This is a genomic window from Streptomyces sp. NPDC059002 (genome assembly GCF_042740435.1).
In the GTDB taxonomy this organism is placed as follows: domain Bacteria; phylum Actinomycetota; class Actinomycetes; order Streptomycetales; family Streptomycetaceae; genus Streptomyces.
Genome location: NZ_JBHYJI010000048.1, coordinates 1 through 54,358 on the forward strand (window position 1 = coordinate 1; position 54,358 = coordinate 54,358).

Genomic DNA, 54,358 nt, shown 5'->3' on the forward strand with positions numbered 1-54,358 from the left:
AGGCACCGGTCGGTGCCTGGCTGCGGGCCGTTCTGGGTTGATCGCGCCCACGCGGCGGAGCCGCACAATGTCACAGCCCCGCGCCCCTACGGGGCACGGGGGGGGCCGCTCACATCAGTCGATCGGCGGCTGTTCGCGGCGTTCCGTGGGCGACGGGGTGGAACCGCCGCCCATCGGGCCGAAGTTGCCGATCGCGCCGGACAGGCCCTTGAGGGCGTCGCCGATCTCGCTGGGGACGATCCAGAGCTTGTTCGCGTCGCCCTCGGCAATCTTCGGGAGCATCTGGAGGTACTGGTAGGAGAGCAGCTTCTGGTCCGGGTCTCCGGCGTGGATGGACTCGAAGACCGTACGGATCGCCTGGGCCTCGCCCTCGGCACGCAGGGCCGCGGCCTTGGCCTCACCTTCGGCGCGCAGGATCGCGGACTGCTTCTCACCTTCGGCGCGCAGGATCTCCGACTGCCGTACACCTTCGGCCTGGAGGATCGCGGCGCGCTTGTCGCGGTCGGCGCGCATCTGCTTCTCCATCGAGTCCTGGATGGAGGTCGGCGGCTCGATCGCCTTGAGCTCGACGCGGTTGACGCGGATGCCCCACTTGCCGGTGGCCTCGTCGAGGACGCCGCGCAGGGCCGCGTTGATCTCCTCGCGGGAGGTCAGGGTCCGCTCCAGGTCCATGCCACCGATGATGTTGCGCAGGGTGGTGACGGTGAGCTGCTCGATCGCCTGGATGTAGCTGGCGACTTCGTAGGTCGCGGCCCTCGCGTCGGTCACCTGGTAGTAGATGACGGTGTCGATGTTGACGACGAGGTTGTCCTGGGTGATCACCGGCTGGGGCGGGAACGGGACGACCTGTTCACGGAGGTCGATGCGGTTGCGGATCGAGTCGATGAACGGGACGACGATGTTGAGGCCCGCGTTCAGCGTTCTGGTGTAGCGGCCGAAGCGCTCGACGATGGCGGCGCTGGCCTGCGGGATGACCTGGATGGTCTTGATCAGGGCGATGAAGACCAGCACCACCAGAATGATCAGGACGATGATGATTGGTTCCATCGTGGTTCCCCGTACCCTTCATGCCTCGGTGTTCCCGGAAAGATCCGCGACATCGCGAAGATCTTGCTGGTCGAGTCTGTCAGACCGTCGCCCGGTCCGTGGGGCAATCACATGACGATCGCCGTCGCTCCGTCGATCTCGACGACGTCGACCTCCTGGCCCGCCTCGTAGGCGCTGTCCGTGTCGAGTGCGCGGGCCGACCAGATCTCGCCCGCCAGTTTGATGCGCCCGCCGGAGCCGTCGACCCGTTCCAGCACGACGGCCGACCTGCCCTTCAACGCCTCGACTCCGGTGGCCAGTTCCGGGCGCTGTGCGCGGTGCCTGGCCGCGATCGGCCGTACGACGCCGATGAGCGCGACGGACACCGCGGTGAAGACCACGACCTGGAGGACCGTGTCTCCGCCGAGCCCCGCGGTCACGGCGCCCGCGACGGCGCCCACGGCCAGCATGCCGAGCTCCGGCATGGCGGTCAGTACGAGCGGGATTCCGAGCGCGGCGGCGCCGATCAGCCACCACACCCATGCGTCGATGTCCACATGGTCATGGTAGGACCGCAGGTCCCTTCGGGGACAGGGCGCGGATCAGCTGAGCGGGAGCCCCGTGGCGGTCCAGCGGTCGTTCTTCTGCTCGACGACCAGCGGAAGGCCGAAGCAGCGGGAGAGGTTGCGCGAGGTCAGTTCGAGCTCGAGCGGGCCCGCGGCGAGGACCTTGCCCTGGCGGATCATGAGGACGTGCGTGAAGCCGGGGGCGATCTCCTCGACGTGGTGCGTGACCATGATCATCGAGGGGGCGATCGGGTCGCGGGCGAGGCGGCCGAGGCGGCGCACGAGGTCCTCGCGGCCGCCGAGGTCGAGGCCCGCCGCGGGCTCGTCCAGGAGCAGCAGCTCGGGGTCGGTCATCAGGGCGCGGGCGATCAGGGTGCGCTTGCGCTCGCCCTCGGAGAGGGTGCCGAACTTGCGGTCCAGGTAGTCGCTCATGCCGAGGCGGTCGAGGAAGGCGCGGGCGCGCTGTTCGTCGACGTCCTCGTAGTCCTCGTGCCAGCCCGCGGTCATGCCGTACGCCGCGGTGAGGACCGTCTGCAGGACGGTCTGGCGCTTGGGGAGCTTTTCGGCCATCGCGATGCCGGCGATGCCGATGCGCGGGCGCAGCTCGAAGACGTCGGTGCCGGGCTTGCCGAGGGTCTCGCCGAGGACGGTGGCGGTGCCGGTGCTCGGGAAGAGGTAGCTGGAGGCGACGTTCAGGAGGGTGGTCTTGCCCGCGCCGTTCGGGCCGAGGATGACCCAGCGCTCCCCTTCCTTGACCGACCAGGAGACCTGGTCCACCAGAGCCCGGCCCTCGCGGACCACAGATACGTCCTCAAGCTCCAGTACATCGCTCATGAGCGCGCTGTCTCCCATTGCAGTCTCGGTCGTCGCTCGCGCCTGTGGACGCGGCCCCCGGATAAAACCTACGCCACCGGCCGACCGTTCCTGTCGTGAGCCCGGTCCTTAGGCTGTGTGCATGCTCTCGGAACCACGCTCAGGACGCCTGGCCGCATGGGGAAATGCCCTTTTGGCCGGACTTGTTTCTCCGGATGACGCGGTGCTCGCGATGGTCGGCGAGGACGCGGTGCACCGGGTCGAAGGACTTCCCGGTGAGTCGGGCCCGGTCGGACTCACGCTCGCGATGGGACGCCTGCGCAGACTCGGCGTGACGGGTCTGCGGGTGGCGCTGCCCGCGCCGGGGCATCCGCTCGGGCTGAGCGGGCCGCCCGAGTTCAACGCCCGGGCCCTCGACGCGGAGGAGGCCGTCGTCGCGTTCGGCGCGCCGTACGGCCTGGTGCCCGAGGTGTACGAGGCGGGGCCGGACGGCGACGTGCATGTCGAGGTCGTCTGGCACTGCCTGCCCGTGCGCGAGGCGCCGCCCGCCGACGTGCCCTCGCTCGGCGAGGCGGAGCGCGAGCTGGCGGAGGCGCTGCGGGAGGCGACGGAGGTGCTTTCCCGGCTCGATGTCGCGGGGTCGGGTCCGGTCGCGGAGGCGGCGCTCGACGCGTACCGGGCGCGGGCCGAGCGGGGCCGCGAGGTGCTCGCGCCCGGGTATCCGCCGCGTGCGGTACGGGTGTTGGAGCTGGCGCAGCGGGTCGGGCTGCTGATTTCCCTGGCGTACGAGAACGGCCACGGCGGCGCCGTGAGCGCCTCGGAGATGGCCGCGCGGGGCCAGGCGCTGCGTCCGGTGGAGCGGACCGCCAGGCGGGCCCAGGTGGCCGCCTACAACGCGTACGTGGAGGAGCGGGAGCGGCACTGAGCGGCGCTCGCCCCGCAACGGGGAAGGCCCCGCGGACCGTGTGGTCCGCGGGGCCTTCCGTGCCGGTGCAGGCGGTACGTCAGCCGTTCGACGAGGAGTTGTCGAAGGTCGGGTTGAGCGCACCGATGACGTTGGCGCTGTTGCCCGTGGCGTTGACGGGGACGTGCACGGGGGCCTGCACGTGGTTGCCGGAGCCGACGCCCGGGGAGTTCTCGGCCTTGCCGTTGGCGTCCGCGTCGGCGAACGCGGAACCAGCGGAGGCGCCCGCGGCGAGACCGGCGACGGCGATGGCCAGGGCGGCCTTCTTGGCGATGTTCATGGGAAGTGTTCCTCCTGCTATTTCGTAGCGACCCCAGCCGCGGGGTCGCACGCTGAGAAACGCCTGGGCCGTCCGGATGACACGGGGCGGGGTTGCGATGCCCCCGTTTGGATCAATAGGCCGACGATCTGCGGAACTTGCGGGCGCGCCAGGCGTTACGGAGATCCGCGTTTTCGAGCCGGGTGCGGGGTCCGCGGTCCCGGCCCGAAAACGCGGACCGGCCCCCCGGGAAGTACCCGGGGGGCCGGTGGTCCTGCTGGACCCGTGGCGTTCGTCAGCCGTTGAAGCCGTCGTTCGCGAAGGTCGGGTTGAGGCCACCGATGACGGTCGCGGTGTTGCCGACGGCGTTCACGGGGACGTGCACCGGCGCCTGAACCAGGTTGCCCGAGCCGACGCCCGGCGACTCGACGGCCTTGCCGTGGGCGTCCGCACCACCGGTGGCGGAGGCGAGACCGGCACCAGCGGCGACGAGGCCACCCGCGACGAGCGTGACGGCAGCGGCCTTCTTCAGGTTCTTCACTTCAGGATCCTCCTAGCGACTGCCACGGCCAGCCGCCGCAGCATGCACTGGAGAACGGCCGGGCGGCGCGCAGGTTGCGCCGGACAGGGGACATCCACACGACGGTATGAATCTCAGCCCGGAACAGGACGGTCCGCTCTGACCGCCCCGTCGCCGCCCCGGCACCGCCGATCAGCCGGTCACCCCATGTCGTACGGCCCACAGGGCGGCCTGGGTCCGGTCGGCCAGGTCCAGCTTCATCAGGATGTTCGAGACATGTGTCTTGACGGTCTTTTCGGAGAGGACGAGGGCGCGGGCGATCTCGCGGTTCGAGCGGCCGTCGGCGATCAGGCCGAGGACCTCGCGCTCGCGCTCGGTGAGCGAACCGCCCCTGCCCTGCGTGCCGTTGGCCTCTTCCTGGGTGAGCAGGGCGCCCGCCACCTCGGGCTGGAGCAGGACGTGTCCCGCGTGCACCGAGCGGATGGCGCCGGCGAGGGCGTCCGGGTCGACGTCCTTGTAGACATACCCCGCGGCGCCCGCGCGCAGGGCGGGGACCACCGTGCGCTGCTCGGTGAAGCTGGTGACGATGAGCACGCGCGCGGGGTTGGCCAGTTCACGGAGCTTGCGCAGCGCCTCGACGCCGTCCATGCCGGGCATCTTGACGTCCATCAGGACGACGTCCGGCTTCAACTCCTCGGCCTGCGCCACGCCTTCGGCGCCGTCCGACGCCTCACCGACGACCTCGATGTCCTCCTGGATCTCCAGGAACGTACGCAGACCGCGACGGACCACTTGGTGGTCGTCGACCAGCAGCACCCGGATCCCTGCCTTGGGGTTGAGCACAGAGTCAGCCACCGGGAACCTCCATCTCGATCGTCGTGCCCTTGCCGGGCTCCGATTCCACGGTCAGCAGTCCGCCGACCCCGCTGGCCCGGTCCCGCATGGAGACCAGGCCCAAGTGCCGCCCCGCGCGCCGTATCGCATGGGGGTCGAAGCCGCTGCCGTCGTCGATGACGCGCAGGACGGCTCCGGCACCGCGCTTCTCCAGGACCACCGCCACATGCTCCGCCTCGGAGTGGCGCAGCGCGTTGTGCAGGGCCTCCTGGGCGACCCGCAGCATGGCTTCTTCCTGGGACGCGGGCAGCGCCCGTACGCCGTTGCTCTCGAAGGTGACCCGGGCGGAGTGCGCGCGGTGCAGCACCTGGGTGTGCGTACGCAGCGTGGCCACCAGGCCGTCCTCGTCGAGGGCCGCCGGGCGCAACTCCACGACGGCGGCGCGCAGTTCGTCCGCGGCCTCGGCCGCGAGCGCCGCGACCTGCTGCAGTTCGCCCTTGGCCCGCGACGGGTCGCGGTCCACCAGGGCGGCCGCGGCCTGGGCCGTCAGGCGCAGCGAGAAGAGCTTCTGGCTGACGGCGTCGTGCAGTTCATGGGCCAGGCGCGAGCGCTCCTCGGCGATGGTCAGCTCTCGACTGCGCTCGTAGAGACGGGCGTTGGTGAGGGCGATCGCCGCGTGCTGGGCGAGGATGGAGAGCAGTGCCTCGTCGTCCGCGGTGAAGCCGCAGCCGCCCTGGGGCTTGGCGCACTTCTTGTTGGCGAGGAAGAGCGCGCCGAGGGTCTCGTCTCCGTAGCGGATCGGCAGGCCGAGGAAGTCGGACATGTCCGGGTGCGCCGAGGGCCAGCCCTCGAAGCGCGGGTCCTTGCGCACGTCGGCGAGGCGCTCGGGCTCCGCCTTGCGCAGCATCGCGGCGAGGATGCCGTGCTGGCGGGGCAGCGGTCCGATCGCCTTCCACTGCTCGTCGCTGACGCCGTCGACGACGAACTGGGCGAACCCTCCGTGGTCGTCGGGGACTCCGAGCGCCGCGTACTCGGCGTCGAGCAGCTCGCGGGCCGAGGCGACGATCGTCTTGAGGACGTCGCGCACCTCCAGATGCCTGCTCATGGCCAGCAACGCGGCGCTCACCGCGTTCAGGCCGGATCGGGGTCCTTGACTCATGGCCACACCGTACCGGCGGGGTGTGACAGTGCGTATCGGACCTGTGGCGGCCCCCGCCTAGGGCCGGGGGCCTAGGCCCATGGGCCGGGACTAGTCCGAAGGGCCCCGGGGAGTTACGGCCCGCGTACGAGGTGTGAGGCAGGGGGTCGTTCCTACGTTGGGTCTCCTGGACGGACGACCCGAGGGGATGGATGTCATGCCGGTGGCGATCATTACGGGGGCTTCGAAGGGGCTGGGGCGCGCGCTCGGCACGGCGCTCGCGGAGAGCGGCTGGGATCTGGTGCTCGACGCCAGAACGGCCGGGGTTCTCCAGGAGACCGCGCGGGAGCTCTCGAAGGGCGGCGCGCGCGTGGCGGCGCTGGCCGGGGATGTCGGGGACGCGGGGCACCGCGCGGACCTGGTGGCGGCGGCGCGCCGGTTCGGCGGTCTCGATCTGCTGGTGAACAACGCGAGCGCGCTGGGCGCCGCGCCGCTCGTACGCCTGGACGGTCTCGCGCTCGACGGGCTGCGGGCCGCCCTTGAGACGAACGTGGTGGCGGCCCTCGGGCTCGTCCAGGAGGCACTGCCGCTGCTGCGGGCCTCCGCGGGCGCGGTCCTGAACGTCAGTTCCGACGCGGCCGTCGAGCCCTACGAGACGTGGGGCGGGTACGGCGTTTCCAAGGCCGCTCTGGACCACCTCTCCGCGGTGCTCGGGGTGGAGGAGCCCGGGATCCGGGTGTGGGCCGTGGACCCCGGGGACATGCGCACGGATCTGTACCGGGCCGCGGTGCCCGATGATCCGTCGGAGCGGCCGCTCCCGGAGACCGTGGTGCCCGCCTTCCTCGACATCATCGTCCGGCGTCCGGCCAGCGGCCGCTACACGGCGCCCGACCTGCTCGCGGGCGCCCGGTGAGCGTGCTCGGCGCGCCCCTGTGCGTGCCCGACGCGCTCTTCGCCCGGGTGCCCGCCGAGCAGCGGGGTGCCGGGCTCGGCAGGGACGCGGTGCGGCTGCTCGTGTCGCACGGCACCACGGTGACGCACCACGCGTTCACCGAGCTGCCGACGCTGCTGCGGGCCGGGGACCTGCTCGTCGTCAATACGTCGCGGACGCTGGCCGCGGCGGTCGACGGGCGCATCGGGCACGCGCGCGTGGTGGTGCATTTCTCCACGCGGGGCGAGGACGGGCGCTGGGCGGTGGAGCTGCGCGACCCGGACGGGAAGGGCACCACGCGCGCGCGTGCCGGTGGTCCCGCCGGTTCGGTGGTGCGGCTGCCCGGGGACGTACGCCTTGTATATGAGGAGCGGCTCGCGGCGGGGAGCGGGCGGCTGTGGTGGGTGCGGGTGTCGGGCGATGTGCCGGATCTCCTGCGGCGGCACGGGCGGCCCATTCGTTACTCCTATACAGAAAGGGACCAGCCGCTCTCCGCGCACCAGACCGTCTTCGCGCTGCCGTCGGCGGACGGTGCGGGCAGTGCGGAGATGCCGAGCGCCGGGCGGCCGTTCACGGCCGCGCTCGTGGCGGAGCTGGTGAGCAGGGGTGTGCAGTTCGCGCCCGTCACGCTGCACACGGGGGTCGCGTCGCAGGAGGCGCACGAGCCGCCGTATCCGGAGCTCTTCGAGGTGCCGCGGTCGTCGGCGCGGCTGATCAACGCCGCGCGGGCGGGCGGGGGCCGGGTCGTCGCGGTGGGGACGACGGCCGTGCGTGCCGTCGAGTCCGCGGCGGGCGCCGACGGCGTGGTCCGCGCGGCGGCGGGGCGCACCGATCTCGTGGTGACCCCCGAGCGCGGCGTACGCGTGGTGGACGGGCTGCTCACGGGGCTGCACGAGCCGCAGGCCTCGCATCTGCTGATGCTGGAGGCGGTCGCGGGGCGTGCCGCGGTCGACCGGGGTTATGCCGAGGCGGTACGCCGTCTCTACCTGTGGCACGAGTTCGGCGACGTCCACCTCCTCCTCCCGGAGGAGCGTCCTCACTGTGAGCGTTGCTGAGGCAACTCATGGTGAGACTGTTACGCGTCCGATGTGAGCCCGCGCATAGGACGCACATCACGTACGAAGGTCCCTAGTGGATAAGGAATCCCTTTATGTACGGGGGGTGTGAGGGCGTCTGAGGCATCGGCGCACCCCCTGATCCACTACCCGGGATCGTACGTCACACCTTTGCCACAGAATTTTGCTGCCGCTAAGAATTGCTCCCGTCGCTCGGCGCCGCGGTCCCGCACCGCGGCGTTTGTGCCGGAGAAGCAAGTGTCCCCGCCGGACCAGAGCGACCTCCGCTATTCGAAGAGGTCCCACTCGCATGTCCAAGCACAGCACCCCTGGCCATAGTCGCAACACCGTGACCAAGGCCCAGAAGTTCTCGATCGCCGGTGTCGCCACGCTCGGCGCCGCCGCCCTCGCGTTCTCCCTCGTGCCGGGCAGCTCCGAGGCCGGGACCCAGGCCGCCGACGTCTCCCCCGTGGCCTTCGCCGTGTCCTCCGACGCGCAGCAGACGGTCCACGCCAGCGTCACCAAGCAGCAGTCCAACGCCGACAAGCAGGCCAAGGACGCCGCCGCGAAGGCCGCCGCCGACAAGAAGGCCGCCGACGAGGCCGCCGCGAAGAAGAAGGCCGAGGACGAGCGCAAGGCCAAGGAGGCCGCCAGCCGCGCCGCCGCCCGCAAGCCCGTCTACGCCAACAACCTCGACGGCTGGATCCGCCAGTCCCTGGACATCATGAAGTCCAAGGGCATCCCCGGTTCCTACGAGGGCCTGCACCGCAACATCATGCGCGAGTCCACGGGCAACCCGAACGCCATGAACGGCTGGGACATCAACGCCCAGAACGGCACCCCGTCGATCGGCCTGCTCCAGGTCATCCAGCCGACGTTCGACGCGTACCACGTCGAGGGCACCTCGACGAACATCTACGACCCGGTCGCCAACATCGTCGCCGCGGCCAACTACGCGGCCGACAAGTACGGCTCGATGGACAACGTGAACGGCGCCTACTGAGCCTTGATCGCCTGATCAACGGACCTCTTCAGCCGAAGCGAGGCCCACAGACGCCGAAGGGCGGCACCCCGTGCGGGGTGCCGCCCTTCTCGTGTGCCCAGGGGGCACGGTGATCACTTGCGCATGACCTCCGGCTCGTGCCGGCGCAGCAGGCGCGCGACCGCGAAGCCACAGGCGATGCCGAGCAGCAGCAGGACCGTGATGTTGAGGCCCCACTGTCCGGCCGAGTGCTCCCACAGCGGGTCCAGGTCACCCGGCTTCTTCGGGTCCCACGGCGGCATCAGGTGCGCGAGGTCGAGCGTGGCGCCCGCGCCCGCGATGGCCCAGCGGGACGGCATCAGCCAGGCGAACTGCTCCAGGCCCGGCGAACCGTAGATCTGGAAGAGGACACCGGTGAAGACGACCTGGACGATCGCGAACATCACCAGGAGCGGCATGGTCTTCTCGGAGGTCTTTACCAGCGAGGAGATGACCAGGCCGAACATCATCGAGGTGAAGCCGAGCGCGATGATCGTCAGGCAGATCTCCACGGCCGGGGGCATGATCAGGCCCTCTTCCGGGAGGTCGCGGGGCGCGAAACCGATGCCGCAGATGATGACGCCCTGGATGGCCGTGATCACGCCGAGGACGATGACCTTGGACATCAGGTACGCCGAGCGGGACAGGCCGGTGGCCCGTTCCCGTTCGTAGATGACCCGTTCCTTGATCAGCTCACGTACGGAGTTGGCCGCGCCCGAGAAGCACATGCCGACCGCGAGGATCAGCATGATCGTGCCCGCGTCGCCGTTGAACTTGACCGGCGGTTTCGGCGGGGCGAGGCCGAAGTCGGCCGGGATCACGACGCTGACGATGCCGAGGACCGCGGGCAGGATCACCATCAGGCCCATGAAGCCCTTGTCGGAGGCGATCACCGAGACATAGCGGCGGATCAGGGTCCACAGCTGCGAACCCCAGCCCTGCGGTTTCGGCGGCCTGACCGCCTGGGGCGGCGGCATCTGCACGGACTGCGCGGCGACGGCGTCGATGTCCGCGGCGTACATCTGGTAGTGCTGCGAGCCCTTCCAGCGGCCCGCCCAGTCGTAGTCGCGGTAGTTCTCGAAGGCGGAGAAGACGTCGGCCCAGGTGCTGTAGCCGAAGAAGTTGAGGGCTTCCTCCGGCGGACCGAAGTACGCCACCGAACCGCCCGGCGCCATCACCAGGAGCTTGTCGCAGATCGCCAGCTCGGCGACCGAGTGCGTGACGACGAGGACCGTGCGGCCGTCGTCGGCGAGACCGCGCAGGAGCTGCATGACGTCGCGGTCCATGCCCGGGTCGAGGCCGGAGGTCGGCTCGTCCAGGAAGATCAGCGACGGCTTGGTCAGCAGCTCCAGGGCCACGGAGACGCGCTTGCGCTGGCCACCGGAGAGGGAGGTGACCTTCTTCTCCTTGTGGATGTCCAGCTTGAGCTCGCGCAGCACCTCGTCGATGCGGGCCTCGCGCTCCTGCTCCGTGGTGTCCGCGGGGAAGCGCAGCTTGGCCGCGTACTTGAGGGCCTTCTTGACGGTCAGTTCCTTGTGCAGGATGTCGTCCTGCGGGACCAGGCCGATGCGCTGGCGCAGCTCGGCGAACTGCTTGTACAGGTTCCGGTTGTCGTAGAGGACGTCGCCCTGGTTGGCGGGCCGGTAGCCGGTGAGCGCCTTGAGCAGGGTGGACTTTCCGGAACCCGAGGGGCCGATGACCGCGATGAGCGACTTCTCCGGGACGCCGAAGGAGACGTCCTTGAGGATCTGCTTGCCGCCGTCGACCGTGACCGTGAGGTGGCGGGCCGAGAAGGAGACGTCACCGGTGTCGACGAACTCCTCGAGCTGCCCGCCGACCAGGCGGAAGGTCGAGTGGCCGACGCCGACGATGTCGTTCGGGCCGATCAGGACCGTCGAGGACTTCGCGATCGGCTGGCCGTTGACGTACGTGCCGTTGTGCGACCCGAGGTCGTGGATCTCGAAGCGGCCGTCGGGCGTCGCCGTGAACTCGGCGTGGTGGCGCGAGACCTGCAGGTCGGAGACGACCAGCTCGTTCTCCAGGGCACGACCGATGCGCATCTTCCGGCCGAGCGCCAGCTGGTGGAACGTGGTCGGGCTGCGGTCACCGTAGACCGGCGGAGCCCCCGCGACGCCGCCGGAACCGGACGGGCCGCCCTGCTGCGGGGGCACGTGCGGCTGGTGCTGCTGTTGCGGCGGCTGGTGCTGCTGGGGCGGCTGCTGTTGCTGCCAGCCCTGCTGCTGCGCCTGGTACGGGGCCTGCTGCTGGGGTGCCTGCTGGTGCGGGGCCTGCTGCTGAGGGGCCTGCGCGGCCCAGCCGGGAGCCTCCTGCTGGGGCTGCTGAGGCGCGTGCTGCGGCGCGGCCTGCTGCTGGGCGTGCTGCTGCGGCGCCGAGACGGCGGCCGCCGCGGCCGCGCCCGAGGCGCTGCCGGACACATTCACCCGCGGACCGTCGGTCGCGTTGCCGAGGTGCACGGCCGAACCCGGGCCGATTTCCATCTGGTGGATCCGCTGGCCCTGCACGAAGGTGCCATTGGTGCTGCCGTGGTCCTCAATGACCCAACTGCGACCGCTCCAGCTGATCGTGGCGTGACGCCAGGACACCCTGGCGTCGTCAAGCGAGATGTCTCCCTGCGGATCACGTCCGAGGGTGTATGGCCTGGACGGGTCGAGCGTCCAGGTCCTTCCATTCAATTCCAGTACGAGTTCCGGCACTCCATGCCCCACTGAGTTGTCCCCCGAGCTAGCCCCCATCGATGGGGAGTCTAGGGATGTCGAACATCGGGAGGAACTATTTCAGGCGGAGGGCTCTGACCGAAAGTCGGGCCTTGTGAAGACTGCGTACGGGCCTCTACGGCCGTCCCGTTGACGGGGCAGATATCGCCCCGGAGAGTAGTAAGCGCCCATCAGTGCCTACGGATCATGCGCATTGAGAGCATTACGTGCATTTGGGGCGGCGAACTGTGGTTCGGGGGGTCCTCTGTTGCAGACCGACGAATACAAAGGCGAAAGCCGGGGCGTGCGGTGGGGTGACGTGCTGCTCTCCGCGATCGCCGCGGTGAGCTGGGCCCTGGTCGGCATGGCGGGGACGGCGGCGCTCGGGCTGCATCTGCTCGACGCGGACTCGGTGGGCTCACTCGGACCGATGACGGCGGCCACGGTGGTGCTCGGCGCGGGCGGATCGGTCACGCCGTCCGGCGACGTCTCCGCATTCGGCCTGAAGGGTGCGGAAGCGGCCACGGCCATCGACATCGCGCCACTCGGCGTGGGCCTGGTGGGCGCACTCCTGCTGGCCCACTTCTTCCTGCGCTCGCTGCGCGGGGCCGGCGTCACCATCTCGCCCGGTGAACTCGCCGCCCGCCTGGGCGCGGTGATCGCCCTCTTCCTCGCGATGCTCGCGGGCCTCGCCTGGGCAGGACACGACATCATCACGATCGACGGCGAACAGCTCGGCATCGACAAGGGGATCGAGGAAGGGCTCGACAAACTGCCGGGCGGCATCGGCGACAAACTGCCCGGCGGCATCGGGGGCCTGCTGCCCGACCGGCTCGGGGACCTGGCGGCGGCGAAGGCCGCGGTCGGGTTCACGGTGGACACCGCGCCGACGCTGCTCGGCGGCGCGCTCTGGGTGGTCGGCGTGCTTCTCATCGCGCTGCTCGCCTCGCGCCGCACACCGCTGCCGCGCGCCCTCGACGCGCTGCACCAGGTGGTGCGGCCCGCCGTGTCCGCGCTGGTCGCGGTGATCGTGATGGCGGTCGTCGCGGGTCTCGCGGCCGCCGTGTACGCAATGGTGGGCGACGACCACCCCCGGCGGATCGCCGGTGCCGCGCTGCTCGGGGCACCGAACGGCGTGTGGCTCGGCGTCCCCGTCGGGCTCTTCGTGCCGTGGGACGGCAGGGCGACGGGGGCGCTCACCCAGTTCCTGCCGGATCCGGTGGACGACCTCCTGAACGGACCTGCCGACAAGGCGCTCACCCTCGACCGCCTCGCGGAACTCGACGGCCGGGTCTGGCTGTTGGGGGTCGCTGCGGCGCTGATGATGCTGTTCGCGGGGGTGCTCACGGCCGTCCGGACTCCTTGGGTGCGGGGGGTGTCGGGGGCCGGGGCTCTGCGGCGGCGCTCTTCGGGACGGCATTCCTCTCCACGGGATTCCTCTGCACATGAAGAGGGCGTACCGGACGGGGCCGCGCGGGAGACGGGCGCGCGTGAGGTGGGCGCTCTGGGATTCGCGGGGCGCTGCGGCGTGCGGCTCGGGGTCGTGACGGCGCTCGGGCTTCCGCTCCTTGTGTGGCTGACCGGTCTCTCCGCCGATGCCTCGCTGTCCGTGTTCGGCTTCGACGCGTTCGACGCGGGGGTCGAGTTGCACGGGCGGCTGGGGACGGCGGTGCTGCTCGGGGCCGCGTGGGGGTTCGGCGCAGGTTTCGTGGGGGCGCTGCTCGCGGCGGCCACGGGGGCGGCGGGAGGCAGCGCTGCGGTGCTCGCGCTCGCGGGGGGCGAGGGTCCGGCCCGTGCCGCGGCGCCGGAACCGGCCGTGGCAGGAGCATCCGAAGCCGGACCGTCCGAGGCGGGACCGTACCGCCCCGGCACTCCGCACCGGCCGCCGAACCCCGACACGAATCCCTATCTGCGACCGCGTCCGCGCGGGGACGGGGCTCCCCCGCCGGGTGACTCCCCCACCCGGCCGCCCCGGGACGTCTCCGGGGCCCCGACCGTGGTGGGCCCGGTCGTGCCACCACCCCGCCCACGATCCCGCTCGACGGACTGGCCACCGCCACCGCCGCCTCCCCCACCGCCACCGGAGGAGGGCCCGCCCCCACCGGGGAGGCCACGACGCCCGCGCTGAACAGTCCCCTGCTTCGACCTTGCAGCACGGAGCACACAGGTGGGCGGGCCGGCGAATTCTGCCGCGAAACGGCAGGCCAGGTGTCCGGCAGACGGACCGCCCAGGCACCCGCAGGGAGGGGGCGGATACCGTAGGGATCACCATGAGTGCTTCGCAGCCCCCTCAGTCTGCCGACGTCCCGACGCTCCTCGTCAAGATCTTCGGCAAGGACCGCCCCGGCATCACCGCCGGCCTCTTCGACACCCTCGCCGCCTACTCCGTCGACGTCGTCGACATCGAGCAGGTCGTCACCCGCGGCCGCATCGTGCTGTGCGCGCTCGTGACCGAGCCGCCCGCCGGCCTGGAGGGCGACCTGCGTTCCACCGTCCACAGCTGGGCGGATTCCATGAAGATGCAGGCCGAGATCATCTCCGGCATCGGCGACAACCGGCCCCGCGGGCTCGGGCGTTCGCTGGTGACCGTCCTCGGCCACCCCCTGACCTCGGAGTCGACGGCCGCGATCGCCGCCCGCATCACGGCGACCGGCGGCAACATCGACCGTATCTTCCGTCTCGCCAAGTACCCGGTCACCGCCGTGGAGTTCGCGGTCTCCGGTACGGATACGGAGTCGCTGCGCACCGCCCTCGCGCTGGAGGCGTCGAAGCTCGGCGTGGATGTCGCCGTCGTCGCGGCGGGCCTGCACCGCCGTGCCCAGCGCCTGGTCGTGATGGACGTCGACTCGACGCTCATCCAGGACGAGGTCATCGAACTCTTCGCCGCGCACGCGGGGTGCGAGGACAAGGTCGCCGAGGTGACCGCGGCCGCGATGCGCGGCGAGCTGGACTTCGAGCAGTCGCTGCACGCGCGCGTGGAGCTCCTCGCGGGCCTGGACGCCTCGGTCGTCGACAAGGTCCGCTCCGAGGTCCGGCTCACCCCCGGCGCCCGCACCCTCATCCGTACGCTCAAGCGCCTCGGCTACCAAGTGGGCGTGGTCTCGGGCGGGTTCACCCAGGTCACCGATGATCTGAAGGAACGTCTCGGCCTCGACTTCGCCCAGGCCAACACCCTGGAGATCGTCGACGGCAAGCTCACCGGCAAGGTGACCGGCGAGATCGTCGACCGGGCGGGCAAGGCGCGGCTCCTGCGCCGCTTCGCCACGGAGGCCGCCGTCCCCCTTGAGCAGACCGTCGCGATCGGCGACGGCGCGAACGACCTCGACATGCTGAACGCGGCCGGTCTCGGTGTCGCCTTCAACGCCAAGCCCGTGGTCCGCGAGGCCGCGCACACCGCAGTGAACGTGCCCTTCCTGGACACCGTCCTCTATCTCCTCGGCATCACCCGCGAAGAGGTCGAGGCGGCGGACACGCACGCCGACTGACGGCACCGCACTTCTCTCGTACGTCGACGGGGCCCGGCACCGCTTCTGGTGCCGGGCCCCGTCGTCATGGGCGGAAGGGGGCTACTCGGACGGCGCCCAGTAGTCGACGAGCGTGGCCACGCCGGGCTCAAGTGCCTTCCATGAACCGGCGTAGGTCAGGACGGCGAAGGTGGCGGTCGGGAAGCCGCGGCGGTTGAGCCGCGTCCGGGCATCGCCCTCGGCCTCGCCCGCGAGGACGTCGGTCAGGCCCTGCACTCCGGGGTTGTGGCCGATCAGGACGATGTTCTGCACGTCGTCCGGGGTTTCGTTGAGCACGGCGATCAGTTCGCCGGGAGAGGCTTCGTAGAGCCGCTCCTCGTAGACGGTCTTCGGCCGCTGCGGCAGCTCCTGGACGGCGAGCTTCCAGGTCTCACGGGTCCTGGCCGCGGTCGAGCAGAGGGCCAGGTCGAAGGGGATGCCGCTGTCGGCCAGCCTGCGCCCGGCGACGGGGGCGTCCCTGCGGCCCCGATCGGCGAGCGGCCTCTCGTGGTCGGACACCTGCGGCCAGTCGGCCTTCGCATGCCGGAAAAGGACAATCCTGCGGGGTTCTGCGACGCTCATGCATCCCAGCTTCGCATGAAACGCGCCACGGGGCGCAGGGAGTTGACGCGGTCACCCGGCACGGGTGACGGCACTGGTCGGCGGCGGGTCAGGGGGCCATGCGCTGGACCGTCTCCTGTATGCGCTCCAGGAGGTGGGCGACGAACGGCTCGCTGCTCGCGGCGTGCGCGTCCGCGGGGTTCAGGATCAGCAGGAGCAGGGCCGCGAAGGCGACGGCGGGCAGGGCGATCGCCCACCAGGGAAGCTGGATCTCGACACTTCCGGCGTCCGCCGGGTCGCGCCGGGTGTGCGAACGGGCCGACATGCCGCCTCCGTGGTCTTCGAGGTCTGTGTGCCGCGTCTTCGCGGGCACAACTCGAAGTTAGGCGATCGGCGGCCCTCAACCCATCCGGTGATCCACCCACTTGACCCTGAGACTGGCCCCCTAGGGGATGGTGGTGTTAACCCCACCATCCGCCTCGCGGGGGCCGGTTCACGGTGAGGCGACGGACGCGACGATGCCGATGATCACGGTGATGGCCAGCATCGCGCCGAGCACGATGAGCAACTTCTTCTGGCCGTTCTGGGGGTTCGGGTCGAGGACGGGCATACGGTCAGTCTCGCACCCTTTGCCCGAACCCCCGTCGGTGGGGTCAGGCCGTCGCGGCCCTGGCCGCCACCTCGTCCTCGACGGTGCGGTTGCGGCCCGCCAGGGTGCCGATGATGATCTGCGGCACCATCAGGCCCGCCATCAGCGCGATCGGCAGTCCCCAGCCGCCGCTGTGCTGGTAGAGCACACCGACGAGCAGCGGCCCCGGGATCGAGATCAGATAGCCGGTGCTCTGCGCGAAGGCGGACAGCTTGGCCACGCCCACGCTGCTCTTGGCCCGCATCCCGACCATGGTGAGGGCCAGCGGGAAGGCGCAGTTGGAGATGCCGAGCAGCAGCGCCCACGCCCAGGCGCCGCCGGCCGGGGCGAGGTAGAGGCCCGCGTATCCGGCGAGGCCGCACAGGCCGAGGACGATCACGACCGGGCCCTGGTTCGGCAGCCGGGTCGCGACCCGGGGGATGACGAAGGCCAGCGGTACGCCCATGGCCATGGTGACGGCGAGCAGCACGCCCGCCTCGCCCGCGGGCACGCCCGCGTCGCGGAAGATCTGCGGCATCCAGCCCATGGTGATGTACGCCGCGGTGGCCTGGAGCCCGAAGAAGACGGCGAGCGCCCAGGCCGTACGGCTGTGGGTGATGCGCAGTCCGTCGTCCTCCTCCTTGACGGTCCTGCTGACGTGCTCCGGAGCGGCGGCCGATGCCGCGCCCCGGTCACGGACGAGCGGGATCCACGGCAGGACGGCGACGACGGCGAGCCCCGCCCAGACGGCGAGGCCGGTCTGCCAGCGGCCGCCGAGGGCGTCGGTCATGGGGACCGTGACGGCCGCGGCGAGGGAGGTGCCGAGCGCGAGCGCCATCGAGTACAGACCGGTCATCGAGCCGACCCGGTCGGGGAACCAGCGCTTGACGATCACCGGCATCAGGACGTTGCTGACCGCGATGCCCATGAGGGCGAGCGCGGTGGCGGCGAGGAAGCCCGCGGTGCCGCCGATGAAGGGCCTGATCACCAGGCCCGCGGCGATGGCGGCCATGCCGACGCACACCACGGCGCTCGGTCCGAAGCGCCGGGCGAGCCGCGGGGCCATCACGCCGAAGATCGCGAAGCAGAGCGGCGGCACGGAGGTGAGCAGTCCGGCGAGGGTGCCGCTCATGCCGAGGCCGTCGCGGACCTCTTCGAGGAGGGCGCCGAGGCTGGTGATCGCGGGGCGGAGGTTCATGGCCGCGAGGACGATGCCGACGATGACGAGCCGGGTGGCCCACGCGCGCGTGGGGGCCTGTTTCTCCGCGGCCCCGGTGCGTATGGAGGGTGTCTCTGTCGGTGTCATCGTCTCGGTTTTCTCACTAGCCATGGAGCCATCATAGAATCATGGGATGATTGGCTGTCCAGTCCGTTTGCGTCACACGACTCGTCATCCGCTGCGCCACAAGACCCCGGCCACGCACGAAGGAACGTCATGCCACTGACCACCCCTCGCCGTTCGGCACTCTCCGAGCAGGTCATCTCCGAGCTGCGCAATCAGATCTCGTCGGGCGAGTGGCCGGTCGGCTCCCGCATCCCCACCGAGCCCGAACTCGTCGAGCAGCTCGGTGTGGCCAGGAACACCGTCAGGGAGGCCGTGCGCGCCCTCGCGCACAACGGCCTGCTCGACATCCGGCAGGGCTCGGGCACCTATGTCGTGGCGACCAGCGAGCTGGCGGGCGTGATGCAGCGCAGGTTCGCCGACGCGGAGCCGGGGCACATCGCCGAGCTGCGCAGCACGCTGGAGTCGAGCGCGGCGAAGCTGGCCGCGGAGCGCCGCACGGAGAAGGACCTCAAGCAGCTCGACGCCCTGCTGGCGCGGCGCGAGGAGATCTGGGCCTCGGGGGACACGGAGGCCTTCGTGACGGCCGACGCGACGTTCCACATGGCCGTGGTGGCGGCCTCCCACAACGACGTGATGACGGCGCTCTACGCCGACCTCGGCGAGGTCCTGCGGGACTGGCTGCGCGAGGACATCGGCAAGGAGCTGACCCCCGAGACGCACATGGATCACGACCGGCTCGTCGAGGCGATCCGCGCGCAGGACGCGGAGGCGGCCGGGGCCGAGGCGGCGGGCTACCCGTTCATGTGCCGCCCGGCCGCTTCCGGCGGCTGACCCTGGACCGCCCGGTCACGGCTACTTCCGGCGGCTGCCCCTGGACCGCCCGGTCACGGTCATGTCCGGCAGCTGACCCGGGACCGCCCGATCGCCTTCACTTCTGGTGGCTGACCCAGACCGAGCGGACCTCTTTCCAGCAGCGTCCCGTCAGGCGCACGGTCTGCGCGGGCCCCGCATCGACCGGGGCGCTGTCGAGGTCGATGTCCCACCACCGGTCGCACTCCACGTGGAGGCGCACCCGGTCGGTCTCGGGATACGGGTTGTGGCACTCGGCGACCACCCGGGAGCCCTCGACTCCGGTGCGGCACTCCGCACCGAAGGGCCGGGGCCGGGGCTCCGCCGCCACGCGCGCGTGCGCACGCTCCTGCGGCACGCCGCTCGGCGCGACGACCAGCAGGGCGAGGGCGGCGAGCACCGCGGCAGGTGACGGACGCACACTTCAGGGTGCGCGGCACTCCCCCGCCGCCGCCCGGCAAGGGGGCCGAACGGGCGACGCCCCGCCTCCCGCGCGCTGCGGGGGACGGGGCGTCACCGACGTACGACGTACCTGGTCAGGCACCCATCATGTGCACGCCGCCGTCGACGTGGATGATCTCGCCGGTGGTCTTCGGGAAGAAGTCCGAGAGCAGCGCGACGATGCCGCGGCCCGCGGGCTCCGGGTCGGCCATGTCCCAGTTCAGCGGGGAGCGGGTGTTCCAGACCTCCGCGAGGTCGGCGAAGCCGGGGATGGACTTGGCCGCCATGGAGCCGATCGGGCCCGCGGAGATGAGGTTGCAGCGGATGTTCTCCTTGCCCAGGTCACGGGCGAGGTAGCGGTTGGTCGCCTCGAGGGCGGCCTTGGCCGGGCCCATCCAGTCGTACTTCGGCCAGGCGTACTGCGCGTCGAAGGTGAGGCCGACGACCGAGGCACCGCCCTCGAACAGCGGACGGCAGGCCATCGTGAGCGACTTCAGGGAGTACGCCGAGACGTGCATCGCCGTCGAGACGTCCTCGAAGGTCGCCTCGAGGAAGTTGAAGGCACCCTGCGGCGCGAAGCCGATGGAGTGCACGATGCCGTCGAGGCCGCCGAGCTCCTCCTTGACGATGCCCGCCAGGCGGTCCAGGTGCTCCTGGTTGGTCACGTCGAGCTCGATGACCTTGGCGGGCTTGGGGAGCTTCTTGGCGATGCGCTCGGTGAGGGTGGGCCGCGGGAAGGCGGTCAGGATGACCTCCGCGCCCTGCTCCTGGGCGACCTTGGCCGCGTGGAAGGCGATGGAGGACTCCATCAGCACACCGGTGATCAGGATGCGCTTGCCGTCGAGAATTCCGCTCATGGTGATCAGTGACCCATGCCCAATCCGCCGTCAACCGGGATGACGGCACCAGTGATGTACGAAGCGTCGTCCGACGCGAGGAACTTGACCGCGGCGGCGATCTCCTCGGGCTGCGCGTAACGGCCGAGCGGCACCTGGGAGACGATGCTCTTGCGCTGCTCTTCCGTCAGCGCCTGGGTCATGTCGGTGTCGACAAAACCGGGCGCGACGACGTTGAAGGTGAGGTTCCGCGACCCGAGCTCGCGGGCGAGCGAGCGCGCGAAGCCGACAAGGCCCGCCTTGGAGGCGGCGTAGTTCGCCTGTCCCGCGGAGCCGAGCAGACCGACGACGGAGGAGATCAGGACGACGCGGCCCTTCCTGGCGCGCAGCATGCCGCGGTTGGCGCGCTTGACGACCCGGAAGGTGCCGGTGAGGTTGGTCTCGAGGACGGACGTGAAGTCCTCCTCGGTCATGCGCATGAGGAGCTGGTCCTTGGTGATGCCCGCGTTGGCCACGAGCACCTCGACAGGACCGTGCTTCTCCTCAATCTCCTTGTAGGCCGTCTCCACCTGCTCGCTGTCGGTGATGTCGCACTTGACGGCGAGGACACCCAGCTCGGCGAGCTGCTGCGGCGGTTCGCCCGAGCGGCAGGTGATCGCGACCTTGTCGCCTGCTTCGGCGAAGACGCGGGCGATGGCGAGGCCGATGCCCCGGTTTCCTCCGGTGACGAGAACCGAGCGGCTCAACGGATCACCCTTTCGATAGCGGTCGGGTACGTCGAAAACCTATCGGTACCGGCCCTCGTACGGAGAATCGGCGACCGACAGTGGCTAGCAGGACTCGCTGTCGGATCCCTACAGAAAGGTCTGGCCGCCGGGCCGTGCGGCGCGACATGATCGGACCTGACCGGTGCCGACAGCAGGGAGACATCCGTGCCTCATTCCATCGATGAAGCCTTCACGGCGCTGCCGCTGCGGGCTCTCGCCGACGCCGCGCTCGCCCGCGCGCGGGCGCTCGGCGCCGACCATGCGGACTTCCGCCTGGAGCGGGTGCGCAGCGCGTCCTGGCGGCTGCGCGACGCCAAACCGTCCGGCACCTCGGACACCACGGACCTGGGATACGCGGTGCGCGTGGTGCACGGCGGCACCTGGGGATTCGCCTCCGGCGTGGATCTGACGATGGACGCAGCGGCCCGGGTCGCCTCCCAGGCCGTGGCGATGGCGAAGCTGTCCGCGCAGGTCATCAAGGCCGCCGGATCCGACGGGGGGGCACCTCCCACGCCTTTGGGGCAGTGGGGGAGGGTCGAGCTCGCGGCCGAGCCGGTGCACGCGGACAAGACCTGGGTCTCCTCGTACGAGATCGATCCGTTCTCCGTACCGGCCGAGGAGAAGGCGGGGCTGCTCGCCGACTGGAGCGCGCGGCTGCTGGCGGCCGACGGGGTCGCGCACGTCGACGCCTCGCTCCTGACCGTGCACGAGAACAAGTTCTACGCGGACACGGCGGGCACGGTGACCACGCAGCAGCGCGTGCGGCTGCACCCCCAGCTCACCGCGGTGGCCGTCGACGACTCGAGCGGCGAGTTCGACTCGATGCGCACGATCGCGCCGCCGGTCGGCCGGGGCTGGGAGTACCTCACGGGCACCGGCTGGGACTGGGCGGACGAACTGGCCAGGATCCCGGAGCAATTGGCCGAGAAGATGCGGGCGCCGAGCGTCCAGGCGGGCACGTACGACCTGGTCGTCGACCCGTCGAACCTCTGGCTGACCATCCACGAGTCCATCGGCCACGCCACCGAGCTGGACCGCGCGCTCGGCTATGAAGCGGCGTACGCGGGCACCTCGTTCGCCACCTTCGACCAGCTCGGCAAGCTCGCGTACGGCTCGTCCCTGATGAACGTGACGGGCGACAGGACGGCCGAGCACGGGCTCGCCACCATCGGGTACGACGACGAGGGCGTGGCCGCGCAGTCCTGGGACCTGGTCAAGGACGGCACGCTCGTCGGCTACCAGCTGGACCGGCGCATCGCGAAGCTCACCGGTTTCGAGCGCTCCAACGGCTGTGCGTACGCGGACTCCCCGGGCCACGTGCCGGTGCAGCGCATGGCGAACGTGTCGCTGCAGCCCGATCCCGGCGGGCTCGCCACGGACGACCTGATCGCGGGCGTCGACCGCGGGATCTACGTCGTGGGCGACCGGTCGTGGTCCATCGACATGCAAAGGTACAACTTTCAATTTACTGGGCAGCGCTTCTACAAGATCGAGAACGGGCGGCTCACCGGGCAGCTGCGCGATGTCGCCTACCAGGCGACGACCACCGACTTCTGGGGCTCGATGGCCGCGGTCGGCGGCCCGCAGACGTATGTGCTCGGCGGCGCGTTCAACTGCGGCAAGGCCCAGCCGGGCCAGGTCGCCGCGGTCTCGCACGGCTGCCCGTCCGCCCTGTTCCGGGGCGTGAACATTCTGAACACCACGCAGGAGGCCGGTCGATGAGCCGCAGCGCCACCAAGCCGCACGAGATCGTCGAGCGCGCCCTCGAACTGTCCACCGCCGACGGCTGCGTGGTGATCGCCGACGAGGAGTCGACGGCGAACCTGCGCTGGGCGGGCAACGCCCTCACCACCAACGGCGTCACCCGCGGCCGCACCCTCACCGTCATCGCGACCGTCGACGGCAAGGAGGGCACCGCCTCCGGCGTCGTGACCCGCTCGGCCGTAACAGCGGACGACCTGGAGCCGCTGGTCAGGGCCGCCGAACAGGCCGCGCGCACGGCGGGCCCCGCCGAGGACGCACAGCCCCTTGTGACCGGCACCGCCGCGTCCCCCGACTTCACGGACGCGCCCGTCGAGACCTCCTCCGCGGTCTTCGCGGACTTCGCCCCCGCGCTCGGCGAGGCGTTCGCGCGGGCCAGGGCGGGCGGCCGCGAGCTGTACGGCTTCGCGAACCACGAGTTCGTGTCGAGCTATCTCGGTACGTCGACGGGGCTGCGCCTGCGGCACGACCAGCCCAACGGCACCCTCGAACTCAACGCCAAGTCGCCGGACCGCACCAAGTCGGCGTGGGCGGGGCGGGCCACCCGCGACTTCAAGGACGTCGACCCGGCGGCGCTCGACGCGGAGCTCGCGCAGCGCCTCGGGTGGGCGCAGCGGCGCATCGAGCTGCCGGCCGGGCGGTACGAGACGCTGCTGCCGCCGACCGCCGTGGCGGATCTGCTGATCTACCAGTACTGGTCGTCGTCGGCACGGGACGCCGCCGAGGGCCGCACGGTGTTCTCCAAGCCGGGCGGCGCCACGCGCCTGGGCGAACGCCTCGCGGAGCTGCCGCTGACGCTGCGCAGCGACCCGCACGAGCCGGGTCTGGAGTCGGCGCCGTTCGTGCTCGCGCACGCCTCGGGCGGGGACTCCTCCGTCTTCGACAACGGCCTGCCGGTCGGCCCCACCGACTGGATCCGCGACGGCGAGCTCGCCCACCTCGCCACCAGCAGGCACAGCGCGGGCCTGACCGGACTGCCGGTGGCGCCCGCCATCGACAACCTCGTCCTCGAAGGGGGCGGCGACCGTTCGCTCGACGAGATGGTCGCGGCCACCGGGCGCGGCCTCCTGCTGACCTGCCTCTGGTACATCCGCGAGGTCGACCCGGCGACGCTGCTGCTCACCGGGCTCACCAGGGACGGCGTCTACCTCGTGGAGAACGGCGAGGTGGTGGGCGAGGTGAACAACTTCCGGTTCAACGAGTCGCCGGTCGGCCTGCTCGGCAGGGCCACCGAGGCGGGCCGCACGGAGAAGACGCTGCCGCGCGAGTGGGGCGACTACTTCACCCGGGCCGCGATGCCCACGCTCCGCGTCCCGGATTTCAATATGAGTTCGGTCAGCCAGGGCGTATAACCTCGGACCGTGCACGTCGTGCGACGTGCGAGCACATCCGAAGTGCACCCCATCAGCACACCCGAGGAGACGCGAGACCCGTGACGGACATCGTCGACGAGCTGAAGTGGCGGGGGCTTTTCGCCCTGTCCACCGATGAAGACGCACTGCGCAAGGCGCTCGCGGACGGTCCCGTCACGTTCTATTGCGGCTTCGACCCGACCGCGGCGAGCCTGCACGTGGGACACCTCGTGCAGGTCCTCACGCTGCGCCGGCTCCAGCAGGCGGGGCACCGTCCGCTGGCCCTGGTCGGCGGCGCGACGGGCCAGATCGGTGACCCCAGGCCGACCGCCGAGCGCACCCTGAACGACCCGGAGACGGTCGCGAACTGGGTGGGCAGGCTGCGCACCCAGATCGAGCCGTTCCTGTCCTTCGAGGGCGAGAACGCCGCGACGATGGTCAACAACCTGGACTGGACGGCGGGCCTTTCCGCCATCGAGTTCCTGCGGGACATTGGCAAGCACTTCCGGGTGAACAAGATGCTCACCAAGGAGTCGGTCGCCCGCCGCCTGGAGTCCCAGGAGGGCATCAGCTACACGGAGTTCAGCTACCAGCTGCTGCAGGGCATGGACTTCCTGGAGCTGTACCGGCGGCACGGCTGCACGCTGCAGACCGGCGGCAGCGACCAGTGGGGCAACCTCACGGCGGGCATCGACCTGATCCACCGCCTGGAGCCGGACGCGACGGTGCACGCCATGGGCACGCCGTTGATGGTCAAGGCGGACGGCACCAAGTTCGGCAAGACCGAGGGCGGCGCCGTCTGGCTCGACCCCGAGCTGACCACGCCGTACGCGTTCTACCAGTTCTGGCTGAACGTGGATGACCGGGACATCTCGACGTACATGCGGATCCTCTCCTTCAAGTCCCGCGAGGAGCTCGAGGAGATCGAGAAGCAGACCGAGGAGCGTCCGCAGGCACGTGCCGCGCAGCGCGCGCTCGCCGAGGAGCTGACGACGCTGGTGCACGGCGCCGACCAGTGCGCCGCGGTCATCGCCGCGTCCAAGGCCCTCTTCGGCCAGGGCGAGCTGGCCGGGCTCGACGAGGCGACGCTGGCCGCGGCGCTCTCGGAGCTGCCGCGCGTCGAGGTCGCCGAGCTCGGCCCGGTCGTGGACCTGCTCGCCGAGGTCGGCCTGGTGGCGAGCAAGTCCGCCGCCCGGCGCACGGTCAAGGAGGGCGGTGCCTACGTGAACAACGTCAAGGTCGCCGCCGAGGACGCCGTCCCGGCCCGCGACGACCTGCTGCACGGGCGCTGGCTCGTGCTGCGCCGCGGCAAGAAGAACCTGGCCGCGGTCGAGGTCACCGCGGGCTGACGCCCGGTACATCCCGTACGACGGCGAGGGCCCGGTTCCCCCAGGGGGGGCCGGGCCCTCGCCGTACGCACGGATCACACGTCGTCCGCGCGGATCACGTCGCTTGTTTGTTGCCCTTGATCATCTTGTACGCGGCGTCACCGAGGCCGACCACGACGACCGCGGCGGCCAGTTGCAGAGCGTGTCGGCCCCAGTCGATGCCCCGGGTCTCGTTGATGCCGAACTGCGTCGCGAGCCAGTTGCCCACGACCGCGCCGATGATGCCGAACACGGTGGTCAGCCAGAGCGGACTGTGCTGCTTGCCGGGCAGGATCGCCTTGGCGATCAGCCCCAGCACGAATCCCACGATGATCGCCCACAACCAGCCCATCACTGCCTCCTCGTACGGCTCGACATGAGCAGTACCGTCAGTGTCGGCCCGTCCCCCGTACGGCGCATGTCGGGTACCCCCATACGTGGCACGGCGCAGGAAGTACACCGAGGTGAGGCCTCCCCCGGTCTCGTAGGCGACGGAGCCCCGGCGTAACGTGGAACGCAGTCCGGGCCGGGGAGAGCCCGGCGGACGGGCAGGTGGTGGAACGTGATGCGGAAGCAGAGCAGCGGCCAGGTCTTCCGGATCACGGGAGCGCGGCAGGGTCTTGCGGAGGACGTCCGCGGCAGGCAGCGCCGGTATGTGATCTCGATGTCGGTCAGGACCGTGTCGGTCGTCGCCGCCGCCGTGCTGTGGAACGTCGAGCGGCATGTCGCCCTCGTCGCTCTGGTACTCGGTGTTCTCCTCCCGTACATCTCCGTGGTCATCGCGAACGCCGGTCGCGAAAGCAATCCCTCGCTCCCCTCGACGTTCGTACCCGCCCCTTCTCGGCCAATGCTCGCGCCGCCCGCTCCCGCGGGTCCGGCGGAATCCGTCCCGGAAGATCCCCTGGGGCCCGCCCACGACCAGCGGCGCGGCTCATCGCGTGATCAGAAGTGACCGTCGACGTTCCGCCAAGCTCAAATAAACCTCAGATCAATCATGTAGTTCCGGTGCCAGTCACCGGGTCCCCCATGACATACTTCGTACGCGCTCCGCATCCCCCGTCGGAGCGACAGACCGACGCCGGGCAGCTCCCCCCGTGGCTGCTCGGCGTCGCCTTGTTTTGAACGCACTTGGACGCGACTGTGAGTGACGAAACCCCCATCTGTTCCGCCAAGGGCTGCCGCGTGGCCGCGGTCTGGGTGCTCGCCTGGAACAACCCCAAGATCCACACCCCGGAGCGCCGCAAGACGTGGCTCGCATGTGGGGAACACCGCGAGCACCTCTCTCAATTCCTCGGTGTGCGCGGCATGTTGAAGGAAGTCGTGACGCTGTCCGAGTGGGAGTCGCGCGACGGCGGTGCGGACGGCGCGACCGCGGAACGCTGACGGCGCCCCGCGGATAGCGCTGACGCCGCCCCGCGGATCCGGTCGACTCCCCGCCCCTGGGCCCCTCGGCGGTTCAGCCGCCGATCGCCGACATGGGCCGATCCGGCTGCAGGAACGACGGGTCGTCCAGGCCCGAGCCCGCCTTCTTGCCCCACATCGCGAGCTTCCAGATGCGGGCGATCGCCTCGTCCGAGCCGTCCGTGCTGTCCTCAGGAGCCGCGCGCAGGGCGCCGCGCAGGTCCGTCTCCTCGGTGGCGAACAGGCAGGTGCGCACCTGGCCGTCGGCCGTCAGTCGCGTGCGGTCGCAGGCCGAGCAGAAGGGGCGGGTGACGGAGGCGATGACGCCGACGCGGTGCGGGCCGCCGTCGACGATCCAGCGCTCGGCGGGGGCGGAGCCGCGCTCGCCCGAGCCCTCCTCGGTGAGCTCGAAGCGGGTGCGCAGGGACTGCAATATGTCACCGGCAGTGATCATTCCGTCGCGCTTCCAGCCGTGCTGGGCGTCCAGGGGCATCTGCTCGATGAAGCGCAGTTCGTAGTCGTTCTCGACGGCCCAGGCCAGGAGGTCGGGGGCCTCGTCGTCGTTCAGGCCCGGCATCAGGACCGTGTTGACCTTGACCGGGGTCAGGCCCGCGTCGCGGGCGGCTTCGAGGCCCTCGATGACGTCCTTGTGACGGTCACGGCGGGTGAGCGTCTTGAAGACGTCGGGGCGCAGGGTGTCCAGGGAGACATTGACGCGGTCGAGGCCCGCCGCCTTGAGGGCCTTGGCGGTGCGCTTGAGGCCGATGCCGTTCGTCGTCAGGGACATCTTGGGGCGCGGCTCCAGCTGGGCGCAGCGCTCGACGATGCCGACGAGGCCGGGGCGCAGCAGCGGCTCGCCGCCGGTGAAGCGGATCTCGGTGATGCCGAGCTGCGTGACGGCGATCCGCACGAGGCGGACGATCTCGTCGTCGGTGAGCAGGTCGGGCTTGGCCAGCCACTGGAGGCCCTCTTCGGGCATGCAGTACGTGCAGCGCAGATTGCAGCGGTCGGTCAGTGATACGCGCAGGTCAGTGGCTACTCGGCCATAGGTGTCGATGAGCACTGCGGCCCCCTCCCCGGCGGTTGGATGCGGATGGTCCCGATCTCGGTGTTCCGACTTCTTTCGACCTTACGTCAGACCTCTGACAACGCCACGGGCCATTTGGCACGAGGAACGGCGCGGCCGCGTCGTAGGACTCTACGACGCGGCCGCTACGAGCGTGTGAACGGTTCCTGGTCAGTGGGCCCCGACGCCGGTGAGGGACTTGACCTCCAGCTCGGCGTACTTGCCCTTGTCCGGCTCCTCCTTGGACAGGAGCGAGCCGAGCCAGCCGAGCAGGAAGCCCAGCGGGATGGAGATCAGGCCAGGGTTCTCCAGCGGGAAGAAGTCGAAGTTCGCGTCGGGGAACATCGAGGTGGGCTTGCCGGAGACGACCGGTGAGAACAGCACGAGGCCGACGGCGGCGATCAGCCCTCCGTAGATGGACCAGAGCGCGCCCTGGGTGGTGAACCGCTTCCAGAACAGGCTGTAGAGGATCGTCGGCAGGTTCGCGGAGGCCGCGACCGCGAAGGCGAGGGCGACGAGTCCCGCGACGTTCAGGTCGCGGGCCAGGGCGCCGAGCGCGATGGAGACGATGCCGATGAAGACGGTCGACCAGCGGGCCGCCTTCATCTCCTCCTTCTCGGTGGCCTTGCCCTTGCGGATCACGTTCGCGTAGATGTCGTGGGCGAACGAGGACGACGAGGCGAGGGTGAGGCCCGCGACGACCGCGAGGATGGTGGCGAAGGCGACCGCGGAGATCACCGCGAGCAGGATGGCGCCGCCGGTCGAGTCGCCACCGCCGCCGATCTCCAGGGCGGCGAGCGGCGCCGCGGTGTTGCCCGCCTTGTTCGAGGCGATGATGTCGCCGGGCTTGAGCAGGGCCGCGGCGCCGAAGCCGAGGACGATCGTCATCAGGTAGAAGGCGCCGATGATGCCGATCGCCCAGTTCACGGACTTACGGGCGGCCTTGGCCGTGGGCACCGTGTAGAAGCGGATCAGGATGTGCGGCAGGCCCGCGGTGCCGAGGACCAGAGCGATGCCGAGCGAGATGAAGTCCAGCTTCGAGGTGCCGGTGGCGCCGTACTTGAGGCCGGGCTCCAGGAACGCCGAGCCCTTGCCGCTGTTGGAGGCGGCAGTGCCGAGCAGGTCGGAGATGTTGAAGTTGAACTTCAGCAGGATCAGGAAGGTGATGAGCACGGTGCCCGCGATGAGCAGGACGGCCTTGACCATCTGCACCCAGGTGGTGCCCTTCATGCCGCCGATGGTGACGTAGACGATCATCAGGACGCCGACCAGGGCGACGATGAGGATCTTCCCGGTGTCGGTGGTGATGCCGAGCAGCAGGGAGACGAGCACGCCCGCGCCCGCCATCTGCGCGAGCAGGTAGAAGATCGACACGACGATGGTGGAGGTGCCCGCCGCCGTTCGGACCGGGCGCTGGCGCATCCGGTAGGCGAGGACGTCGCCCATCGTGTAGCGGCCGGAGTTGCGCAGCGGCTCGGCGACCAGGAGCAGCGCCACGAGCCAGGCGACCAGGAAGCCGATGGAGTAGAGGAACCCGTCGTACCCGAAGAGGGCGATGGCGCCCGCGATGCCGAGGAAGGACGCGGCGGACATGTAGTCGCCGGAGATCGCGAGGCCGTTCTGGAAGCCGGTGAACTGGCGGCCGCCCGCGTAGAAGTCGGCGGCGTTCTTGGTCTGGCGGCCCGCCCAGACGGTGATGACGAGGGTCGCGACGACGAAGGCCGCGAAGAGGCTGATGATCAGCGGCCGGTGCTCGGAGGCGTCGGATGCCGCCGCGAGGTCGATGACGGCGGTGTGCGCGGGGCTCATGCGTCGCCCTCCATACGGGACTTGATCGCCTCGGCCTTCGGGTCGAGCTTCGACGCGGCGTGGCGCGAGTAGAACCAGGCGATGAGGAACGTGGTCAGGAACTGCCCGAGGCCGAGCGCAAGGGCGACGTTGATGTTGCCGAACAGCTTGGTGCCCATGAAGTCGTCGGCGTAGTTCGAGAGCAGGACGTACACCAGGTACCAGGCGATGAAGGCGACGGTGAGCGGGAAGGCGAACGAGCGGTGCGCGTGGCGCAGTTCGCCGAATTCAGCGCTCTCCTGCACCTCGATGAACTCCTCCGTGGAGGGCGCGTGGGGAGTGGGGTCTGATCCGCCCTTCGAAGGTGGCGGTGCGTCGGTGGCCACGGAGTCTCCTCGTGGTGCGGGTGGGGTGGGGACGGACAGTTGTTCCATGGGGCTCTGGCTTTCACTCCGGCGTGACGCGGATCACGTGAGCCACGGATGGCGATGCTAAGGCCACCGGACGTGATCCGACAGGGGGTTGATGTTGCTTCCGTTGCCTGCTCAACGCCAAGGCGGCACGCGCGACGTGGCCCAACTCCCCGCTTTCTTCGGGAAGTCATTGCTGGCCTGGGAGTTTCCGGGTTAGCTTCACCCTGAACGACCCGTCATGTACCTGCCCGAGCACCACCTGTGTTCGGGCAGTTCCGTATGCGATTCCGTGTGCGGTTCCGTCTCCGGATGATGTGGAGATCCCATGGCTCATCTGCGTTCCAGACGCCGTACGGCGCTCGCCCTGCCGCTCGGCATCGCCCTGGCCGCCTCGCTCGGCTTCGTGCCGGGCGCCGCGTCGGCGGCACCGAACGAGTCGCCCGCCCCGGTGTCGGCCCAGGCCGCGAAGGACGCCCCCGCCCTCGCGTACGTCGTCAACACCCGCACGGATCACCAGACCATCGAGTACGTGAAGAAGGCGATAGCCAAGGCCGGAGGGTCGGTCGTCGTCGCGTACGAGAAGATCGGCGTGATCGTCGCGCACTCCTCGAACCCGGACTTCGGCAAGCAGATACGCGAGGTCCGCGGAGTCCAGACGGCGGGCGCGACCCGCACCGCCCCGCTGACCCCGGCGGGCACCACGGAGGACGGCGCCCCGAAGCTGCTTTCCAAGGCCGACGCCAAGTCCCTGGAGGCCGCCGCCGCTTCGGGCGACGAGCCGCTGGAAGCGGACCAGTGGGACCTGCGCGCGATAGGCGCCGACAAGGCCGCCAAGATCAACCCGGGCAGCGCGAAGGTCACCGTCGGCGTGATCGACACCGGCGTCGACGACACCCACCCGGATCTCGCGCCCAACTTCTCGCCGTCGCAGTCGGCGAGCTGTGTCGGCGGCAAGGCCGACACCTCGGCGGGCGCCTGGCGTCCCGCGAAGAAGGACCACTTCCACGGCACGCACGTCGCGGGTGAGATCGCCGCCGCGCGCAACGGCGTCGGCGTCGCGGGCGTGGCGCCCGGCGTGAAGGTCGCCGGCATCAAGGTGGCCGACCCGGTCAGCGAGCTGTTCTACCCGGAGAGCGTGGTCTGCGCCTTCGTGTTCGCCGCCGACCACGGCGTGGAGATCACCAACAACAGCTACTACGTGGACCCGTGGCTGTACAACTGCAAGGACGACCCGGACCAGCGGGCCATCGTCGACGCGGTCAACCGCGCCCAGCTGTACGCCCAGCGCAAGGGCACCCTCAACCTCGCCTCCGCGGGCAACTCCAACCACGACCTGGACTCGGACGCGATCGTCGACGACTCCAGCCCGGACGACTCCACTCCGGTGACCCGCACCATCGACCCGCACGAGTGCTTCGACGTACCCACCCAGCTCCCGGGCGTCGTCACGGTCAGCGCGACGGGCGTCAAGAACCTGAAGTCGATCTACTCCAGCTACGGCAAGGGCGTCATCGACGTCGCGGCGCCGGGCGGCGACAAGTTCCAGATCCCGGCCGACACCCCGTCGAAGAACGGCCGCATCCTCTCCACCATGCCGGGCGGCGAGTACGGCTGGCTGCAGGGCACCTCGATGGCCTCGCCGCACGCCGCGGGCGTCGCCGCGCTGATCAAGTCCACGCACCCCAAGGCGGGCCCCGCCGAGCTGCAGCGGCTGCTCAAGAAGCAGGCCGACAAGCTCTCCTGCCCGGAAGGTCCCTACGACCCGGACGGTGACGGCGACGTCGACGCGATCTGCCAGAGCGGCGGCAAGGACAAGAACGGCTTCTACGGCAGCGGGCTCGTCGACGCGCTCGACGCCGTGCAGAAGTGATGGGGAGAGCGAACGTGAACAGGTCCTTGACCAGTGCCGCAGCGGTCACGCGTGCCCGTCGCGCGCTGGCCCTTCCGCTCGGCATCGCGGTGGCGTCGGCCGTCGCCTTCCTGCCGACGACGGCCTTGGCGCGCCCCGCCGACCTGCCCGGCGCGAGCCCGGCGGCCGCGCCCGCCCCGGACGGCACGTCGATGAGCTACGTCGTGAACGTCCGTCCCGGTCACGGGAGTTCGGCGCAGGCGAAGAAGGCCATCGCCAAGGCCGGCGGCACCGTCGTCATCGCGTACGACAAGATAGGCGTCATCGTCGTCCACGCGTCCGACCCCGGGTTCGCGGCGAAGATCCGCAAGGTGAAGGGCGTGCAGTCGGCGGGCGCGACGCGCACCGCGCCGCTGTCGGCGCAGTCGAACGACGCGATCGAGTCCGAGCGGCCGCTGACCGCCGCCGAGGCGAAGGCCGCGGCGGGCAAGGCGTCGGCGGGGCAGGACGAGCTGGAACCGCTGCAGTGGGACCTGCCCGCCATGAAGGCGGACAAGGCCCACGAGGTCTCGCTCGGCAGCCCGGAGGTCACGGTCGGCGTCCTCGACTCCGGGGTCGACGACACGCACCCCGACATCGCGCCGAACTTCGACCGCGAGGCGTCCGCGAGCTGCCTGGGCGGGGTGCCCGTGCAGAAGGACAGTGCGTGGCGTCCGGTGGCCAAGGAGAGCGACCACGGCATGCACGTGGCGGGCACGATCGCCGCCGCGAAGAACGGCACCGGTGTCACGGGCGTCGCGCCCGGCGTGAAGGTGGCGAGCCTGAAGGTGGCGGAGCCCGCGACCGGCATGTACTACACGGAGGCCGTGGTCTGCGGCTTCATGTGGGCGGCCGACCACGGCGTCGACGTCACCAACAGCAGCTACTACACCGACCCGTGGCTGTTCAACTGCACGACGGACGACGACCAGAAGGCCCTGGTCGACGCGGTCGGCCGGGCCACCAGGTACGCGGAGCGCAAGGGCGCGGTGAACGTCGCGGCCGCGGGCAACGCCAAGACCGACCTGGCCCAGGACGAGATCCTCGACGACTCGAGCCCCGACGACACCACTCCGGTGCCGAGGACCATCAAGACCGAGGACTGCTTCGACATCCCGTCGCAGCTGCCGGGCGTCGTGACGGTCTCCGCCACCGGCGCGAAGGGCCTCAAGTCGTCGTACTCGAACTACGGCGACGGCGTCATCGACATCGCGGCGCCGGGCGGCGACTCCACCAAGCTCCAGCCCCCGCAGGCGCCGGCCACCGACGGCCGGATCCTGTCGACGCTGCCCGGCGGCAAGTTCGGCTACAAGGCGGGCACGTCGATGGCGTCCCCGCACGTCGCGGGCCTCGCCGCGCTGATCAAGTCCACGCACCCGCACGCGTCGGCGGCCCGGGTCAAGGCGCTCATGTACCGCCAGGCGGACCCGATGGCGTGCACCGATCCGTACGACATCGACGGTGACGGCAAGATCGACGCGGTCTGCGAGGGCGACACGAACAAGAACGGCTTCTACGGCGTGGGCATGGCCGACGCGCTGGACGCCGTGAAGAAGTAGCAGCGCGTCAAGAAGTAGCAGCGCGTCAAGAACTAGCAGCGCGTCAAGAAGTAGCAGCGCGTGAAGCAGCAGCGGCAGGGGCACGGCTCCGCTTCCCCGGCGGTCGTACGGAAGTGGCGCCGTGTCAGCGCGTGTTGGGCCGGGCGGCCGAGGGTCGCCCGGCCCTTCCGCGCACGGCATAGTGCATGCATGACGCACACATCACCGGACGCCACCCGCTCCGCCTGGACCGCACTCGGCGGCGATCCCGCGCTCCTGCCCCGGATCGCCTCCGTCACCCGCGACGGCGCGCTGCCCGCCCGCCTCCCGGTCATCGGGCTCGCCCGGGCCTGTACGGGCGTCTGCGCGCTGGCCGCCGCCGAGCTGACCGCGCGGCGCACCGGGCGCGACGTGCCGCGGGTCCTGGTCGACGACGGCGCGGTGGCCACGGCCTTCACCAGCGAGCGGCACCTCCTGGTCGACGGCAGGGCGCCGGTGACCTTCGCGCCGCTGTCCCGGTTCTGGCGCACCGCGGACGGCTGGGTGCGCACCCACGCCAACTACCCGCACCACAGGCAGGCGTTGCTGTCCGCCCTCGGGCTCGCCGACGCCGAGGAGTCGGTCGCCGCGCGCCTCGCGGAGCTGCCCGCAACCAAGGCCGAGGACGCGGTGTACGCCGCCGGAGGGCTCGCCGTCGCGCTGCGCACGCCCGGACAGTGGGCCGCGCATCCGCAGGGGGCGGCGGTGGCGGACCAGCCCCTGGTGCACCGGGAGTGGCTCGGCCCCGCGCCCGCGCGCGACCTCGCCCCGCTCACCGGCTCCCCCGCACGGCCCGCCGACGGCCTGCGCGTACTGGACCTCACCCGGGTCATCGCGGGGCCCGTCGCGACCCGCACGCTCGCACTGCTCGGCGCGGACGTGCTGCGCGTCGACCCGCCGCGGCCCGCCGAACTCGCCGACCAGCACACGGACACCGGCTTCGGGAAGCGCTCCGCCACCCTCGACCTCGGCGACCGCACGGACCGGCGCGTCTTCGACGACCTGCTGTCGGCCGCCGACGTCGTCGTCACCGGCTACCGGCCCGGCGCACTCGACCGGTTCGGGCTCTCGCCCCAGGAGCTGGCCGCGCGCAGGCCGGGCGTCGTCGTCGCCCAGCTGTCGGCGTGGGGCGCGGCGGGCCCCTGGGCGGACCGGCGCGGTTTCGACAGCCTCGTGCAGGTCGCCACCGGGATCGCGGCGGTCGAGGGCGACCCCGGGCGGCCCGGCGCGCTGCCCGCGCAGGCCCTGGACCACGGCACCGGATATCTGCTCGCCGCCGCGGTGCTGCGGACGGTGACCGAACAGGCGTCGCGGGGCGGCACCGGGTACGTACGCCTCGCCCTCGCCCGTACGGCGGCATGGCTGATGTCGCTCGACACCGCGGGATCCGGCGGGCGCGCCGCAGAGGCCTACGCCGATCCCGCGCCCTGGCTCGCCGGGACCGACAGCCCGCTGGGGCGGCTCCGGTACGCCCTGCCGCCCGTCTCCTTCTCCGGAGGACCCGCCAACTGGGCGCGCCCGCCGGGCCGTTGGGGAGGCGACCGGCCCGACTGGCGGTGAGCCGACGCGCGCGGTGGTGAGCGTTACGGTCCGATCGGAACGCCTTTGCGCCAGTTGTCCCCCAGGACTTGCCCGCCGGGGGAACCCCTGGTGAAGATCTTGTGGTGAGTTCCATACGACCGTCCGCCGAGCCCGGCGGCGACGCGACGGCCGGCATACCGGCCGCCGCCCCCGCCTCGCACCGCGCGCCGCGCCGCCGCCCCTCCGTGGGGCGCGCCGTGGCCGTGCTCGTCCTGGTGGCCTTCGCCGCGCTGATCCCGCTGCTCGGCCCCTCGGCCGCGCTCAGCGGCACCGGCGAGGCGAAGGCGCCCGGCACCGGCGGCATCACGGTCCTGCGCGCGGTCCTGTTCGCCGCGCTGTGCGTGCAGTTGGGCGAGGTGTTCGCGACGCGCCTCGCCCGCCGGGTGCCGGGGGCGCCGCCGGACCGGGCGCCCCGCGGCTGGGGGGCGTACGCGGCATGGGCGGGGTTCGCCGCGGCGCTCGGGCTCGCCGCGATCGTGGCGAACGGCAACCTCGTCCCGCAGGAACTCGCCGACCTGGACATCGGGCGGCTCTACGACACCCGGGACGGCAGGCTCGCCCTCCTGGAGGTCAACGGCTTCATCGCGGCCGCCCTGTGCGCGCGGACCCGGCGCCCTTCCACCGCGGTGCTTCCGCTGGCCGCGGTGATCGTCGCCGAGGCGCTGCGGGCCCACCCTCCGGTGGAGAACTCCGCGCTCGTCGGCAGCGGTCTCACGCTGGTGCATCTGACGTGCGGCGCGCTGTGGGCGGGCGGTCTGCTGTACGTCCTGCGCCTGCTGCGGAGGTGGCGGACGTCCGCTCCGGAGGCGGGCATCGCGGTCCTGGGGCTCTACGCGCGCGTGGCCGCCGTCCTGTTCGCCGCGATCACGGCGACGGGCGTCTTCAGCACCCTGCGCCGGATGCCGCCGGGCACGGTCGTCGACCAGCTGACCGAGACGGCCTACGGCCGCACCCTGCTCGCCAAGGTCCTCGTCGTGACCGCCGTCTCGGTGCTCGCCCTGTGCGCCCGCCACCGGCTGCGGGGCACCGGGGACCGCGTCGGCGCGTACGTCCCCGCGCGCGGGGAGGTGATCGCGCTCGGCGCGGTCGTGGCCCTTTCGGCGCTGCTCACGGCGGTGCCGGTGCCGATCCGCTGGTGACGCGCGGGGGCGGCGCGACGACGAGGTCGCCGCGGTAGGCCCGCGGATCGCCGCCACAGCTGCAGGCACGCAGCACGCACGTCCTTCGTGCTGGTCAGGAGGTGGTGCTCGGCATACGCCTTTCACCGTACGCCGGGGTGGACTCCTGCCGCCCGTCGGCTGCCGCCAGCACGCCCTTGGCCAGCAGGTACTGCGCCGCCAGATACGTGAGCATGATCGCGAAGTCGGGCCGGGGCAGCTGCGGCCACTCGGCGACGCCGGTCGCGATGAGGGTGTCCGAGAGCAGGAAGAGCGCGCCTCCCGCGGCCGCCGTGGCACCGAGGGCGGTCGCGCCGAACGCCATCGCGGTGAGCAGCAGGCTGTAGCCCGCGACGGGACCGCGCATGTCGGCGGGCAGATCGGGCCAGAGCAGCGCCACGGTGACCACGAGCGCGAGCGCGTACCCGGCGACGAGCGCGGCACCACGCACGCGTGGGGACCCGCCCCCGTTTCCGTACCTCCTGGAGTCGCCGTACCGCTTGAAGAGCACGAGGTAGCAGACGTGCCCGGCCGCGAAGGAGCCCATTCCCGCGAGGAAGGCGGGCTCGGCGTCGAAGAGCAGGAAGGTGTCTCCGCCCCAGCCGCAGAGGAGGGCGGCGATCAGCAGCCGGGGGCCGCGCCGCACCGCGACGTACGCCGCGAGCAGCGGCATGAGCAGCGGCTTGAAGACGGCGTGGCCGGGCCCGAAGTCCGCGAGGAGCGCGAGGAGATCGCCGGCCGCGGCGAGACCGAAGGCGCCGGCGAGCAGCCTCGGCGAGGGCGGCCGCGTCACGCCGCGCGCTCCGGGACCGTCGCCTGGGAGGCCCGTACGGTCGCGGTGGGCGCCTCGGGGGCCTGCGGCTGCCATCCGGGGCCGCGGAAGACCCGTCCGGCCCGCTCGCGCCAACTGGCGGCCGCCTTCAGGTCCTTGGCGATGGCGGCGTACTCGTGGGTGGCGACGCGCAGCGGGTTGTATGTGTTGATGTTCTTCGTCAGGCCGTACACGGGGCGGTCGGTCTCGGCGACCCACGAGCCGAACATGCGGTCCCAGATGATCAGGATGCCGCCGAAGTTGCGGTCCAGATAGCCGCCCTGGGAGGCGTGGTGCACGCGGTGGTGCGAGGGCGTGTTCAGGACGTACTCGAAGGGGCGGGGCAGCTTGTCGATGCGTTCGGTGTGGATCCAGAACTGGTAGACCAGGTTGGCCGAGGAGCAGAACGCGAGCGCCGCCGGGTGCACGCCGCAGGCGATGAGCGGCAGATAGAACGGCCACACCGTGAGGGTCGTCCACGGCTGGCGCAGTGCCGTCGTGAGGTTGAACTTGCGGCTGGAGTGGTGCACCACGTGGCAGGCCCACAGGATGCGGATGACGTGGTGGCCCCGGTGCGACCAGTAGTAGAAGAAGTCCTGCGCGAGGAGCATCAGCGGGATCGTCCACCACAGGACGTCCACGCGCAGCGGTGTCAGCGCGTAGACGCCCGAGTAGATCGCGACGATCGGGATCTTCCACAGGAAGTCGAAGACCATGCTGCCGAGCCCCATGGTGATGCTGGTGACGGCGTCCTTGGTCTCGTACCCGGCGGCGGCCCCGTCGGCGGCAGGATGGATCCGGTGGCTCACGATCTCGACGACGGTGAGCAGCACGAAGGCAGGTATGGACCACAGCACGACATCGGGCAGGTTCGGGGACATGCGTGCACCGTAGAACGGCTGGTTGCCCGCGACTAGGGGTTGTTACCGACAAGTATTACCGGCGGTACGAGGCCGGTTGTTGGTGATCCTCACCAAAGGCGGCGCCTCAAACGCCGACCGCCCCCAGCAGCGCCCCCGCCCCATAGGTGACCGCCATCGCCAGCGCACCGCCCGCCACGTTCCGCAGCACCGCGCGGCGCACGTCCGCCGCGCCCAGGCGGGCGCTGCCCCAGCCCGTGAGGGCAAGGGCCGCGAGAACGGAGAGCACCGTGACGCCGAGCCGCCAGTCGGCGGGCGGCAGCACGATCGCCAGCAGCGGAAGCAGCGCGCCCACCGTGAAGGCGACGAAACTGGCCCAGGCGGCGTGCCAGGGATTGGTGAGCTCGTCCGGGTCGATGCCGAGCTCCACGCGCGCGTGGGCCCGCAGCGCGTCCCGCTCGGTGAGCTGCTCCGCGGCCTCGCGCGCCACCTCGCCGCTGAGCCCGCGCCCCTCCAACAGCTCGGTCAGCTCGGCCAGTTCGGCCTCGGGCTGCTCGCGCAGCTCGCGCCGCTCCATGGCCAGGGCGGCCTTCTCCGAGTCGCGTTGCGTGGAGACGGAGACGTACTCGCCCGCGGCCATGGACATGGACCCCGCGAGGAGCCCGGCGAGCCCCGCGGTGAGCAGGGTGCCGCGGTCGCCGGTGGCACCCGCGACGCCGACGACGAGGCCCGCGGTGGAGACGATGCCGTCGTTGGCCCCCAGCACGGCGGCCCGCAGCCAGTTGAGCCGTGCGCCGAGGGCTCCGCCGTGCGCTTCGTCATGCGTTGCTTCCGTCACGCAGGGAGCATCGCACCACAGGAGTCACCAGATGCGGACCGACCCTCCCGGCGCGAACACCGGGCTCGTCGCGTCGGCGGGCGCCTCCTTGAGGGGTTCGTCCAGTTCCTGGACCGTCGGTCCCACGCGCGCGGCGATCTCGCCGAGCCGCTCCAGGTCGAAGCCGTAGACACGGGCGGCGTTGCCGCCGACCATGGCCGCGATCTCGTCCCTCGGCAGGCCCGCGTAGGTGATCCGCAGGCCCTCGCGGGAGTACGGGTGGGTGCCTTCGTCGTGCGGGTAGTCGCTGCCCCACATGATCTTGTCGAGGCCGATGCGCTCGCGCAGGGCCGCCTCGTGCGGGCGCATGAAGCTGGCGCCCACGAAGCAGTTCTCGCGCCACACCTGGGAGGGCCCCTTGCCCATCGAATCGGCGAGGCCCGCCCCGAACTTCGACTCCGCGGTATCCGCCTTCGTGGCCGCCGCGACCAGGCGCGAGTGGTAGTAGTCCAGCATGTCGAGCACCCCGGGGATCCACCCCGAACCCTGCTCGGTGAGGACCAGCTTCAGCTCCGGGTGGCGGCGGAAGGCGCCGCCGAAGACGAGGTGCCAGAGCGCCCGGTGCGAGAACCACGTCGTCTCGACCATGAACACCGCGCGCGCGGCGGGCTCGTCGCCCAGCGGCGGCGATGCCGAGCCCGCATGGTGGTTGACCGGCACGCCGAGCTCGGCGCAGGCCGCCCAGATCGGGTCGTACGCCGATGAGTACAGCTCCGGCAGGCCCGAGCCCGGCGGGGTGCCGGGCAGCATGACGCCGCCGGTGAGGCCCGCCTTCACCGACCTGCGGATCTCCTCGACGGCCTGGTCGACGTCGTTCAGGAGGATCTGGAAGACGCCCGCCCTGCGCCCCGGTGCGGCCGCGCAGAAGTCGGCGAGCCAGCGGTTGTGGGCGCGCAGTCCCGCCCAGCGCCGCTCGTACTCCTCGCGGGTCGGCGCGGGCGCCATCAGCGACGCCGAGGGGAAGAACGGCGGGATGGTGTTCGGGAAGACGACCTCGGCGACGATGCCGTCCGCCTCCAGCTCGGCGACGCGGCGGTCCGAGTTCCAGTTGCGGTCGGCGGTGTCGGCGAGGAGGTCCTCGTACGGATTGACGTAGGTGGCGGCCCACGCGTCGAACGCGTCGTGGTGGCGGGACTCCAAGTAGGGCTTGTAGTCCAGGAGATCGGCGCCCGCGTGGCAGTCCGCGGAGATGACGGTGTAGCGGTCCCCGGTCATCGGGTCACCCCCAGCGTCGGGAAGTCGTGGTCGGTCAGCCAGTGGCGGCCCACCTCGCGCGAGCGCGCCCAGGAGGCCTCGACGGCCGTCTGGTCGGCGTCCTGGCCGAGTTCGGCCGGGGTGGGGCCGATGCGGCGGGCGAGCGGCGCGAGCTGCTCCGTGTCGAAGCCGAAGACCTCGGCGGCCGCGAGGCCCAGCATGCGCCGGGTCTCCGCCACGGGGATGTCGTGGAAGGTCTTCCTCAGCCACGCGCGCGTGTCGGGCCAGGTGCCCTCGGGGTGCGGGAAGTCGCTGCCCCAGAGGATGTTGTCGACGCCGATCTCGTAGCGCTGGGCGAGTTCGCGGCGCTTGGTGTTGGTGGCGCAGACGAAGATCTGGCGGTCCAGGTACTCGTGCGGCGGGCGCTTCAGCTCCGCGAACGGGGAGAGCTTCTTGCCGCCGTGCGCGCCCAGGTAGAGGCGGTCCATGAACCACAGGAGGTTCGGCAGCCACCAGCAGCCCGACTCCGCGACGCCGAACCTCAGCCCGGGATGCCGCTCGAAGACGCCCGACCAGAGCATGAACCACAGCGGGCGCGCGGGCCACCACGTCACTTCGGAGACATAGATCCCCAGATGGTCGCCGTACTCGTGACGGGGTGCCGCTCCGGAGTGGGTGACCACGGGCATCGCGCACTCGGCCGCCGCGGCCCACACGGGGTCGTAACGCCGGTCGTGGTAGGGCGCCTTGTCGACCCACATGGAGGGGATCATCAGCGCGCCGAGCCCCGAATCCTTGGCGCGGTGCACCTCGGCGACGACGCGGTCGACCTCGCCGGTGATGGGCAACAGGGCTACTCCGCAGTGCCGTTCGGGATGCTCGGACACAAAGTCGGCGAGCCAGCGGTTGTGCGCCTGCGCGCCCGCCATGCCGAGCTCGGGGTCCTGGTCCCCGGAGAGGCCGAGGCCCACTCCGAAGGGCGCGGCCGTCTGGCTGTCCACGGCGTCCGCGTCGGGGAAGACGACCTCGGCGGCCACCCCGTCGCCGTCCAGCTCCTTCACGCGCTGCGCGGCGTCCCAGCCGCCGCGCAGCCCCTCTTCGTTGTCGTTGAACCACTTCTCGGCGAACGCGTCGTTGCGGATGCCGAGGCGCGTCGACTCCTCGCGGCGGGCCTGCGCCTGGCCGAGGAACTCGTCGAACTCACGGTGGAAGCGGCGCTCCAAGTAGGGCCGGTACTCCTCGGTGGGGAGCCCGGCGTGGCAGTCGGAGGAGATGATCAGGTAAGGGTCGTGCGGGTCGGTCATCGCGACTCCCTAGTCGAGAATGAAGCTCTCCAGGTACGCCGGGTTGGCGCGCGCCAGCATCGAGGCGGACCTGGCCTTGATCTGCCCGTCGCTGTGCTCGCTCTCGGGCAGCAGCCAGAAGCGGCCCTTCGTGATCCCCTCCGCCACGAAGTCCGCGACCTGCTCGACGGGTGTGAACTCCACCTCCTGGCCCGCGTCCTTCATCGCGGCCTCCCACTGGTCGAGGCTGCGGTAAGGGGTCCTGCGGGGGCGGGACTTGGCGTACCGCTCGGGCCGGTTGCGGTGCGACTCCCACAGGCCCGTGCGCAGCATGTGCGGCCCGGGGAAGAGCACGGAGGCGCCCACGCGCGCGTGCTCCGCCTTCAGATGCGCGTACAGCGACTCCGTCATCGTCACGACGGCGGCCTTCGTGACCGCGTACACGGAGGCGGTGGGCAGCGGCGCGATGCCGCCGTCGGAGGAGGAGGTGTTGACGACATGCCCTGGCTCGCCGCCCGCGATCATCCGGGGCACGAAGGCCTGGATGCCGTGGAAGACGCCCCACACGTTGACCTCGAAGGCCCACTTCCAGTCGTTCGGCTCGTGCTCCCACATCCGGCCTTCGGCGCCCGAGCCGACGCCCGCGTTGTTGCACAGCACATGGACGGCGCCGAACTTCTCGTACGCCTCGTCGGCGAGCGCGAAGACCTGCTCGCGCGCGCCGACGTCGACCACGCGCGCGTGCACCGTCGCCCCGTCCTCGCGCAGGGCGGCGGCCGCCTTCTCCAGGGCACCCTCCTCGACGTCCGCGAGGACCACCTTCAGGCCCTGTGCCGCGAACCGCCGCACCATGGCGAGCCCGATGCCGCTCGCCGCGCCCGTGACGACGGCGACCTGCCCTTCGCGCAGGTCCATCTCAGACGCTCCCCTCGGGCGGTCCGTCGAGGATCTGCGCGGGGTCGTCGTAGCGCTGGTGGATGTAGGGCAGCAGTGCCTGGGCGCTGACGCGCTCGACGACGCGGCCCTGCTGGTCGGTGGTCTTCTCGCCGATGGTGATGTCGACGACGGCGCGCACCGGCAGATCGGCCACCGGGTCGTACATCGACTCGCGCAGGACGACGTCCCCCGTGATGCCCTCCAGCTTGCGGACCTTCTCGTTGCGTACGCAGTGCACGAGCACCGGTTCGCCGTCGAAGCCCGAACCGTCCACCGCGGGAAGGAACTTGAAGTAGAAGTCGGTCTTCTGTGCCGGCTCCGGGAGCGGCAGGGCGCCGCTGACCGCGCCGCGCACCTCCACGAAGGCGATGCCGTGCCGGGCGAGCGAGGCCCGCACCACCAGGCCGTCGCGCTCCACCTCGACCTCGCCGAGCTTCTTCGGCTCCCCGAAGACCTCGCGCCCGCCGGTCAGGGCCCGCTCGTGGGTCATCGGCATCACCAGCGGGTACCAGCCGGACACTCCCCCGTGCTCGGCGGCGACGGCCACCGAACCCGCGCCCAGCGGATAGCCGGGCAGGTCGACCTTGCTGATGCCGGCCCGCACCAGGGGCCGCCCGGTGGGCTTCAGCGGCGGCGGCAGGACCGCCGCGACCGCGTCGGGATCGCTCTCCCAGACCGCCACCACACCGGTGGACCAGATGTCGGGGAGCTTGGAACTCGCGGCGCGCGCGGCGGCGATCTCCGCCTCGGTGCGCGCCCCGTACCGGATGCGTGTCATGTCGTACCGCCCTTCGTCGACGCGGACTCGGGTCCGCTGCGGGGACTTGCGGGAGGTTCTGTAACACAGTTACAACAGGACCCGTGAAGGGTAAAGAGACGCGTACACATCTGAACCGGGAAGACGTGCTCGCCGCCGCCGCGAACCTGGTGAAGCAGCACGGCCCGGGCGCCCTGACCATGCGCAAGCTCGCCGCCGAGCTCGGCACCGCCGTCACCTCGATCTACTGGCACGTCGGCAACCGCGAATCGCTCCTGGACGCCCTCGTCGAACGCACCGTCGCCGACCTCGGCGAGATCCGCCCCTCCGGAGCCACCCCCGACCGGCGCATCGTCTCCGTGGCGCGCGCCCTGCGCCGCCAGCTGCGCGACCATCCGCACCTCGTCGCCATGGTCCACGAACGGGGCCTCACGGAACGGATGTTCCTGCCCGCCCAGCGCGCCCTGGTCCACGAGGTGCACGCGGCGGGCCTGCGCGGCGCCCGCGCGGCCGACGCCGTCCGCGCCGTCCAGGTGCACGTCGTCGGCCACGTCCTGGTCGAGCGCAACCGGGAACGCGCCCCTGTCCAGCGCCCCGGCGAGGACGAACTGTGGACCACGGAGACGGCGGAGCGGGACGGCGCGCTCGCCCGCGCGCTGGCCGGACCCCTCGATCCCGAGGCCCTGTTCACCACGTCCGTCAAGGCTCTGGTGACGGGGCTTCTCGGACCTCCCGGCCGGGAGCGGCCGGACCGGGGGACCTGACTGTCAGTCGCGGCCCGTATCCTCATGGACCATGCTCGAAGACCGCACGACCGCAGCGTCCGCCACCCCCTGGCCGGCCGCGTATCCAACGGGGTACGCGGTCGTCGACGTCGAGACCACAGGCCTTGCCCGCGACGACCGCATAGTGTCGGCCGCCGTCTACCGGGTGGACGCCAGGGGCGAGATCGAGGACCACTGGTACACACTGGTCAACCCCCAGCGCGACCCGGGCCCCGTCTGGATCCACGGCCTCACCAGCGAGATGCTCAAGGACGCGCCGCTCTTCAAGGACGTCGCCGAGGAGTTCGCGGCCCGCCTCGACGGCCGCGTCCTGGTCGCGCACAACGCGGTCTTCGACTGGTCGATGATCGCCAGGGAGTACGCGCGCGCGGAGCGCACCGCCCCCGTGCGTCAGCGCCTGTGCACCATCGCGCTCTCCAAGGAGCTGGCGCTCCCGCTGCCCAACCACAAGCTGGAGTCCCTGGCCGCGCACTTCGGCGTCGAGCAGCGCCACGCGCACAACGCACTCGACGACGCGCGCGTGCTCGCCGAGGCGTTCCGGCCCAGCCTGCTCGCGGCCGCCGGCGGCAATGTCCGCCTGCCGCTCCTGGAGTGCCGCCCGCTCACCGAGTGGTCCGACGGCGCGCCCCGGATCGTCCGCCAGCCGACCGGCCCGACGCCCTCCGCGTCGTACCGGCCCGGGAGTTGGCGCCCCTCGCGCAAGCGGCCGCCGTGCCCGTACCCGAACCCCGGGCGTTACGAACCGGGCAAACCGCTCAAGCAGGGCATGCGGGTCGCCTTCTCCGGAGACACCTCCGTGGAACGCGAGCTCCTGGAGGACCGTGCCGTGGACGCGGGACTGCACATCGCGACGAGCGTGTCCCGGCTCACCAGCCTGCTCGTCACGAACGACCCGGACTCCGGCACCTCCAAGACCACCAAGGCGCGCTCCTTCGGCACTCCGGTGATCGACGAGGCGGCCTTCGGACAGCTCCTCCAGGACGTGGCGCCCGCGTCGGAGGGGTGACGGGCAGAGGCGGCGTCAGACGGGTGATTGCCGGGCGACTCGCCCGCCGACCACTCGCCTGGCACCGCACCGGCGTCCCACCCTGTGGCGCATGGCACGTTGCGAGGTCTGCGGAAACGACTACGGCATGTCCTTTGAAGTGCACGCGCAGGGCGCGGTGCACGTCTTCGACTGCTTCTCCTGCGCCATCCACCGCATGGCGCCCATCTGCGAGCACTGCCGGTGCCGCATCATCGGCCAGGGCGTCGAGGTCGACGGCCACTGGTACTGCGGCGCCCACTGCTCGCGCGCGGAGGGGCGGGTGGGCATCGTCGACAAGGTCTGACCCGCGCCCCGAGCCCCCGCCGCTCCATCCGACCCCACCCCCAGGCACCCCATGCCGGTAGTTGTACCGTCGTGGGGTGTACCGCTTCCTGTTGTCCCGGCAGTGGGTGATCCTCACCCTCGTCGCCCTCGTCCTCATCCCGGTGATGGTTGAGCTCGGCTTCTGGCAGCTGCACCGGCACGAACACCGCGTCGCGCAGAACCAGCGGGTCACCGACGCGCTGGCGGCCGACCCGGTCCCCGCCGAGAAGCTCACCTCGCCCGGCCACGAGGTGCCCAAGTCCGACCTGTACCGCCGGGTGAGCGCCAAGGGCACGTTCGACACGAAGCACGAGGTCGTCGTGCGGCGCCGCACCAACGCCGACGACGAGGTCGGCTTCCACGTCCTGACCCCCTTCGTCCTGGAGGACGGCAAGGTCCTGCTGGTCAACCGCGGCTGGATCCCGGCCGACGGACCGCAGACCTCGTTCCCGAAGATCCCCGCCGCACCGAAGGGCACGCTCACCGTCACCGGCCGTCTGATGGCCGACGAGACGTCCGCGGCCAGCGGCATCAAGGACGTCCGCGGCCTGCCGGACCGTCAGATCATGCTGATCAGCAGCGGCCAGCAGGCCGACGCCCTCGGCAAGCAGGTGCTCGGCGGGTACATCCAGCTGACCTCGCCCGGAGCGAGCGACGGCTCCCCCCAGCTGATCGGCGGGCCCGACCACAGCGGGATCGGTCCGCACATGGCGTACGCCGTTCAGTGGTGGCTGTTCGCCGCGGGCGTCCCCGTCGGATGGGTGATCCTGGTCCGCAGGGAGCGGCGCGATCGCGCGGCGGCGGCCGCCGCGCCCGCCGTGGAGGCCACTCCGACCCCCGCGTAGGCGCCCCGCGGCCCCCAAGGTCCCGGTTGGCGCGGGCCCGCATCGGGAACCCGTTCCACCGTGCCCCACCCCATCGAGGACTACGCGCTCATCGGCGACCACCAGACCGCCGCCCTGATCTCCCGGGACGGCTCCGTCGACTGGCTGTGTCTGCCCCGGTTCGATTCCGGCGCCTGTTTCGCCGCGCTGCTCGGCGACGAGGAGAACGGCCACTGGCGCATCGCCCCCGAGGGCGCCGGTCCCTGCACCCGGCGCGCCTACCGCTCCGACTCCCTCGTCCTCGACTCGGAGTGGGACACCGACGACGGCTCCGTCCGCGTCACCGACTTCATGCCGCAGCGGGACCGCGCCCCCGATGTCGTACGCATCGTCGAGGGCCTGAAGGGCCGCGTCACCGTCCGCAGCACGCTGCGGCTCCGCTTCGACTACGGCTCGGTGGTGCCGTGGATGCGCAGGACGGACAACCACCGGGTGGCCGTCGCGGGGCCCGACTCCGTGTGGCTGCGCAGCGAGCCGCCCGTACACACCTGGGGCCAGGACTTCGGCACCCACTCCGAGTTCACCGTCGAACAGGGCGAGCAGGTCGCGTTCGTCCTGACCTGGCATCCCTCGCACGAGCCGCGTCCCGCACTCGTCGATCCGCACGACTCGCTGCGCGACAGCCTCGCGGACTGGCGGGCCTGGGCCGCGCACTGCCGCTACGACGGGCCGCACCGCGACGCCGTCATGCGCTCCCTGATCACCCTCAAGGCCCTCACCTACGCGCCGACCGGCGGCATCGTGGCCGCCCCCACCACCTCGCTGCCCGAGGAGGTCGGCGGCGTACGCAACTGGGACTACCGCTACTGCTGGCTGCGGGACGCCACCCTCACCCTGGGCGCGCTGCTCTCGGCGGGCTATTCGGAGGAGGCCGAGGCGTGGCGCGACTGGCTGCTGCGCGCGGTCGCGGGCAACCCCGACGATCTGCAGATCATGTACGGCCTCGCCGGCGAGCGGCGCCTTCCCGAGTACGAACTGCCCTGGCTGCCCGGCTACGCGGGCTCCGCGCCGGTGCGCATCGGCAACGACGCCGCGCACCAGCTGCAGCTCGACGTGTACGGCGAAGTCGTCGACTCCCTTGCCCTCGCGCACCGTTCGGGCCTGCCCACCCGTCCGCACGCCTGGAACCTGCAGCTGCGCCTGCTGAAGTCGCTGCAGGAGAAGTGGCGGGAACCCGACCGGGGACTGTGGGAAGTGCGCGGCCCGCGCCGCCACTTCGTGTACTCGAAGGTGATGGTGTGGGTGGCCGCCGACCGCACCGTACGCGCACTGGAGGAGGAGCCCGGGCTGCGCGGCGAGACGGCCCGCTGGCGCAAGCTGCGGGACGAGGTGCACCAGGAGGTGTGCGAGCGGGGCTACGACGCGGAGCGGAACACTTTCACGCAGTTCTACGGCTCCGCCGAGCTGGACGCCGCCCTGCTGCTCATCCCGCGCGTGGGCTTCCTGCCGCCCGACGATCCGCGCGTCCTCGGCACGATCGAGGCGGTCCGCGACGAGCTGGGCCACCACGGCCTGCTGCGCCGCTACACCGCGGACGGCACGGACGTCGACGGACTGCCGGGCCGCGAGGGCACCTTCCTGGTGTGTTCCTTCTGGCTGGCGGACGCGCTGCAGCTGTCGGGCCGCACCCGGGAGGCGCGCGAGCTGTTCGAACGGCTGGTGGGGCTGGGCAACGACGTGGGACTCCTCGCCGAGGAGTACGACCCGGTGGCCCGCCGGCAGCTGGGCAACTTCCCGCAGGCATTCAGCCATATCGGACTCGTGGGCACCGCCCTCGCGCTCTTCGGCGGGGGCGCGGGAGGATAGGGGCCATGGATCTTGGACTGAAAGACCGTGTCTACGTAGTCACCGGCGCCACCCGCGGCCTCGGCAACGCCACCGCGCGTGAGCTGGTCGCCGACGGTGCGCGGGTCGTCGTCACCGGCCGCGACGAGAAGACCGTCGCCGAGGCGGCCGCCGAGCTCGGGCCGAACGCGGTGGGCGTCGCGGCGGACAACGCCGACCCGGCCGTCGCGGACCGTCTGGTCGCCGCGGCCCGCGAGCACTTCGGGCGCCTCGACGGCGTCCTGATCAGCGTCGGCGGGCCCGCCCCCGGCTTCGTCGCGGACAACACCGACGAGCAGTGGCAGTCGGCGTTCGATTCCGTCTTCCTCGGTGCCGTGCGCCTCGCGCGCGCCGCGGCGGCGGCGCTCGGCGACGGCGGCGTCATCGGCTTCGTGCTGTCCGGTTCGGTGCACGAGCCGATCCCCGGCCTGACGATCTCGAACGGACTGCGCCCGGGTCTCGCCGGGTTCGCGAAGTCCCTCTCCGACGAACTCGGCCCGCGCGGCATCCGCGTCGTCGGCGTCCTGCCCGGCCGCATCGCCACGGACCGGATGCGCCAGCTGGACGGCCTCTCGCCGGACCCGGAGGCCACCCGCACCGCGAACGAGTCGGGCATTCCGCTGCGCCGCTACGGCACTCCGGAGGAGTTCGGCCGCACCGCCGCGTTCCTGCTGTCGCCCGCGGCGTCGTACGTGACGGGCGTCATGGTGCCGGTGGACGGCGGGGCGCGGCACGGCTTCTGACCGCGCCGGACCGGCCCCGCCGCGTCAACTCACGCGTTCGGCACGGTGCTTGACGCCGCGCAGCCGCACGGTGGCCGGCAGGCTCGCGAGCCCCGCCGAGTCACGGGCGTGCGCGAGCGCGTCGGCGGACAGGCGGTGCAGCGCGTCCGACGGCGTGGCGTGCGGTTCCAGTACGAGCTCCACGCGCGCCGACGGCGTGCTGCGCCGCCCGGTCAGGACGACCTGGGCGCGCGCCACGCCCTCCAGCGTCTCGGCCTCGCCGGTCAGTACGTTCTCCATGGCGCGCCCGCGCAGCAGCGCGCCCTCGCCGTCGCCGGTCTCCACCAGGACCTCCGCGAGCCGCCGCCTGCGCAGCTGCGCCGAGAGCCACCACAGCGCGAGCAGCACGACCACGGCGAGGCCGCCGATCACCGTCGGCCAGAACCATCCGTCGTCCCGCCAGCGCGCCCGGTCGGCGGCGCTGACCAGGACGTCGTGCCGGTCGTCGTGGATCCACCAGGAGGGCGGGGGCACGCCCAGCCCCACGGCGAGCGCGGAGCCGCCGACGGCGAGCAGCACGAGCCCGGCGAGACCGAGCAGTACGCGGTTGACGGTCCGCAGCATCGCCCTCACGCCTTCCTGCCGGGCCGCGCCACATGGACCGCGAGGCCCGGGGCGCGGGCCAGGCCCAGATCGCGGATGCCGTCGGCGAGCGTGGCGTCCAAGTCGCCGCGTACGTCGTCGAGTTCACGGAAGTGCGAGACGGCCCGCACATCGACCTTGGAGCGGGTCATGCGGACCCGCACCGACTGCACGCCCGACACGTCCATGGCCCGGTCGCGCAGCACCATGGCGGCGGCGCCCCGGTGCAGTCCCGCGCGTACGTCGGAGTGCGTGCGGCGCATCGGCAGGATCGCGCGCTGGCCGGGCGTCGCGGCGAGCACGATCAGCCACACCCCGGCGAGCGCGGCGACGGCGGCGCCGACGAGCACCGCGGTGTCGTCCAGGGGCCGTTCGCCGAGCTGGCGGGCGAGTTCGCGCCGCCACCGCATCGCGGGATAGTCGGCCCGCACGGCGACGACGTCGTACAGGAGCAGCCCGGCGCCGCCCAGGACCAGCAGCGCGAGCAGGGCCGCGGGCACCCGGCGCGGCGACCAGAAGCGGCCCGCCCTCTCGTCGTCCTCCGACAGGGTGGGCAGCGGCCGGTAGGCGGCCGCCGATGCCGACTGGCCCAGCTCGCTCTCGGGCTGCCCGGCCTGTTCGATGACCGGCAGCGGGCGGGTGCCGCCGCCCCCTTGGGGTTCACTCATCGTGTCCTCCCCTGTGCCGCGGCGCGTACCTGCGCCGAGTGCAGCCGCTCCACCTGGACCGCCACCTCGGGCACATCCATTCCCGCCAACGCCTTTACCCGCTGGGCGACATGGCGACGCACGGCACCGCACTGGCCGCCGATGTCGCAGGGATAGTCCAGTTCGAGGCTGATGCGGACGCGGGCGGTGTCGTGGCTGACGGAGACCGTGGCGTGCGGCGGCGAGCCGTCGGCGGGCACCGCGTCCAGCGCCTCACGCGCCGCGCGCGCGGCGATCTTCGCGACGACCCGGTCGGCGATCCGGGTCGCGCCGCGCTCCCCGGGCACGACCTGTGCCGCCACCGCTCACCGCCGCCGGTCGCCGCGGGTGCGGAAGAACTCGCCGGGCTCCAGGTCCCCCTCGAGGAACCGTCCCGCCACGAACCCGATGGCGCCCAGGGCGGCCACCAGGAGGAACGCCCCGAACCCGCCGAAGTATCCGGCGAAGCCGAGGGCCATTCCGGCCACCATGCCGATCACGGCCATGCTCATCGTGCGCTCCTTAGGGAGACGTCCTACTGGAGACGGCCCTGGGGCTCGTCTTCGTCCTCGTCCGGCAGCTTCACATCGCTCACCGCGATGTTGACCTCGACGACCTCGAGTCCCGTCATGCGCTCGACGGCCGCGATCACGTTCTCCCGTACGTCGTGCGCGACATCGGCGATCGACACGCCGTAGTCGACGACGATCTCCAGGTCGAGCGCCGTCTGCACCTCGCCGACCTCGGCCTTCACACCGCGCGTGACCGATTTGGAGCCGCCGGGGACACGGTCGCGCACCGCCCCGAAGGTCCTGGCGAGTCCGCCGCCCATCGCGTGCACGCCGACCACGTCGCGCGCGGCGAGCCCGGCGATCTTCTCCACCACGCCGTCCGCGATGGTGGTGCGCCCGCGGGTGGCCGGGTCGCCGCCGCCGCGCCTGGTCGTGGCCTTCCCCGTGGTCTCGTCCGGGGATTCCTTCTCCATCGTCTGAGACGTGTTCCGCTGTCCGGTGTCGGTCATCGCCGTCCCGTCCGTTTCGAAAGGGGATGTCGAAAGGGGATCTACTCCTTTGCCCACACTAAGTGCGGTTGCGCGGCAGCGCGCCGGGGATGCGGCAGGCTGGGGCCATGACGGGTGACGGGTGGGCCCAGGCGGTACGCCGCAGGCTCGGTCTGGGCCGGGTGCTGCCGCTGGGCGGTGCCGCGGACGGCACATGGGTGACGGAGTCGGCGGCGGGCACCGTGCTGCGCCGTGCGGCGCACGGGGTGACGGGCGTTCACCTGGGCGTTCTGCGGATCGCCCGCGCCGATCCCGGCCGGGCGTACGCCGCCGCGGTGCCGCCACCGCCGAGCGCCCTGCCGCCGGGGTCGCTGCGGATCACGGCGGAGGTGGCGGCCTCGGCGACGGAGCCGCTGCCCGCCACGGCGGCGCGGCTGAGGTCGGCCCTCGCGGCGGCGGCGGACCGGCTCGGCCTGGTGGTCGACGAGGTCGATCTGCGGGTGGCGGCCCTGCTTGACGAGGGCACGGCCCCCGGCGACGTACCGGCCGGGGAAGCGCCCCCGGCGGCGGAACCCGAGAGCGACGGCGCGGCGGCACAGGCCGCGCGGGCCGCCCTCTCGGTGCCCGGGGTGACCCGGCTGACCGAGGTGCTCGGCCGGGCCGTGCACCTGGAGGAGCACACGGAGCCGGACGCCCTGCCGCGCCGGCACGTGCGCGTGGAGATCGCGACGGACCGGGAACACCGCGCCCTTGACGTGGCACTCGCGGTCCGCGCGGCGGTCGGCGCCGCCCTTCAGGACCACCCTTCGGTGGCCGTCCTGGTCACCGGGGTGGACTAGGAACGCACCGGCAGAGGCGTACCTGCGTCAGTCGCCGAGGCCCGCGAGGTCGCGCAGTCGGCGGCCCTGCGCGGCACGCTCGGCGACGCGCTGTTCCTCGTACGTACGGCCCGCGACACCCTGCAGCAGCGCCTTGGTCTCGATGACGGCGTCCCGCGGCGCGGCGACGAGCGCGGCGGCCAAGTCCTTGGCGGCGGCGTCGAGTTGACCGCCGGGCACGACGAGATTGGCGAGGCCCACGCGCTCGGCCTCGTCCGCGTGCACGAAGCGTCCGGTCGCGCAGATCTCCAGCGCGCGGGCATAGCCGACGAGCCCCACCAGCGGATGCGTGCCGGTGAGGTCGGGGACCAGGCCCAGGCTGGTCTCGCGCATGGCGAACTGCACGTCGTCCGCCGCGATCCGCAGATCGCAGGCGAGCGCCAGCTGGAAGCCCGCGCCGATGGCATGCCCCTGGACGGCGGCGATGGACACGATGTCGCTCCGCCGCCACCAGGTGAACGCCTCTTGGTACTCGGCGATGGTGGCGTCCAGGACGTCGTCGTCGCCGCGTGCCAGATCGACGAAGGACGGCTCGCCGTCGAAGCCCTCGGGCGTGAACGCCTGCCGGTCGAGGCCCGCGGAGAAGGACTTGCCCTCGCCGCGCAGCACCACGACGCGGACGCTGCCCGGCAGCAGCTGGCCGGCCTCCGCCAACGCCCTCCACAGCGCGGGAGATTGGGCGTTGCGCTTGGCCGGGTTGGCCAGTGTCACCGTGGCGACGGCCTCGTCGATGGTGAGGCGTACGCCGTCCTTGTCGAGAACCGGTGCGAGCTCGCTGTCGGACGAAGCCATGGGTGCCTCCGATGGGATGCAGTCGGACCGGGCGCACAGGGAGCGCCCGTAAGTGACTGCACAGTAACCACCCGACCGATCAGCGGATCGACCGGGTGGTCACCATCGGACCACTGGACAGCGTGCCGCCTGCTGTTCAGCCGGCGGCGGCCTTCTTGCCTCGCGTCGCCCCGCCGCGTCCCCGCAGCGTGACGCCGGACTCGCTGAGCATCCGGTGCACAAAACCGTACGAGCGGCCGGTCTCTTCGGCCAACGCCCGGATGCTCGCACCGCCGTCGTACTTCTTCTTCAGGTCTGCCGCGAGCTTGTCGCGCGCGGCGCCGGTTACCCGGCTGCCCTTCTTCAGAGTCTCGGCCACCCGTGCCTCCTCATGGGAAGTGCGCTCTGGACTTCTCATGATCACCCCTCCCGGGCTTCCTGGCCACCCATTCGGCAAGGTCCGTACGACAAGGTTTGCCGCTCCAGAAGCGGCCACCACGAGCGGAATTAACGATTCCGCGTGCCTGATTCGATACGGCCGAACGGGTTGCGGGACGAAGAGCCAGGTCAGCGACGTGGCAGGAGAAGGAACGACTCCCCTGCCAGGAAGGCGACGAAATCCGTGTAGGGCACACCTCGGTACGAGGACAGCTCACACAGATGAGGGATCACGGATCGGCCGAATGATCCATACCCAGTGGATCAGTGGTTCGATCAAGCGCCGTGGACACCCCCGGCCGGGCCGCCGGGCCCGGCCGGACGCCCGCGCCACACGCGCGGGACAGGGCTCAGGCGAGGGCGACGAGGTCCGCGTAGTCCTGGCCCCACAGGTCCTCGACACCGTCGGGCAGCAGGATGATCCGCTCCGGCTGGAGGGCCTCCACCGCGCCCTCGTCGTGCGTGACGAGGACGACCGCGCCCTTGTAGGTGCGCAGCGCGCCGAGGATCTCCTCGCGGCTCGCCGGGTCGAGGTTGTTGGTGGGCTCGTCGAGGAGCAGCACGTTCGCGGACGAGACGACGAGGGTCGCGAGCGCGAGACGGGTCTTCTCACCACCGGAGAGCACACCGGCGGGCTTGTCGACGTCGTCTCCGGAGAAGAGGAACGAGCCGAGCGTCTTGCGCACCTCGACGAGGTCGAGGTCGGGGGCGGCCGAGCGCATGTTCTCCAGGACCGTGCGCTCGGGGTCGAGCGTCTCGTGCTCCTGGGCGTAGTAGCCGAGCTTGAGGCCGTGGCCCTCGATGACCTGGCCGGTGTCGGGCTTCTCCGCACCGCCGAGCAGCCTCAACAGGGTGGTCTTTCCCGCGCCGTTGAGGCCGAGGATGACGACGCGCGAGCCCTTGTCGATGGCGAGGTCGACGTCGGTGAAGATCTCCAGGGAGCCGTACGACTTCGAGAGCCCCTCGGCCATGAGCGGCGTCTTGCCGCACGGCGAGGGCTCCGGGAAGCGCAGCTTGGCGACCTTGTCGCTCTGGCGCACCTCTTCGAGGCCCGCGAGGAGCTTGTCGGCGCGGCGCGCCATGTTCTGCGCGGCGACGGTCTTGGTGGCCTTGGCGCGCATCTTGTCGGCCTGCGAGTGCAGCGCCGCGGCCTTCTTCTCGGCGTTCTGGCGCTCGCGCTTGCGGCGCTTCTCGTCGGACTCGCGCTGCTGCTGGTAGAGCTTCCAGCCCATGTTGTAGACGTCGATCGCGGAGCGGTTGGCGTCCAGGTAGAAGACCTTGTTGACGACCGTCTCGACGAGGTCGACGTCGTGGGAGATCACGATGAAGCCGCCGCGGTACGTCTTCAGGTAGTCGCGCAGCCAGACGATCGAGTCGGCGTCGAGGTGGTTGGTCGGCTCGTCCAGGAGGAGCGTGTCGGCGTCCGAGAAGAGGATGCGGGCCAGCTCGATACGGCGGCGCTGACCACCCGAGAGCGTGTGCAGGGGCTGGCCGAGCACGCGGTCGGGGAGGTTGAGCGCGGCGGCGATGGTGGCGGCCTCGGCCTCGGCGGCGTACCCGCCCTTGGTGAGGAACTCCGTCTCCTGGCGCTCGTACT

57 protein-coding genes (1 of these 57 cut by a window edge) are annotated in these 54,358 nt (G+C 71.4%); 23 read left to right on the plus strand and 34 right to left on the minus strand.

Features of this window, described 5'->3' with window-relative positions:
• Positions 1 to 114: 114 nt before the first annotated feature.
• The 3 genes from ACFWZ2_RS32040 to ACFWZ2_RS32050 form a co-directional block, all read right to left on the minus strand.
• Entirely contained in the window at positions 115 to 1,047 is a 933-nt protein-coding gene (locus ACFWZ2_RS32040; protein WP_384551622.1) for an SPFH domain-containing protein, read from the minus strand.
• Positions 1,048 to 1,154: 107 nt separating this feature from the next.
• A complete protein-coding gene (locus ACFWZ2_RS32045) occupies positions 1,155 to 1,583 on the minus strand; it encodes an NfeD family protein (protein WP_384551624.1) in 429 nt (142 codons plus the stop codon).
• Positions 1,584 to 1,628: 45 nt separating this feature from the next.
• Complete coding sequence (locus tag ACFWZ2_RS32050; protein ID WP_384551625.1) at positions 1,629 to 2,426, minus strand: ABC transporter ATP-binding protein; 798 nt, start codon at positions 2,424 to 2,426, stop codon at positions 1,629 to 1,631.
• Between the two features lie 121 nt (positions 2,427 to 2,547).
• On the opposite strand from ACFWZ2_RS32050, the gene ACFWZ2_RS32055 reads away from it, so the two are divergent.
• A complete protein-coding gene (locus tag ACFWZ2_RS32055; RefSeq protein ID WP_384551627.1) occupies positions 2,548 to 3,330 on the plus strand; it encodes a hypothetical protein in 783 nt (260 codons plus the stop codon).
• A 79-nt stretch (positions 3,331 to 3,409) separates the two neighbouring features.
• Here ACFWZ2_RS32055 and ACFWZ2_RS32060 read toward each other — a convergent pair whose 3' ends face one another.
• The 4 genes from ACFWZ2_RS32060 to ACFWZ2_RS32075 all read right to left on the minus strand — a co-directional run bounded on the left by ACFWZ2_RS32060 (position 3,410) and on the right by ACFWZ2_RS32075 (position 6,141).
• On the minus strand, positions 3,410 to 3,649 hold the full coding sequence (locus tag ACFWZ2_RS32060) for a chaplin (RefSeq protein WP_384551629.1): 240 nt from the start codon (positions 3,647 to 3,649) through the stop codon (positions 3,410 to 3,412).
• 274 nt (positions 3,650 to 3,923) lie between these two features.
• Entirely contained in the window at positions 3,924 to 4,169 is a 246-nt protein-coding gene (locus tag ACFWZ2_RS32065; protein ID WP_384551631.1) for a chaplin, read from the minus strand.
• 171 nt (positions 4,170 to 4,340) lie between these two features.
• A complete protein-coding gene (locus ACFWZ2_RS32070; RefSeq protein ID WP_384551633.1) occupies positions 4,341 to 5,003 on the minus strand; it encodes a response regulator in 663 nt (220 codons plus the stop codon).
• Positions 4,996 to 6,141: a GAF domain-containing sensor histidine kinase gene (locus ACFWZ2_RS32075; protein WP_384551635.1), complete on the minus strand. Its 1,146-nt coding sequence runs from the start codon at positions 6,139 to 6,141 to the stop codon at positions 4,996 to 4,998. The genes ACFWZ2_RS32070 and ACFWZ2_RS32075 overlap by 8 nt, the downstream gene beginning before the upstream one ends.
• Before the next feature lie 196 nt (positions 6,142 to 6,337).
• On the opposite strand from ACFWZ2_RS32075, the gene ACFWZ2_RS32080 reads away from it, so the two are divergent.
• From ACFWZ2_RS32080 to ACFWZ2_RS32090, 3 genes are all read left to right on the plus strand, one after another.
• The gene (locus ACFWZ2_RS32080; RefSeq protein ID WP_384551637.1) at positions 6,338 to 7,033 is read left to right on the plus strand and encodes an SDR family NAD(P)-dependent oxidoreductase; all 696 of its coding nucleotides are present in this window, start codon (positions 6,338 to 6,340) and stop codon (positions 7,031 to 7,033) included.
• The gene (locus ACFWZ2_RS32085) at positions 7,030 to 8,106 is read left to right on the plus strand and encodes an S-adenosylmethionine:tRNA ribosyltransferase-isomerase (RefSeq protein WP_384551638.1); all 1,077 of its coding nucleotides are present in this window, start codon (positions 7,030 to 7,032) and stop codon (positions 8,104 to 8,106) included. Before ACFWZ2_RS32080 ends, ACFWZ2_RS32085 begins: the two co-directional genes overlap by 4 nt.
• 310 nt (positions 8,107 to 8,416) lie before the next feature.
• Entirely contained in the window at positions 8,417 to 9,109 is a 693-nt protein-coding gene (locus ACFWZ2_RS32090; RefSeq protein ID WP_384551640.1) for a DUF6033 family protein, read from the plus strand.
• A gap of 113 nt (positions 9,110 to 9,222) precedes the next feature.
• Here ACFWZ2_RS32090 and ACFWZ2_RS32095 read toward each other — a convergent pair whose 3' ends face one another.
• A complete protein-coding gene (locus tag ACFWZ2_RS32095; protein WP_384551642.1) occupies positions 9,223 to 11,841 on the minus strand; it encodes an FHA domain-containing protein in 2,619 nt (872 codons plus the stop codon).
• A gap of 268 nt (positions 11,842 to 12,109) precedes the next feature.
• On the opposite strand from ACFWZ2_RS32095, the gene ACFWZ2_RS32100 reads away from it, so the two are divergent.
• Together ACFWZ2_RS32100 and serB are read left to right on the plus strand one after the other, a co-directional pair.
• Complete coding sequence (locus ACFWZ2_RS32100) at positions 12,110 to 13,969, plus strand: streptophobe family protein (protein ID WP_384551644.1); 1,860 nt, start codon at positions 12,110 to 12,112, stop codon at positions 13,967 to 13,969.
• A gap of 142 nt (positions 13,970 to 14,111) precedes the next feature.
• Complete coding sequence (gene serB / locus ACFWZ2_RS32105) at positions 14,112 to 15,326, plus strand: phosphoserine phosphatase SerB (RefSeq protein ID WP_384551646.1); 1,215 nt, start codon at positions 14,112 to 14,114, stop codon at positions 15,324 to 15,326.
• Between the two features lie 81 nt (positions 15,327 to 15,407).
• Here serB and ACFWZ2_RS32110 read toward each other — a convergent pair whose 3' ends face one another.
• The 4 genes from ACFWZ2_RS32110 to ACFWZ2_RS32125 form a co-directional block, all read right to left on the minus strand.
• Positions 15,408 to 15,926, minus strand: coding sequence for a SixA phosphatase family protein (locus tag ACFWZ2_RS32110; protein ID WP_384551648.1), 519 nt, complete (start codon positions 15,924 to 15,926; stop codon positions 15,408 to 15,410).
• An 88-nt stretch (positions 15,927 to 16,014) separates the two neighbouring features.
• Complete coding sequence (locus tag ACFWZ2_RS32115) at positions 16,015 to 16,230, minus strand: hypothetical protein (protein WP_384551650.1); 216 nt, start codon at positions 16,228 to 16,230, stop codon at positions 16,015 to 16,017.
• Positions 16,231 to 16,398: 168 nt separating this feature from the next.
• Complete coding sequence (locus ACFWZ2_RS32120) at positions 16,399 to 16,515, minus strand: SGM_5486 family transporter-associated protein (RefSeq protein WP_107102012.1); 117 nt, start codon at positions 16,513 to 16,515, stop codon at positions 16,399 to 16,401.
• Between the two features lie 43 nt (positions 16,516 to 16,558).
• Positions 16,559 to 17,863, minus strand: coding sequence for a CynX/NimT family MFS transporter (locus ACFWZ2_RS32125; protein WP_384551652.1), 1,305 nt, complete (start codon positions 17,861 to 17,863; stop codon positions 16,559 to 16,561).
• A 105-nt stretch (positions 17,864 to 17,968) separates the two neighbouring features.
• Here ACFWZ2_RS32125 and ACFWZ2_RS32130 point away from each other — a divergent pair, with 105 nt between their 5' ends.
• Positions 17,969 to 18,649, plus strand: coding sequence for a FadR/GntR family transcriptional regulator (locus ACFWZ2_RS32130; protein WP_384551654.1), 681 nt, complete (start codon positions 17,969 to 17,971; stop codon positions 18,647 to 18,649).
• A 97-nt stretch (positions 18,650 to 18,746) separates the two neighbouring features.
• Here the strand turns inward: ACFWZ2_RS32130 and ACFWZ2_RS32135 are convergent, their stop codons facing one another.
• From ACFWZ2_RS32135 to fabG, 3 genes are all read right to left on the minus strand, one after another.
• Complete coding sequence (locus tag ACFWZ2_RS32135; protein ID WP_384551656.1) at positions 18,747 to 19,088, minus strand: hypothetical protein; 342 nt, start codon at positions 19,086 to 19,088, stop codon at positions 18,747 to 18,749.
• A gap of 115 nt (positions 19,089 to 19,203) precedes the next feature.
• Positions 19,204 to 19,965, minus strand: a complete 762-nt coding sequence (gene fabI, locus ACFWZ2_RS32140) for an enoyl-ACP reductase FabI (protein ID WP_384551658.1) — start codon at positions 19,963 to 19,965, stop codon at positions 19,204 to 19,206.
• A gap of 5 nt (positions 19,966 to 19,970) precedes the next feature.
• Positions 19,971 to 20,690, minus strand: a complete 720-nt coding sequence (gene fabG, locus ACFWZ2_RS32145) for a 3-oxoacyl-[acyl-carrier-protein] reductase (protein ID WP_384551660.1) — start codon at positions 20,688 to 20,690, stop codon at positions 19,971 to 19,973.
• A 186-nt stretch (positions 20,691 to 20,876) separates the two neighbouring features.
• Between fabG and ACFWZ2_RS32150 the strand changes: the two genes are divergently transcribed.
• From ACFWZ2_RS32150 to tyrS, 3 genes are all read left to right on the plus strand, one after another.
• Complete coding sequence (locus ACFWZ2_RS32150) at positions 20,877 to 22,433, plus strand: TldD/PmbA family protein (RefSeq protein ID WP_384551662.1); 1,557 nt, start codon at positions 20,877 to 20,879, stop codon at positions 22,431 to 22,433.
• The gene (locus tag ACFWZ2_RS32155; RefSeq protein WP_384551664.1) at positions 22,430 to 23,824 is read left to right on the plus strand and encodes a metallopeptidase TldD-related protein; all 1,395 of its coding nucleotides are present in this window, start codon (positions 22,430 to 22,432) and stop codon (positions 23,822 to 23,824) included. The genes ACFWZ2_RS32150 and ACFWZ2_RS32155 overlap by 4 nt, the downstream gene beginning before the upstream one ends.
• Positions 23,825 to 23,904: 80 nt before the next feature.
• Positions 23,905 to 25,173, plus strand: coding sequence for a tyrosine--tRNA ligase (tyrS, locus tag ACFWZ2_RS32160; protein ID WP_384551665.1), 1,269 nt, complete (start codon positions 23,905 to 23,907; stop codon positions 25,171 to 25,173).
• Between the two features lie 94 nt (positions 25,174 to 25,267).
• Here the strand turns inward: tyrS and ACFWZ2_RS32165 are convergent, their stop codons facing one another.
• Complete coding sequence (locus tag ACFWZ2_RS32165; protein ID WP_384551667.1) at positions 25,268 to 25,543, minus strand: GlsB/YeaQ/YmgE family stress response membrane protein; 276 nt, start codon at positions 25,541 to 25,543, stop codon at positions 25,268 to 25,270.
• 213 nt (positions 25,544 to 25,756) lie between these two features.
• On the opposite strand from ACFWZ2_RS32165, the gene ACFWZ2_RS32170 reads away from it, so the two are divergent.
• Entirely contained in the window at positions 25,757 to 26,143 is a 387-nt protein-coding gene (locus ACFWZ2_RS32170; RefSeq protein WP_384551669.1) for a DUF3099 domain-containing protein, read from the plus strand.
• A gap of 188 nt (positions 26,144 to 26,331) precedes the next feature.
• Positions 26,332 to 26,574 (plus strand): hypothetical protein, encoded by a 243-nt coding sequence (locus ACFWZ2_RS32175; protein WP_384551671.1) that lies wholly within the window; start codon positions 26,332 to 26,334, stop codon positions 26,572 to 26,574.
• A gap of 73 nt (positions 26,575 to 26,647) precedes the next feature.
• Here ACFWZ2_RS32175 and moaA read toward each other — a convergent pair whose 3' ends face one another.
• From moaA to ACFWZ2_RS32190, 3 genes are all read right to left on the minus strand, one after another.
• Complete coding sequence (gene moaA / locus ACFWZ2_RS32180) at positions 26,648 to 27,655, minus strand: GTP 3',8-cyclase MoaA (RefSeq protein WP_384551673.1); 1,008 nt, start codon at positions 27,653 to 27,655, stop codon at positions 26,648 to 26,650.
• A gap of 174 nt (positions 27,656 to 27,829) precedes the next feature.
• Positions 27,830 to 29,467 carry a cation acetate symporter gene (locus tag ACFWZ2_RS32185; protein WP_384551675.1) on the minus strand — a complete coding sequence of 546 codons (1,638 nt, stop codon included), beginning with the start codon at positions 29,465 to 29,467 and terminating at the stop codon, positions 27,830 to 27,832.
• Entirely contained in the window at positions 29,464 to 29,832 is a 369-nt protein-coding gene (locus ACFWZ2_RS32190) for a DUF485 domain-containing protein (protein ID WP_384551676.1), read from the minus strand. Before ACFWZ2_RS32190 ends, ACFWZ2_RS32185 begins: the two co-directional genes overlap by 4 nt.
• Before the next feature lie 352 nt (positions 29,833 to 30,184).
• Here ACFWZ2_RS32190 and ACFWZ2_RS32195 point away from each other — a divergent pair, with 352 nt between their 5' ends.
• The 4 genes from ACFWZ2_RS32195 to ACFWZ2_RS32210 all read left to right on the plus strand — a co-directional run bounded on the left by ACFWZ2_RS32195 (position 30,185) and on the right by ACFWZ2_RS32210 (position 36,044).
• Positions 30,185 to 31,729 (plus strand): S8 family serine peptidase, encoded by a 1,545-nt coding sequence (locus ACFWZ2_RS32195; RefSeq protein ID WP_384551678.1) that lies wholly within the window; start codon positions 30,185 to 30,187, stop codon positions 31,727 to 31,729.
• Positions 31,729 to 33,306, plus strand: a complete 1,578-nt coding sequence (locus tag ACFWZ2_RS32200) for a S8 family serine peptidase (protein WP_384551680.1) — start codon at positions 31,729 to 31,731, stop codon at positions 33,304 to 33,306. Before ACFWZ2_RS32195 ends, ACFWZ2_RS32200 begins: the two co-directional genes overlap by 1 nt.
• A 189-nt stretch (positions 33,307 to 33,495) precedes the next feature.
• Positions 33,496 to 34,884: a CoA transferase gene (locus tag ACFWZ2_RS32205; protein ID WP_384551682.1), complete on the plus strand. Its 1,389-nt coding sequence runs from the start codon at positions 33,496 to 33,498 to the stop codon at positions 34,882 to 34,884.
• A gap of 155 nt (positions 34,885 to 35,039) precedes the next feature.
• Complete coding sequence (locus ACFWZ2_RS32210; protein ID WP_384551752.1) at positions 35,040 to 36,044, plus strand: CopD family protein; 1,005 nt, start codon at positions 35,040 to 35,042, stop codon at positions 36,042 to 36,044.
• Positions 36,045 to 36,138: 94 nt separating this feature from the next.
• On the opposite strand, the gene ACFWZ2_RS32215 is transcribed toward ACFWZ2_RS32210, so the two are convergent.
• The 7 genes from ACFWZ2_RS32215 to ACFWZ2_RS32245 form a co-directional block, all read right to left on the minus strand.
• Positions 36,139 to 36,930 carry a lysoplasmalogenase gene (locus ACFWZ2_RS32215; protein ID WP_384551684.1) on the minus strand — a complete coding sequence of 264 codons (792 nt, stop codon included), beginning with the start codon at positions 36,928 to 36,930 and terminating at the stop codon, positions 36,139 to 36,141.
• Positions 36,852 to 37,754, minus strand: a complete 903-nt coding sequence (locus ACFWZ2_RS32220) for a sterol desaturase family protein (protein ID WP_384551686.1) — start codon at positions 37,752 to 37,754, stop codon at positions 36,852 to 36,854. The genes ACFWZ2_RS32215 and ACFWZ2_RS32220 overlap by 79 nt, the downstream gene beginning before the upstream one ends.
• A gap of 106 nt (positions 37,755 to 37,860) precedes the next feature.
• Positions 37,861 to 38,571, minus strand: a complete 711-nt coding sequence (locus ACFWZ2_RS32225; protein WP_384551688.1) for a VIT family protein — start codon at positions 38,569 to 38,571, stop codon at positions 37,861 to 37,863.
• Between the two features lie 24 nt (positions 38,572 to 38,595).
• Positions 38,596 to 39,825, minus strand: coding sequence for an amidohydrolase family protein (locus tag ACFWZ2_RS32230; RefSeq protein ID WP_384551690.1), 1,230 nt, complete (start codon positions 39,823 to 39,825; stop codon positions 38,596 to 38,598).
• Entirely contained in the window at positions 39,822 to 41,108 is a 1,287-nt protein-coding gene (locus tag ACFWZ2_RS32235; protein WP_384551692.1) for an amidohydrolase family protein, read from the minus strand. The genes ACFWZ2_RS32230 and ACFWZ2_RS32235 overlap by 4 nt, the downstream gene beginning before the upstream one ends.
• A 9-nt stretch (positions 41,109 to 41,117) precedes the next feature.
• Positions 41,118 to 42,002, minus strand: coding sequence for an SDR family NAD(P)-dependent oxidoreductase (locus ACFWZ2_RS32240; protein ID WP_384551694.1), 885 nt, complete (start codon positions 42,000 to 42,002; stop codon positions 41,118 to 41,120).
• Position 42,003: 1 nt separating this feature from the next.
• Positions 42,004 to 42,801: an acetoacetate decarboxylase family protein gene (locus tag ACFWZ2_RS32245; RefSeq protein WP_384551696.1), complete on the minus strand. Its 798-nt coding sequence runs from the start codon at positions 42,799 to 42,801 to the stop codon at positions 42,004 to 42,006.
• Between the two features lie 83 nt (positions 42,802 to 42,884).
• On the opposite strand from ACFWZ2_RS32245, the gene ACFWZ2_RS32250 reads away from it, so the two are divergent.
• The 6 genes from ACFWZ2_RS32250 (at position 42,885) to ACFWZ2_RS32275 (ending at position 48,367) form a co-directional block, all read left to right on the plus strand.
• A complete protein-coding gene (locus ACFWZ2_RS32250; RefSeq protein WP_384551698.1) occupies positions 42,885 to 43,544 on the plus strand; it encodes a TetR/AcrR family transcriptional regulator in 660 nt (219 codons plus the stop codon).
• A 31-nt stretch (positions 43,545 to 43,575) separates the two neighbouring features.
• Complete coding sequence (locus ACFWZ2_RS32255; RefSeq protein WP_384551700.1) at positions 43,576 to 44,571, plus strand: DEDDh family exonuclease; 996 nt, start codon at positions 43,576 to 43,578, stop codon at positions 44,569 to 44,571.
• A 91-nt stretch (positions 44,572 to 44,662) separates the two neighbouring features.
• Positions 44,663 to 44,896 (plus strand): hypothetical protein, encoded by a 234-nt coding sequence (locus tag ACFWZ2_RS32260; RefSeq protein WP_188339667.1) that lies wholly within the window; start codon positions 44,663 to 44,665, stop codon positions 44,894 to 44,896.
• A 76-nt stretch (positions 44,897 to 44,972) separates the two neighbouring features.
• Positions 44,973 to 45,761 carry an SURF1 family protein gene (locus ACFWZ2_RS32265; RefSeq protein WP_384551703.1) on the plus strand — a complete coding sequence of 263 codons (789 nt, stop codon included), beginning with the start codon at positions 44,973 to 44,975 and terminating at the stop codon, positions 45,759 to 45,761.
• A 60-nt stretch (positions 45,762 to 45,821) separates the two neighbouring features.
• A complete protein-coding gene (locus ACFWZ2_RS32270; RefSeq protein ID WP_384551705.1) occupies positions 45,822 to 47,606 on the plus strand; it encodes a glycoside hydrolase family 15 protein in 1,785 nt (594 codons plus the stop codon).
• A 5-nt stretch (positions 47,607 to 47,611) separates the two neighbouring features.
• Complete coding sequence (locus ACFWZ2_RS32275) at positions 47,612 to 48,367, plus strand: SDR family oxidoreductase (protein ID WP_384551707.1); 756 nt, start codon at positions 47,612 to 47,614, stop codon at positions 48,365 to 48,367.
• A gap of 24 nt (positions 48,368 to 48,391) precedes the next feature.
• Here ACFWZ2_RS32275 and amaP read toward each other — a convergent pair whose 3' ends face one another.
• Genes amaP through ACFWZ2_RS32300 form a run of 5 tightly spaced genes read right to left on the minus strand, consistent with a single transcriptional unit; the run spans position 48,392 to position 50,695 of the window.
• Positions 48,392 to 48,979, minus strand: coding sequence for an alkaline shock response membrane anchor protein AmaP (gene amaP, locus ACFWZ2_RS32280; RefSeq protein WP_384551709.1), 588 nt, complete (start codon positions 48,977 to 48,979; stop codon positions 48,392 to 48,394).
• Positions 48,976 to 49,656, minus strand: coding sequence for a DUF6286 domain-containing protein (locus ACFWZ2_RS32285; RefSeq protein ID WP_384551711.1), 681 nt, complete (start codon positions 49,654 to 49,656; stop codon positions 48,976 to 48,978). The genes amaP and ACFWZ2_RS32285 overlap by 4 nt, the downstream gene beginning before the upstream one ends.
• On the minus strand, positions 49,653 to 49,997 hold the full coding sequence (locus ACFWZ2_RS32290; RefSeq protein ID WP_384551713.1) for a hypothetical protein: 345 nt from the start codon (positions 49,995 to 49,997) through the stop codon (positions 49,653 to 49,655). Before ACFWZ2_RS32290 ends, ACFWZ2_RS32285 begins: the two co-directional genes overlap by 4 nt.
• A 3-nt stretch (positions 49,998 to 50,000) precedes the next feature.
• Positions 50,001 to 50,186 carry a hypothetical protein gene (locus tag ACFWZ2_RS32295; RefSeq protein ID WP_369212482.1) on the minus strand — a complete coding sequence of 62 codons (186 nt, stop codon included), beginning with the start codon at positions 50,184 to 50,186 and terminating at the stop codon, positions 50,001 to 50,003.
• A 23-nt stretch (positions 50,187 to 50,209) separates the two neighbouring features.
• Complete coding sequence (locus ACFWZ2_RS32300) at positions 50,210 to 50,695, minus strand: Asp23/Gls24 family envelope stress response protein (protein WP_384551715.1); 486 nt, start codon at positions 50,693 to 50,695, stop codon at positions 50,210 to 50,212.
• Between the two features lie 107 nt (positions 50,696 to 50,802).
• Here ACFWZ2_RS32300 and ACFWZ2_RS32305 point away from each other — a divergent pair, with 107 nt between their 5' ends.
• On the plus strand, positions 50,803 to 51,513 hold the full coding sequence (locus tag ACFWZ2_RS32305; RefSeq protein WP_384551717.1) for a nucleopolyhedrovirus P10 family protein: 711 nt from the start codon (positions 50,803 to 50,805) through the stop codon (positions 51,511 to 51,513).
• Positions 51,514 to 51,540: 27 nt separating this feature from the next.
• Here the strand turns inward: ACFWZ2_RS32305 and ACFWZ2_RS32310 are convergent, their stop codons facing one another.
• The 3 genes from ACFWZ2_RS32310 to abc-f all read right to left on the minus strand — a co-directional run.
• Complete coding sequence (locus tag ACFWZ2_RS32310) at positions 51,541 to 52,344, minus strand: enoyl-CoA hydratase/isomerase family protein (protein ID WP_384551719.1); 804 nt, start codon at positions 52,342 to 52,344, stop codon at positions 51,541 to 51,543.
• 136 nt (positions 52,345 to 52,480) lie between these two features.
• On the minus strand, positions 52,481 to 52,702 hold the full coding sequence (locus ACFWZ2_RS32315; protein ID WP_055550175.1) for a helix-turn-helix domain-containing protein: 222 nt from the start codon (positions 52,700 to 52,702) through the stop codon (positions 52,481 to 52,483).
• Positions 52,703 to 53,111: 409 nt separating this feature from the next.
• A protein-coding gene (abc-f, locus tag ACFWZ2_RS32320) for a ribosomal protection-like ABC-F family protein (RefSeq protein ID WP_384551721.1) crosses the window boundary here: on the minus strand, positions 53,112 to 54,358 show its 3' portion. Its footprint extends 352 nt past the window's final position; only the last 1,247 of its 1,599 coding nucleotides appear in the window; its start codon lies beyond the right edge, outside the window; its stop codon occupies positions 53,112 to 53,114.

Excerpts from the sequence above, each read along its gene's own strand:
- ACFWZ2_RS32040 (WP_384551622.1), bottom strand. The coding sequence starts at position 1,047 with ATGGAACCAATCATCATCGTCCTGATCATTCTGGTGGTGCTGGTCTTC.
- ACFWZ2_RS32050 (WP_384551625.1), bottom strand. The coding sequence starts at position 2,426 with ATGAGCGATGTACTGGAGCTTGAGGACGTATCTGTGGTCCGCGAGGGC.
- ACFWZ2_RS32055 (WP_384551627.1), top strand. The coding sequence starts at position 2,548 with ATGCTCTCGGAACCACGCTCAGGACGCCTGGCCGCATGGGGAAATGCC.
- ACFWZ2_RS32060 (WP_384551629.1), bottom strand. The coding sequence starts at position 3,649 with ATGAACATCGCCAAGAAGGCCGCCCTGGCCATCGCCGTCGCCGGTCTC.
- ACFWZ2_RS32075 (WP_384551635.1), bottom strand. The coding sequence starts at position 6,141 with ATGAGTCAAGGACCCCGATCCGGCCTGAACGCGGTGAGCGCCGCGTTG.
- ACFWZ2_RS32080 (WP_384551637.1), top strand. The coding sequence starts at position 6,338 with ATGCCGGTGGCGATCATTACGGGGGCTTCGAAGGGGCTGGGGCGCGCG.
- ACFWZ2_RS32090 (WP_384551640.1), top strand. The coding sequence starts at position 8,417 with ATGTCCAAGCACAGCACCCCTGGCCATAGTCGCAACACCGTGACCAAG.
- serB (WP_384551646.1), top strand. The coding sequence starts at position 14,112 with ATGAGTGCTTCGCAGCCCCCTCAGTCTGCCGACGTCCCGACGCTCCTC.
- ACFWZ2_RS32110 (WP_384551648.1), bottom strand. The coding sequence starts at position 15,926 with ATGAGCGTCGCAGAACCCCGCAGGATTGTCCTTTTCCGGCATGCGAAG.
- ACFWZ2_RS32115 (WP_384551650.1), bottom strand. The coding sequence starts at position 16,230 with ATGTCGGCCCGTTCGCACACCCGGCGCGACCCGGCGGACGCCGGAAGT.
- ACFWZ2_RS32120 (WP_107102012.1), bottom strand. The coding sequence starts at position 16,515 with ATGCCCGTCCTCGACCCGAACCCCCAGAACGGCCAGAAGAAGTTGCTC.
- ACFWZ2_RS32125 (WP_384551652.1), bottom strand. The coding sequence starts at position 17,863 with ATGGCTAGTGAGAAAACCGAGACGATGACACCGACAGAGACACCCTCC.
- ACFWZ2_RS32130 (WP_384551654.1), top strand. The coding sequence starts at position 17,969 with ATGCCACTGACCACCCCTCGCCGTTCGGCACTCTCCGAGCAGGTCATC.
- fabI (WP_384551658.1), bottom strand. The coding sequence starts at position 19,965 with ATGAGCGGAATTCTCGACGGCAAGCGCATCCTGATCACCGGTGTGCTG.
- ACFWZ2_RS32155 (WP_384551664.1), top strand. The coding sequence starts at position 22,430 with ATGAGCCGCAGCGCCACCAAGCCGCACGAGATCGTCGAGCGCGCCCTC.
- ACFWZ2_RS32165 (WP_384551667.1), bottom strand. The coding sequence starts at position 25,543 with ATGGGCTGGTTGTGGGCGATCATCGTGGGATTCGTGCTGGGGCTGATC.
- ACFWZ2_RS32170 (WP_384551669.1), top strand. The coding sequence starts at position 25,757 with ATGCGGAAGCAGAGCAGCGGCCAGGTCTTCCGGATCACGGGAGCGCGG.
- ACFWZ2_RS32185 (WP_384551675.1), bottom strand. The coding sequence starts at position 29,467 with ATGAGCCCCGCGCACACCGCCGTCATCGACCTCGCGGCGGCATCCGAC.
- ACFWZ2_RS32195 (WP_384551678.1), top strand. The coding sequence starts at position 30,185 with ATGGCTCATCTGCGTTCCAGACGCCGTACGGCGCTCGCCCTGCCGCTC.
- ACFWZ2_RS32200 (WP_384551680.1), top strand. The coding sequence starts at position 31,729 with ATGGGGAGAGCGAACGTGAACAGGTCCTTGACCAGTGCCGCAGCGGTC.
- ACFWZ2_RS32205 (WP_384551682.1), top strand. The coding sequence starts at position 33,496 with ATGACGCACACATCACCGGACGCCACCCGCTCCGCCTGGACCGCACTC.
- ACFWZ2_RS32215 (WP_384551684.1), bottom strand. The coding sequence starts at position 36,930 with ATGGCAGCCGCAGGCCCCCGAGGCGCCCACCGCGACCGTACGGGCCTC.
- ACFWZ2_RS32220 (WP_384551686.1), bottom strand. The coding sequence starts at position 37,754 with ATGTCCCCGAACCTGCCCGATGTCGTGCTGTGGTCCATACCTGCCTTC.
- ACFWZ2_RS32230 (WP_384551690.1), bottom strand. The coding sequence starts at position 39,825 with ATGACCGGGGACCGCTACACCGTCATCTCCGCGGACTGCCACGCGGGC.
- ACFWZ2_RS32235 (WP_384551692.1), bottom strand. The coding sequence starts at position 41,108 with ATGACCGACCCGCACGACCCTTACCTGATCATCTCCTCCGACTGCCAC.
- ACFWZ2_RS32240 (WP_384551694.1), bottom strand. The coding sequence starts at position 42,002 with ATGGACCTGCGCGAAGGGCAGGTCGCCGTCGTCACGGGCGCGGCGAGC.
- ACFWZ2_RS32245 (WP_384551696.1), bottom strand. The coding sequence starts at position 42,801 with ATGACACGCATCCGGTACGGGGCGCGCACCGAGGCGGAGATCGCCGCC.
- ACFWZ2_RS32255 (WP_384551700.1), top strand. The coding sequence starts at position 43,576 with ATGCTCGAAGACCGCACGACCGCAGCGTCCGCCACCCCCTGGCCGGCC.
- ACFWZ2_RS32260 (WP_188339667.1), top strand. The coding sequence starts at position 44,663 with ATGGCACGTTGCGAGGTCTGCGGAAACGACTACGGCATGTCCTTTGAA.
- ACFWZ2_RS32275 (WP_384551707.1), top strand. The coding sequence starts at position 47,612 with ATGGATCTTGGACTGAAAGACCGTGTCTACGTAGTCACCGGCGCCACC.
- ACFWZ2_RS32285 (WP_384551711.1), bottom strand. The coding sequence starts at position 49,656 with ATGAGTGAACCCCAAGGGGGCGGCGGCACCCGCCCGCTGCCGGTCATC.
- ACFWZ2_RS32295 (WP_369212482.1), bottom strand. The coding sequence starts at position 50,186 with ATGAGCATGGCCGTGATCGGCATGGTGGCCGGAATGGCCCTCGGCTTC.
- ACFWZ2_RS32300 (WP_384551715.1), bottom strand. The coding sequence starts at position 50,695 with ATGACCGACACCGGACAGCGGAACACGTCTCAGACGATGGAGAAGGAA.
- ACFWZ2_RS32305 (WP_384551717.1), top strand. The coding sequence starts at position 50,803 with ATGACGGGTGACGGGTGGGCCCAGGCGGTACGCCGCAGGCTCGGTCTG.
- ACFWZ2_RS32310 (WP_384551719.1), bottom strand. The coding sequence starts at position 52,344 with ATGGCTTCGTCCGACAGCGAGCTCGCACCGGTTCTCGACAAGGACGGC.